Below are 53,227 nucleotides of genomic sequence, written 5' to 3' on the forward strand. Positions count from 1 at the left end.
CAGCCGTGGCCCCGTAGCCCGGGCAAGCGCAGCGCGGCCCGGGACGAAGCCGCACCAAAGTCTCAATCCCGACGCATTTCCCGGGCTGCGGCGTAAACGCCTTACCCGGGCTACCGGCCCGCAGACAGCGATAGACCGGTATCGCGATCGGCCAATCCGCCACCTTAAACCGGCAGGGTAAACTGGAAACAGGCCCCTGCCGGCGCTTCAAGCAGGCGAATATCGCCGCCGTGCAGCTGCAGCATCCGTCGCACAATCATCAAACCCAGTCCCCCTCGTGATGCGCTTTGCGCGCCAGGTTCAAGCACCGAAGGCCGTTCGAACAAGGTTGCCCGCAGCTCACCGGCAACGCCCGGTCCGCTATCGGCCACCTCGACGATAAATTCCGGCCCTGAGCGACGCGCCGTCAGGCGGATAAGCCCACCTTCCGGCGTATGGCGAATGGCGTTATCGAGCAGATTAGTCAGCACCCGTTCAATCATCGAGAGATCCGCCGTTATCGGCGGTAGCCCGGTGGCCAGATCCAGCTGTAAACCGATATTGCGCGTCGCGATTGCCAGGTCGAATTTTTGCGCGACATCCTGCACCAGCTCAGCCAGCACGAAGGTTTCCGGCTGCGGCTTAATCCCGCCGTGCTCCAGGCGAGCCAGCTCAAACAACTGCTGAGAAAGATGGCGCACTTTATTGCCCTGGCGCAGCGCGATATTCAAATACTGCTTGTTCTCTTCCATCGTCAGGCGATCGGCCTTCAGGCTTAACGTTTCCAGATATCCCAGCAAAGAGGTGAGCGGCGTGCGTAAATCGTGGGAGATATTGGCGACAAATTCTCGCCGCTGGCGATCGCTGTCGGCCAGACGGTCCCACTGCCCGGCAATCTGGCGGGCCAGTTCAATAAAGCGATTATGCAGCACGGCCACTTCATTCCCCGGGTTCGCCTCCGGAGTTTGCGCCGCCAGCGCCTTGATCGCATGAATACTGTCCTGGCTGTCGGTTGCCACCAGCGCGGTGAGCTGACGCACCGGGCGCGTTACCCAGAACCAGGCAAGCCAGCCAGCCAGCCCGCCGAGACCGGCCACCAGCAGCAGAGTCCACAGCAGCAGGCTCCACAAGGTTTTCTGCCAGGCGCTCGCCGCCAGTTCATTAAAGGTTTCACCCTGCAGGATAATGTAGAGATAGCCGCGCAGCTGGCCGTCCTGGCGCAGCGGCGCCACGCTAAACACCTTTTGCTTATCAAGGCTGCGCGGATCGTCGCCGTACACCGGCCAGGCGCCGCCGGAAAGAAACGTTTGCACCGGCGCCAGATCGATGCGCTGGCGCTTAATATGCCCCGGCGGCGCGGCGTCGGCCAGCAGCTCGCCGTCGGGCGAAAGCAGATACAGCTCCACGCTAGGATTGAAGGTCATCAGCCGATCAAAAAGCGGCTTCAGCATCCGGCGATCAACCTGCCCCTGAGCGTCCAACAGCGGCTCGCGGGCGGCGATCTGCTGCGCCAGCCCGGCGGAGAGACGCTGGACCATGACATTGCCGTACTGCGCGCTGCTGTACAGCTGGATCAGACAAACGGCTACGGCACAGAGCAGCAGCAGTGAGGTAAACACCAGCGCCAGGCGCTGGCTGAGGCTGAGACGGCGGATCATGGCTGCGCCTCTTTGCGCTCCACGGCAAATTTATAGCCTTTTCCCCAGACGGTCAGAATGATGTCCGGCTCCGCCGGGTCGCGCTCAATTTTGGTGCGCAGGCGGTTGATATGGGTATTGACCGTATGCTCATAGCCGTCGTGCTGATAGCCCCACACCCGATCAAGCAGCTCAAGGCGGGAAAAGACCTCCCCCGGATGGCGGGCAAAGTAGTAGAGCAGGTCGAACTCGCGCGGCGTCAGATCCACCGTCTCGCCGCGCAGCTTAACGTCGCGCGACAAGGGGTCAATGCTTAAACCATGGCTGGCGATACGGCCGGCATCCATCAGCAGATTCTGCCCCATCGCCTCCTGACGACGGAACACCGCTTTGACCCGGGCGGTCAGTTCGAGAATCGAAAACGGTTTGGCCAGATAATCATCCGCTCCCATCTCCAGCCCCTGTACCCGCTGGGTTTCGCTGGCGCGAGCGCTGATAATAATCACCGGCAGATAGCGGGTTTGCTGACGAATGCGCCGACAAATTTCCAGACCGTCTACGCCCGGCAGCATCAGGTCGAGGATCACCGCATCCCAAAGCTCTTTTTCCAGCAGGCGCAGGGCCTGGGCTCCGTCCGCCACGTGGACAATCTGATAACCCTCATCCAGCAGATTCAGGCGCAGCAACGCGGCGATATCTTCATCATCTTCAACCAACAGGATTTTTTTTGCCACCGGCAGCACTCCGCTATTCTTACGTTCTGATTAGCCAAGCTTACCCGATCTTCACCGCCTGAAGAGTTCACATTTTGTTTATACTTCGCGAACCAGCAGGGTCAGCACCTCATAGTGGGCGGTATGGGGGAACATATCGAACAGCTGGACGCGCTCAATGCGATAACCGGCCAGACGAGCGATATCTTTCGCCATCGTCCGGGCGTTGCAGCTGGAGTAGATAATAAAGCCTGGCGCCATACGGTTTAAATAGTCGCACAGGCCGTCGCCGATACCGCGACGCGGCGGATTCACCAGCACCAGATCGGGAATATCGCCTTCGCCGGTCGCAAACTGCGTGGAATCGAGCGCCTGAAAATGCAGATTATTCAGCCCGAGCTGCGCCGCCGACTGCTTAGCGCAGGCGATCGCCTCCGGGGCAATTTCAATCCCGGTCAGGCGCATCTCAGGCGTTGCGCTGTGCAGACCAAAGCCGCCCACCCCGCAGAAGAGGTCCCACATGTGGTTGACCGGCAGCTGGCGCACCCAGTCACGAGCGGTGGCATACAGACGGCTGGCTACCACAGGGTTGGTCTGAAAGAAGCTTTGCGGGCGGATCCACAGCGGCACGCCGTTGAAATTTTCCGCCAGCGCCTGCTGGTCGGTGAGGAAAATTTCCCGCTCTCCTTCCATGATGGCCATATGCACCGGCTGAATATTGGCGGTAATCACCTGCAGCTGCGGCAGCAGCGCCTGAAGCTCCGGCAGCGCGGCGCGCAGCTGGGCAAGCTTGGTCTCCGAACGCAGGACAAAGCGCAGCATCATACCGCCGTCGAGCCGGCTTTCGGTCAGCAGAATGTACTTCAGCTCTCCGCGCCTGCGGGCAACGTTATAGGGCGTGAGCCCGGCGCGGGCGATAAACGGCTTGAGCGCAGCGAAGACGGGCGCGAAGCTTTGCGGATAAAGCGGACAGTCGGTCAGGTCTTCCGGGGCGCCATCACGGTGCAGCATCCCGAGCAATGGGCGCTCCACGCTACCGCTGACCACCATTTTCGCTTTGTTGCGAAACCCGCTTTCCGGCCCGCAAACCGGTGCGCACCATTCAGCGACAGGCGCATCGGCGAGAAGCGCGCGCAGATCGGCCATTTTATCGGCGAGCTGTTGGGATACCGGCAGTTCCAGCCACTGGCAGGAGCGGCAGCGGCCCGCGTCATAAAGTGCGCAATGCATAACAAGACCTTCAAAAAAACAGGGGCGGGGATTGTATCACCGTTACTGTAAACGGAAAAAGCGTCGGCACGGGGCCGGCACAAACAGCATCGCCAGCACCAGCAGATCCGGTAGTTTTTGCAGCACCAGGGAGCGAAAGATTTCGCGCTTCGATTCCCCGGCAATACTAAACAGCTCGGGATAACCGTAGCCCAATGAAGCGGCCCACAGGTAGCCAATCACGATAATCTGCGTCAACAGGAACAGCCAACGCGCCCAGTTGCGCCCTTTTACCAGCGAAAACGCGCACCAGATTTCAATAAATACCAGTACCAGACTTGAGAGAAACACCAGGGTGAGCGCCCACGTCTGCACGCTGCGATGGACAAAATCCGCGATTCCCTGAACGCCAAGCTGGTTGAGGATCATCAGCAAATCCAGGCCGCGGATTAAAATAATGGCGAAGGCCGCCACCTGCACCAGCGCAGGAACGTTAAGACGAGCATGAGACGAACGCGTTTTAGTAAACAATCCCAACGTAAAGTCTTCCATGAAAACGGCGCCACAAATGCGGCGCCGATGTTAACTCTATTGCAGATTTTAGGTGGTTCAGCCGCTTCTTGCACGCTGGATATCGCGCACCCGCTGCTTTTCCGCGCGGGCCATCAAATACCAGGCGATAAAACCAACAATCCCGACCACGCCGAGGATTAACGTCGCCAGGGCGTTAATCTCCGGGTTGACCCCCATGCGCACGCTGGAGAAGACCAGCATCGGCAGCGTCGTCGCCCCCGGCCCGGAAACAAAGCTGGCAATAACCAGGTCGTCTAGCGACAACGTAAAGGCCAGCAGCCAACCGGAGACCACCGCCGGCATAATCATCGGCAGCGTAATGACGAAAAAGACCTTCAGCGGCGCGGCGCCCAGATCCATCGCCGCCTCTTCAATAGAGTGGTCCAGCTCACGCAGGCGCGATGAAATGACCACCGCGACGTACGCGGTACAGAAGGTGACGTGCGCCAGCCAGATGGTCAGCATGCCGCGATCCGACGGCCAGCCAATTGAATGCCCCAGCGCGACAAACAGCAGCAGCAGCGACAGGCCGGTAATCACATCGGGCATCACCAGCGGCGCGGTGATCATAAAAGCAAAGCCGTTTGAACCGCGGAAGCGGCCAAAACGCACCATCACCACTGCGGCAATGGTACCGAGGATCACCGCCGCCGTCGCGGCGCAGGCGGCGATGGTCAGACTTAAGCCTACCGCGCTCATCATCGCATCGTCATGAAACAGCTCGCGATACCAGCGCGTCGACCACCCCGCCCATACCGTCACCAGCTTTGAGCTGTTGAACGAGTAAATCACCAGCATCAGCATCGGGGCATACAGAAAGGTAAAGCCGAGCAGCAGAATCAAAATTCGCCACGGCGAACGGACTACCGGTAAATTATTCATCCGTGTTCCCCCACCTGTTTTTGCTGATGCTTGTGGAACCACATGATCGGTACGATCAGCAGCAACAGCATCACGATCGCCACCGCCGACGCCACCGGCCAGTCGCGGTTATTGAAAAACTCCTGCCACAGCACGCGGCCAATCATAATGCTGTCTGGCCCGCCCAGCAGTTCCGGGATAACGAACTCCCCGACTGCCGGAATAAACACCAGCATCGACCCGGCAATAATCCCGCCTTTGGTGAGGGGAACGATCACCTGGAAGAAGGTCTTCAGCGGCCGGGCCCCCAGATCCAGCGACGCCTCCACCAGCGAGTAATCGATACGCGTGAGGGCGGTATAGATCGGCAGCACCATAAACGGCAGATAGGCGTAAACAATACCGATATAGACCGCCAGGTTGGTGTGCAGGATCTCCAGCGGCTGGTCGATGACCCCCAGCCACAGCAGGAAGTTGTTCAGCACGCCGTTGCTTTTCAGCAGCCCCATCCAGGCATAGACGCGGATCAGGAAGGAGGTCCATGACGGCAGGATCACCAGCAGCAGCAGAATATTTCGCGTCGATGGCTTACTGTGCGCCACCGCCCACGCCAGCGGATACCCCAACAGCAGGCAGCAGAACGTCGAGATCGCCGCCACCTGAAGCGATTGCAGATACGCTTCAAAATAGAGCGGATCGTCGGTGAGCTGCAGGAAATTCCCGAGATTCAGCGTTAACGTAAGCTGACCGTCGGCCCACTCCAGCAGGTCGGTATAGGGTGGGATCGCCCGCGCCATCTCCGCCAGGCTGATTTTAAAGACGATCAGGAACGGCAGCAGAAACAGCAGGATCAGCCACACGTAGGGCAGCGCAATGACCAGCTTGCGTCCGTGGGCCATCTGCAGCCGCGCCAGCCACAGCGCAAAACCGCCAGGTTTTTTTACGCCTGACGGGGGTTCTAATGTACTCATCGCCCTCTCCTTACACCGTCAACACGACGCAGCTATCGGCATCCCAGCACAAACGCACCTCATCACCCCAGGTGGGCGCCCCTTTACGGTAACGGTGTTCGTTTTGCAGCTGAGCGCTCAGCATCTGCCCGCTTTTCAGGCGCACATGGTAGATAGACAGGTCGCCGAGATAGGCAATATAGATAACCTCGCCCACCGCGAAGTTATAGCCATCCGCGGGCGGGTCTTCGCAGAGCATGATTTTTTCCGGGCGCAGGGCCACCCACACCGGCACGTTATCGACGACAGAGGCATCGGGATCGACCTTCAGCGGATGGGTCAGGCCCGGAGAGTCCAGCACCAGGCCATCTTCCTGCCGCTCTTTCACCAACCCTTCAAAGACGTTGACCGAGCCGATAAACTCCGCGCTGTAGCGGGTGGTCGGGTGCTCGTAGATTTCCTCCGGCTCGCCGATTTGCACGAACTTGCCGCGGTTCATAATGGCGATACGCCCCGCCATGGTCATCGCCTCTTCCTGATCGTGGGTCACCATCACGCAGGTAACGCCGACGCGCTCAAGGATATCGACCACTTCCAGCTGCATCCTGTCGCGCAGCTTCTTATCCAGCGCCCCCATTGGCTCATCAAGCAGCAGCAGTTTCGGTCTTTTCGCCAGGCTGCGGGCCAGGGCCACGCGCTGACGCTGGCCGCCGGAGAGCTGATGCGGTTTACGCTTTGCGAACTCCTGCATATGCACCAGCGCCAGCATCTCCTGCACCCGGCTGGTGATTTCGGCCTTGGGCAATTTGTCCTGCTTGAGGCCAAAGGCGATATTCTGCTCCACCGTCATATGGGGAAACAGCGCGTAGGACTGGAACATCATATTAATCGGCCGCTGATACGGCGGCACCCGCGCCAGATCGACGCCATCCAGGACAATCTGTCCGGCGGTAGGCTGTTCAAATCCCGCCAGCATGCGCAGCAGGGTTGACTTGCCGCAGCCGGATGCGCCCAGCAGGGCAAAAATTTCGCCTTTATAAATGGTGAGATTGACGTCATCGACGGCGTGCTGGCCATCGAAGGACTTGGTTAAATTACGGATTTCCAGCAGCGGGGTCAGCGCTTTGGGGGTTTTCGCCTGCGGGCGAGGAATCACATCATTCACGGGGTGTTCTCCGGCAGAAATCAAATCATGGTGCAGGCGCACCATCGCGGTGCGCCTGTTGCCGGCAGCGCGACGCTTATCCGGCCTACAACTCACGGAGAATTACTTACCGCTTTTCACCTTCGTCCACGCGCGAGTACGCACGCGGTCGATTTTCGGATCCTGGACTTTCAGGGTGAACAGCTTGGCGAAGACGTCAGCCGGCGGGTAAATGGCCGGGTTATTGCGGATCGCTTCGCTGACCAGCGGAACAGAGGCTTTGTTGCCGTTAGCGTAATAGACATGATCGCTGATGTGGGCGATAACCTCCGGACGCATCAGATAGTTCAGGAACTGATAAGCCTCATCTTTGTTTTTCGCATCCGCCGGCATGGCGAAGACGTCGAAGAACGCCAGCGCGCCCTCTTTCGGAATATAGTAGGAAACATTCACCCCGTTTTTCGCTTCTTTCGCCCGGTTAGCCGCCTGCCATACGTCGCCCGCCCAGCCGATAGCGACGCAGATATCACCGTTCGCCAGGTCGTTGATGTACTGAGAGGAGTGGAAATAGCGAATATTCGGACGCAGCTTCAGCAGCAGGTCGGTCGCCGGGCCGGTGTAGTCATCGGCTTTAGTACTGTTAGGATCTTTGCCGAGATAGTTCAGCACGGTGGCGAAAATCTCTTCCGGGGCATCCAGGAAGGAGACGCCGCAGCTTTTCAGCTTTTCCAGGTTTTCCGGCTTCATCACCAGATCCCAGCTGTCCAGCGGCGCATCTTTGCCCAGCACGGCTTTCACTTTATCGATGTTATAGCCTATGCCGGTTGTCGCCCACAGGTACGGGATCGCGTATTTATTGTCGGGGTCGTGCTTCGCGACCAGCTTCAATACTTCCGGGTCGAGATTTTTCCAGTTGGGAAGCTTACTTTTATCCAGCGGCTGGAATACCCCGGCCGCCAGCTGGCGCTCAAGGAAGCTCGCCGACGGCACCACCAGGTCAAAACCGGTGCTGCCCGCCATGAGCTTACCCTCCAGCACTTCGTTGGAGTCAAAGACGTCATACACCACTTTAATACCGGTCTCTTTTTCAAAATTCGCCACCGTATCCGGCGCAATATAATCAGACCAGTTATAAACATGCAGGGTTTTTTGTTCGGCTGCGAGCGAACCGGCAGAAACGGCCATCAGCGCACCCGTAACCAGACCTGTTAACCATTTTTTACCAAAGGCGGTCATATCTCTTATTCCTTCTCAATGCCCGTTAACAAGCGGGCTGAATATACGCACTTGTTCGCATGCAATAATCATGCATATTTTTTCATTGCCTAAGAAAAGGAGAGAGGACCTCTCCCGGAATGGTTGCCCGCAACTGGAAGCAGCGTCAGAATAACTGTAGCCAGAATAAGAGGCTATAGCCCAGGTAAAAAAACGGCTTTTATCAATTTTTTATGCAATAAGGGTCTATGTGATAAGCCGAAAGCGGCGGAATGGCGGTGAAAAATTCTTTTCCGGAAGGTTAATAGCAGAATAAAAGCATGTAATACGCAGCCGCTATGGCAGTGGCTGCGCTATTTTTCGACAGGCTTAGTGAAGAAAATGGTACTGAATATTCTCAGCCACCGGCTCTTCTTCCTCAGACTTATACAGCACCTGATTGGCGCTGGCTTCGAGGATGACCATCGATATCTGTTCTTCGCTCTGGCGGAAAAACCACGCGAACTGATCGATCGTCACGCCGACGCCGACGGTCAAGGCCTGGCACACCACCAGCTTTGGCAGATTATCATCCTGAATATCGAGGAAAGCTTTCACCGTCAACGAACTGGCGTTAATCGCAGAAAGATCGGCGGAGAGCGGCAGCAGCGCGGAGGGTTTCACCTCTGCCAGCGCGGAGAAAAGCACCACGTTATCCACCAGGTCAAGTTTGGCATCAAAAATGCCTTCGAAATTTTGCATATGCGGCAGGTGCAGTGCCTGGCAGGAATCACACTCAAAAAAGCTGATGCCCAATTCGTCGAGCCATTGACGTAACGTATCAAGACCCGGAACGACCAGTGAATCCATATGACCTGTGACCTCTTACTGTGAAAAATGCGACGCCATAGCTTACGCAAAAAAAGCGTCCTGTTCCATGACGGTGTCGTGAAAGGGAATTATCCGCCCATTTTCAGACAAAATCCGGGCGTGGCTTGTCGTTCGATCCAGGCGATCATTTTGCCGGCAATATCGACGCCGGTGGTGGTTTCAATTCCTTCCAGCCCAGGAGAAGCATTGACCTCCATCACCAGAGGACCGCGCGCGGCGCGCAGGATATCAACGCCGGCCACGTCCAGCCCGAGCGTTTGCGCGGCCTTAATGGCCATTTCACGCTCCTGCTCGCTGATATACGCCACCGACGCCACGCCGCCGCGATGCAGGTTAGAGCGAAAATCCCCCTCCTTCGCCCGCCGTTCAATTGCCGCCACCACTTCATTACCCACCACGAGGCAGCGCACGTCCCGCCCCTTCGCCTCGGCGATATACTCCTGCACCAGAATATGCGCATTCAGGCCGCGAAAAGCGTCGATGACGCTCTCTGCCGCCTGGCGCGTTTCGGCCAGCACGACGCCGATGCCCTGGGTACCCTCCACCAGCTTTACCACCAGCGGCGCGCCGCCAACCATGGCAATCAGGTCGCTGGTATCGTCTGGCGAATGGGCAATACCGGTGAGCGGCAGATCGATCCCCTGACGGGCCAGCAGCTGGAGCGAGCGCAGCTTGTCGCGGGCGCGGGTGATCGCCACCGATTCATTCAGCGGATAGCTGCCCAGCAGCTCAAACTGACGCAGCGCCGCGGTACCATAGTAAGTGATCGCCGTGCCAATGCGCGGGATCACGGCGTCAAAATGCGGGAGCTGGCGACCTTTATAGTGAATCGACGAGGCCACCGGACTGACGTTCATATAACAGGAAAGCGGATCGAGGATTTCCACCTGGTGTCCGCGTTTTTGCGCGGCTTCGCGCAGGCGTCGACATGAATAAAGCGTTCCATCCCGGGATAATATGGCAATTTTCACCCTGCACCTCTGCGAAAAGACCCGCTCTGGCGGGCCTCTGGTAGTCAATTAGCGCTGACCTGCGGAATTTCCTTGCGTCAGACCGAGGGCAGTTTACACGCAATCAGCGCGTAGCCCATCCCTGCTTATGCAGATATTGCAGAATAAACGGACGGCTCTCTTTAACAATAGTCCGACGGATATGGTCGCTCCAGGTATCGCGACGCGTATTGCTGCCGCGAGAGAGATAATACTGCGCTATCTGCTCGTCATATTCCGCAAGCACCGCGTCGTCCACCGGCTGATAGTGATTTTCATGCACCAGCATCGCCGACGGCATGCGCGGTTTCACCTCCGGGTTATCGTCCGGCCAGCCAAGGCACAGGCCAAACAGCGGCAGTACGTGCTGCGGGAGCTTCAGCAGCTCGGTTACCGCATCGATATTGTTGCGCAGGCCACCAATATAGACGCCGCCGAGGCCAAGGGATTCCGCCGCCACCAGCGCATTCTGCGCCAGAATCGCGGTATCGACGCAGCCCAGCAGCAGCTGTTCGGCGAGGCCCAGCTGAGCGTCCGGGCAGATTTGCAGATTGCGATTGAAATCAGCGCAGAATACCCAAAATTCAGCGGCCTGCGCTACGTGCTGCTGGCCGCCGCTCAGCGGGACCAGCTGTTGGCGTATTTCAGGGTCGGTAACGCGAATAATTGAGGAGCATTGTAAAAAACTGGAGCTGGAAGCGCCCTGCGCGCTGGCAATAATCGCGGCGCGCTGTTCGTCGCTTATCGGCGCGTCGGTAAAATGGCGAATAGAACGGTGGCTACGCAGCAGCTCAATGGTCGGCGTCATCTCGTTTTTCTCTGTCAGGCAATGAAGAAGGTGGGGTTTTCGTTTGCGTCAACTGCGGGGCAATCACTTTCGCCACTCGCCACATTAACGCCACGGCGGCCGGAAGCATCAGCAGGATCCCCGCGAAGATCATCAGCAGCGCCGCCGTTGGGCTGGAAAACGGCGCGGGCAGGCTGACGTACTGGTTGAGCGAGAGCCAGGCCAGGGTCAACAGCACCATGCCGATAATCTCGACTACCAGAATGCTTTTTGGTAATGCAGCGGGCGATCGCATAACGCTCCTTCGGTCAAAATCATGCACGCTCCCGGGCAAAAACCGGTCGCGTATCAGGGGAGTATAGCGGTTTCATCAGCAGAATATTTACCAAACATAGCCTTAAGCCATCGAAGCAAAAGGCAGAACCTTCTTTCCCTCCTCGACATAACGCGGCATGATACGCGGCATTCGCCATCCGGCTGAGGTTTAAGGAGAAGGACTATGTTTACGGTAATTTTTGGTCGTCCAGGCTGCCCCTATTGCGTTCGCGCCAAAGAGCTGGCGGAAAAACTGAGCAACGAGCGTGATGATTTTAACTATCGCTATATTGATATTCACGCAGAAGGCATCAGCAAAGCCGACCTGGAAAAAACCGTGGGTAAACCGGTTGAAACCGTACCGCAGATTTTTGTCGATCAGAAGCACATTGGCGGCTGCACTGACTTTGAAGCCTGGGCGAAAGAGAATCTCGGCCTGTTCGCCTGAGACGCCTCACTCCTCTGACGAGTGCCTGCGTCTGGTATCAAGCCAGGCGCAAATAAACAAAAAGCACAGCGCGCCCAGCGCGCACCAGAACACCGCGCTAAACAGCCACGCCAGTTCCTGCCAGAAAGAACGCTCGGTCACAAAGAAAAGCCGCATAACCACCAGACAGACAGGTGCAGCCAGCATCGCGCCGATAAGCGGACGCAGTACCCGCTGCCCGGGAGAGAGGCAGCTTGCCGCCGCACCGGGGAGCAAAAAGAACAGCAGCCCGAGCTCAGGGTGACCGGTAGCCCGAAAGGCGCCTTTCATATGTAACAGTAGTGATAAACAAACCACGATAAATAGAAAGAACCCACAGATAATACCGGCCCAAGCACGCTCAGATTTCACGACATCCTCCTGATTTTGCCTCTAACCAACTTCCACTTCGCCCAGTCAGATAAAGATTCTGGCAATCCATGCCAATAAAAGATCCCGTCAATGTAAACACGATTGTTACTAGCCGCAGCCTCCAGGAAAGATTAAACTGTCGACTATATTTTGCTGGTTATAACGGGATGCCAGAATAGCGTTCGGGACAACGCGAACACTGGACCAACCTTAGACCAAATAACCATTTCCTTCAACAACTTACTAGTAAATGAGAAGTTGGCTTTCGTGAATATAAACGTCGCAGATTTGTTAAACGGGAATTACATCCTGTTATTGTTCGTTGTGCTTGCATTAGGACTCTGCCTCGGGAAACTGCGTCTCGGGTCGGTACAACTTGGTAATTCCATTGGCGTTTTAGTGGTTTCCCTATTATTAGGGCAACAGCATTTCAGTATTAACACTGATGCCCTCAATCTCGGCTTTATGCTGTTTATTTTCTGCGTCGGCGTGGAAGCGGGGCCCAACTTTTTTTCTATTTTTTTTCGCGACGGCAAAAATTACCTGATGCTCGCGCTGGTGATGGTCGGCAGCGCGATGCTGATCGCCATGGGGCTGGGTAAGCTCTTCGGCTGGGATATCGGCCTGACGGCCGGGATGCTCGCCGGCGCCATGACCTCCACGCCCGTGCTGGTGGGCGCCGGGGATACGCTACGGCACTTCGGCATGCCCAGCGACCAGCTCGCCCTCTCGCTCGATCATCTGAGCCTCGGCTATGCGCTGACCTACCTTATTGGCCTGGTCAGCCTGATCGTCGGCGCCCGCTATATGCCGAAGCTGCAGCATCAGGATTTGCAGACCAGCGCCCAGCAGATCGCCCGCGAGCGCGGCCTCGATACCGACTCCCGGCGCAAGGTCTATCTGCCGGTGATCCGCGCCTACCGCGTCGGTCCGGAGCTGGTGGCGTGGGCTGATGGTAAAAACCTGCGCGAGCTGGGCATTTACCGCCAGACCGGCTGCTACATTGAGCGCATCCGCCGCAACGGCATTCTCGCGAACCCGGACGGCGATGCGGTGCTGCAGATGGGCGATGATATCGCCCTGGTGGGTTACCCGGATGCCCATGCCCGCCTCGACCCAAGCTTCCGTAACGGCAAAGAGGTCTTCGACCGCGATCTGCTCGATATGCGCATCGTCACCGAAGAGATCGTGGTCAAAAACCACAATGCCGTCGGCCGTCGCCTGGCGCAGCTGAAGCTGACCGATCACGGTTGCTTCTTAAACCGCGTTATCCGCAGCCAGATCGAAATGCCTATCGACGATAACGTGGTGCTCAACAAGGGCGATGTGCTGCAGGTCAGCGGCGACGCGCGTCGCGTTAAAACCGTCGCGGATCGTATCGGCTTTATCTCCATCCACAGCCAGGTGACCGACCTGCTCGCCTTCTGCGCCTTCTTTATCGTTGGCCTGATGATCGGCATGATCACCTTCCAGTTCAGCTCGTTCAGCTTCGGCATCGGTAACGCCGCCGGTCTGCTGTTTGCCGGCATTATGCTCGGTTTCCTGCGCGCCAACCATCCGACGTTTGGCTACATTCCGCAGGGAGCGCTGAATATGGTGAAGGAGTTCGGCCTGATGGTGTTTATGGCTGGCGTGGGGCTCAGCGCGGGCGCCGGCATAAATAACGGCCTCGGCGCCGTCGGCGGTCAGATGCTGGCGGCGGGCCTCATCGTCAGCCTGGTGCCGGTGGTTATCTGCTTCCTGTTCGGCGCGTACGTGCTGCGCATGAACCGGGCGATGCTCTTCGGCGCCATGATGGGGGCCCGTACCTGCGCGCCGGCGATGGAAATCATCAGCGATACCGCGCGCAGCAATATTCCTGCGCTGGGATACGCGGGGACCTACGCCATCGCTAACGTGTTGTTAACCCTGGCAGGTACGCTGATTGTCATCATCTGGCCGGGGCTACAGTGAATTTTTTAAGAAAAAAAACGCGCATACGCAGAACTTTTTTTGCTGGCATCAGTCATAAGTAGTGCCACTGCTTTTCTTTGATGTCCCCATTTTGTGGAGCCCATCAACCCCGCCACTTAGGTTCAAGGTTGATGGGTTTTTTGTTTTCTGCGCCCCGCTCACGCTCCCGCCAGCCGGTCTACCATCAGTCGAATCGCTTCTCTCGATAGCGGCGCTCTGTCGGTCACGAAGTGCAGCGTCATGCCCTCGATAAAGGCGTCAAGCCCGCGGGCCGTGGCCGGTTCAAACCACTGCTCAAGAGTCTGCTGGCTGCGCAGCATCCAGTTCTGCATGACCGCTTTTAAATTCGGCTGGCTGCTGCAAAAAGCATATAGCTGATACATCAGCTCCATATTGCGCGCGGTGGTCACCTGGGCGCTAAAAATCAGCTCCGCAATGGCGTCACAGGCCTCTTCGCGGCTATGCACATCGGCAAAAAACTGCTGATACTGCGCCGACATCTGGCCGGTAAACAGGCTGAACGCCTCTTCGACCAGCGCCTCAATGCCGCTGAAATAGTAGGTCAGCGAGCCCAGCGGCACGCCCGCGCAGGTGGCGATTTTCCGGTGCGTGACCGCGTGGATACCGTGTATCGCGATCGTGTCCAGCGTCGCCTGCAAAATCCGCTCCCGCCGCTGCGGGTCGTTTGGTCGACGGGCCATCCCCTTTTCCTCTTTCATTAAAACAGATGCTGAATCCCACGGCGTACGCGTCAAATATGCCTCAGGCTGAATCGAATCATAGAGGTCAATAAAAAAGCATTCCGCGGCAGCCTGCCTGGATGTACAAATGTACACAACCTTGCTACTGTTGTCTGCATCTCTTCACTCTCGGGCATTTACGGATGACAGCGCAAACCTCCCGCAGAGCCCTCCAGCTAAGGCTGTGGGCGCTCTTCATGTTCTTTTTTATCCCCGGATTACTCATGGCCTCATGGGCGACCCGCACGCCGGCGATTCGCGATCTGCTCGCGCTATCGACGGCGGAAATGGGGATTGTATTATTTGGACTTTCAATAGGTTCGATGAGCGGCATCCTCTGCTCAGCGTGGCTGGTCAATCGATTCGGCACCCGTAAAGTAATTCGCGCCACCATGTCCTGCGCGGTGGTCGGCATGCTGGTGCTCAGCGCCGCGCTATGGTTTACCTCGGCGGTGCTGTTTGCTATCGGCTTAGCCATCTTCGGCGCCAGCTTTGGCTCCGCGGAAGTGGCCATTAACGTCGAAGGCGCCGCCGTTGAACGTGAGATGAATAAAACCGTCCTGCCGATGATGCATGGTTTCTACAGCTTCGGTACGCTCGTCGGCGCCGGGATTGGTATGGCGGTAACCGGCTTCGGCCTGCCCGCCGCGCCGCACATCCTGCTGGCGGCACTGGTGGCCGTCGCCCCCATTGCTATCGCCATTCGCGCGATCCCTGAAGGCACCGGCAAAAATGCGGCGGAAGCGGCGCGCCATGAAGGCAAAGGCCTGCCGATATGGCGCGATGCCCAGCTGCTGCTGATTGGCGCGATCGTCCTGGCCATGGCCTTTGCTGAAGGCTCCGCCAACGACTGGCTGCCGCTGCTGATGGTTGACGGCCACGGCTTCAGCCCAACCTCCGGCTCGCTGATTTACGCAGGCTTCACCCTCGGCATGACCCTTGGCCGCTTTACCGGCGGCTGGTTTATTGACCGCTACAGCCGGGTGACGGTGGTTCGCGCCAGCGCGGTAATGGGCGCCCTGGGCATTGGCCTGATTATTTTCGTCGATAACCCGTGGGTCGCCGGTCTCTCCGTACTATTATGGGGCCTCGGCGCGTCGCTGGGCTTCCCGCTGACCATTTCTGCCGCCAGCGACACCGGCCCCGATGCGCCGAAGCGCGTCAGCGTGGTGGCGATTACCGGCTACCTCGCCTTCCTCGTCGGGCCGCCGCTGCTGGGCTTTCTCGGCGAACACTTCGGCCTGCGCAGCGCCATGATGGTGGTGCTGGCACTCGTGCTGGTCGCGGCCATCGTCGCCCGCGCGGTAGCGAAGCCCCAATCTGAACCCGTGATGGAGAACAGTTAATGAGCATCAAATTGATTGCGGTAGACATGGACGGCACCTTTCTGAGCGATGCCAAAACCTATAACCGTCAGCGCTTCCTCGCCCAGTATCAACGGATGCGCGAGCAGGGCATCCGCTTCGTCGTCGCCAGCGGCAACCAGTATTACCAGCTTATCTCCTTCTTCCCCGAGGTTGCCCATGAGATCGCCTTTGTCGCCGAAAACGGCGGCTGGGTGGTCAGCGCCGGCGAGGACGTGTTTAACTGCCGGATGCCGCAGGAGCATTTCAATACTGTTATCGACCATCTCCAGACGCTGACCAACATTGAAATCATCGCCTGCGGTAAGCGCAGCGCTTATACCCTCAACCAGTATAATGATGAGCTGAAAGCGGTCGCGGCGAAGTATTATCATCGCCTCGAACTGGTCGACGACTTTAATCATATTGCTGATGATGAAATTCTGAAGTTCGGCCTCAACGTCCCGGACCAGCTGATCCCGCAGATACAGCCGAAGCTGCACGCTGCGCTTGGCGATATGGTGACCGCGGTCGCTACCGGCTACGGCAGCATTGACCTGATTATTCCCGGCGTGCATAAAGCCAACGGACTGCGCATCCTGCAGGAACGCTGGGGGATCGAGAACCATGAAGTGGTGGCGTTTGGCGATAGCGGCAACGATATCGAAATGCTGCAGCATGCCGGCTTCGGTTTCGCCATGGCCAACGCCGCCGCGCCGGTGAAGGCCGTCGCCGGCTACCGCGCGCCGCACAATAACGAAGAAGGCGTGCTGCATATTATTGATAAAGTGCTTAATCGCGAAGCGCCGTTCGCCTAGGCCGCGCCTGCTGCGGCGCGTAACGTCGCAGCAGGGCATCTGAAGATTACTGCGGTTCGAGGGAGCTGCCTACGCGTTTATCCTTCAGGAAGTAGACCGTCATCGCCAGCCAGAGCACCCCGCTCAGCAGGTTGAGCAAGCTGAAGAGCCCGCTGCCGCCAGCCTCATAGGCGTGCTTGCTCACTTCGATACCCACGGTAAAGATCAGCATTTGCAGCATCCCCATCGCCGCCGACACCGTTCCCTTGCTCATCTCGCTGGCAAACAGCGTCAGGCGTACCAGCCCGGCGTTAGCGAGCCCAATCCCGAAGGCGTAAACGCTCAGCCCGGCGGTCATCCACAGATACGCGTGGGTTGACGCCACCGTCGCGATGGCGGAGATCAGCAGGCCGATCATAATCGGCCAGCCGCCGAGAATAATCAGCGAACGCACCGTCTTGCGGGAAGTCTGGCGCGCCAGCACCAGGTTACCGGCAATCAGCGCGCCAAATATCGGCACCTGCAGCAGACCATACTCGTAGCTGGTCGCCTGCTCGCCGCTGATGATGATCACCGGCGATTGGGCAATCCACGCCAGCAGCGGCAGGCTGACAAAACCGGTGGCCAGCGCGCCGGCGACAAAACGCAGGTTTTTCAGCACCTCACGATAATCACGCCCCAGCTCTTTAACCGATAGCTTCTCGCCCATGCGGGTGGCGGTTTCCGGCATCGCCTTCTGTAGCCCAAAAAAGGCGATAGCGGCCAGCACGGCAAACAGGACAAACATCATCTCCCACGGCAGGAGATGAACCCAGGCCGCGCCCACCAGCGGCCCAAGCAGCGGCGCAATCAGCGCGACGTTGGCCATCAGCGCCGTGATCTTGATGCACACCGCCTCTTCAAAAGACTCCTGTATCGCCGCATAGCCAACCGCACCGATAAAGCACAGGCTGATGCCCTGCAAAAAGCGCAGCAGCGTGAACTGCTCAATCGTCTGCGCCAGCAGCGTCGCCAGGCAGGTCACGATAAACCACACCACCCCGGTCAGCATGACCGGACGGCGGCCGATGCGATCCGAAAGCGGCCCCAGCAGCCACTGCAAAAACATACCGCCAGCCAGATAGGCGGTCATTGAGGTCGGAACCCACTCATTGCCCACGCCAAACTCTTCCACCACCGAGAGCATTCCCGGCTGGATCATGTCATTGCCGATATAGGTGGCGAATTCGTATAACACCAGGCACAGCGGAAAGAGCAGCGCCTGACGTCCGAGGCGTTTGCCTGAAAGCGAAGAATTGTGCATGAAATCTCTTATTTAAATAAAACCGCGCAAAGTTTAATGAAAGTCGTGCCGGGGAGATAGTGAATTGTGAGCGATGAAGAGAAATATCGCCACGCAGAGACCGCGTCGCCATCACCGAATGAAAATCCCACTGTATATATTTCGTTTATGTTTCAATTAGATTACAGGCTATATACTCCTTTACTCAGTCTGTTAACGAAGCCACATACGCACTTTCATTCATAACAAACTGATAATTAAGACAATACTGCTTTACCTTATTGCCACCGTTTTTTAAGGTGGGCGGCTTGTTGCTAACGGACCCAAGAGCCTGGATGTATGCTGGAAAATATTAACTACTCGCTGTTTGCATTCCTCAATGCCACCCCCGCGTCGCCGTGGTGGGCAATTGAAATCGCGACGTTTATCGCCAAAGACCTGATTATTACTGTGCCATTATTGGTATTCGCCTTATGGCTTTGGGGGCCAAACCAGCGTCAGCTAGTATTTAAGGTGATGATGGCGCTCGCGATTAGCCTCACGCTTTCATGGATATTCGGCGTGTTTTTTCCGCATGAACGTCCGTTTGCCGCCGGTGTGGGCTATAACTTTCTGCATCATTCACCCAATAACTCCTTCCCAAGCAATCACGGTACTATCTGCTTTACCTTTGCGCTGGCCTTTATGTTCTGGCACCGCCTGTGGTCGGGCACGCTGCTTATCGCCGTTGCCTGCGCGATTGCCTGGTCCCGGGTCTATCTCGGCGTTCACTGGCCGATGGACATGCTGGGCGGGCTTCTCACCGCGATGATTGCCTGCCTTAGCGCCCAACTGCTGTGGCAAAGCGGCGGAAAAACCCTCTATCAGCATCTGCAGCGGCTGTACCGCCTGTTCTTTTCGCTGCCGATTCGCAAAGGCTGGGTGCGCGAATAGACGTTCCTGACCAGCCGGTAAAGTTGCGGCAGCGCCCGATTCCTGCGCGTGACTAAGCCTCTTCCGGCAGGTAAAATCGCCGCTGACGCCCTGTCAATGCAGGGCGCTTTCAGCTTAGAGGGAATATGGAAACTCGTCGTGACGAACGCATCAGCCAGCTTATTCAGGCACTCAAGCGCAGTGATAAACTCCATCTAAAAGAAGCGGCCACCCTGCTTGGCGTGTCAGAGATGACCATTCGTCGCGACCTCAACGGCCACAGCGGCCCGGTCGTGTTGCTGGGCGGCTATATCGTTCTGGAGCCGCGCAGCGCAACGCACTATCTGCTGAGCGATCAGAAAACGCGCCTTGTGGATGAAAAACGCCGCGCAGCCCGCCATGCGGCAAAGCTGCTTGAGCCCCACCAGATGGCCTTTTTTGACTGCGGGACCACCACGCCGTGGATCATCGACGCCATCGATAGCGCCCTGCCCTTTACCGGCGTCTGCTATTCGCTCAATACCTTTCTTTCCTTACAGGAAAAGCCCCAGTGCCGCGCGATTTTGTGCGGCGGCGAGTTCCACGCCAGCAACGCCATTTTTAAACCGCTAAGCCTGCAGGATACGCTGAGCCACCTGTGCCCGGACATCGCGTTTTATTCCGCCGCGGGCGTCGATTGCGAGCAGGGCGCGACCTGTTTTAACCTGGAAGAGCTGCCGGTCAAACACTGGGCGATGAAAAGCGCTCGCTACCACGTGCTGGTTGTCGATCACAGTAAATTCGGCAAAGTCCGGCCGGCGCGGATGGGGGATTTATCGCAGTTTGACGTAATAGCCAGCGACGTCTGTCCGGATGACGATCTGCTCGCGCTGGCGAAGGAAAAACAAATTTCACTGCTTTACTAACCGCGCCCCGCAGGGCGCGGCCTGCATTTTAAGAGAACCAACCGCCGAACCAGCCGTGCAGTTTCATCAGCACGAAATCGATCATCCGGCTAAAGAAACCGCCTTCGTTTACCGCTTCCATCACAATCAGCGGCCGCTGCTCAATGGTTTTATCATTCAGTTTAAAGTCGATGGTGCCGACAACCTGCCCTTTGGTCAGCGGCGCGGTCAGCTGCGTATCGTTCAGGGTGTAGCTGGCCTTGAGGTTTTTCAGCTGGCCTTTCGGCAGCGTGATGGAACCCGCCTCGCCCGCCCCCAGCTTCGCTTCACTGCTATCGCCAAACCAGACGCGCTGGGTAATGAAGGTGGCATCGGGTTTAATCGGCGTCACGGTTTCATAGAAGCGGAAGCCCCAGGTCAGCAGTTTTTCTGATTCGTTAAAACGGATACGGTCAGTTTTGGTGCCGAGCACGACGGCAATCAGGCGCATATCGTTTTGCGTCGCGGAAGAAACCAGATTGTAGCCCGCCCCGGCGGTGGTCCCGGTTTTCACCCCGTCAGCGTTGAGGTTCGTGCTCCACAGCAGGCGGTTGCGGTTCGGCTGGCGGATTTTGTTGAAGGTGAACTCTTTTTCTTTATGGATCGCATACTCTTCCGGCACGTCATGGATCATCGCTTTGGTGAGCAGCGCCATATCGCGGGCGGTACTGAACTGGCCCGGCGCGTCCAGACCGTGCACGGTCATAAAGGTGGTGTTGGTCAGGCCCATTTTCTGCGCATAGCCGTTCATCAGGCTGACAAACGCGTCCTGGCTGCCCGCCACGTAGTCGGCTATCGCGATGCTGGCGTCGTTGCCGGACTGAATGATGACGCCCTTGTTAAGATCTTCTACCGACACCTGCATCCCCGGCTTGAGGAACATCACCGAAGAGCCGCGCAGCGCCGGGTTACCGGTGGCCCACGCATCGCGTCCGATGGTCACCATATCAGTAGACTTAATCTTACCCGCCTTTAACGCCTGGCCAACAACGTAGCTGGTCATGATTTTGGTCAGGCTCGCCGGGTCGAGTTTTTCGTCGGCATTGCCTTCGCTGAGCACTTTGCCGCTGGCATAGTCCATCAGGATCCAGGCTCGCGCGTCAATGGATGGCGCATCGGGGAGTTGTTCCGCAGCCTGCACCGCAGGCGCAACGAGAAGTAAAAGCGCGCAGCCTGCCGCGAGGCCGCGAAGGGAAAAAGCATCATGCGTCATAAGAGCCACCCAAGTATCCTTTCCAAACAAAAATATGCCGCCACACTCGTTCCGCGCCGCAGCAGCCGGTGAGTAAAGCGTACAAATGACCTTAAAGAAACAGCGAGTTGGTAAAGTTTTTAAAGTTTACGCAATAACCTCGTCCGGTGCTGCAAACAGCGCAATTTTTTTGATCGCGGTTGCCTAAATATTAACTTTATTATGGCATGCAAAAAAATAGTTTAGCAAATTCAACGTTCTGCATTTTTTTCAACAACTTAACTTTATTGACTTCTGGTCAAATGTGGACAAATGCGGACATTTGATTGCCCCAAATCGTGCCCCAAACGTTATTCTGCCCCAAAATTTGCCCCAATTTTACCCCCTAAGGGTCTGAGGCAATAACCATTCTCATAGCTTACAAATAACCCATTAAGGGGTTGCAAGTTGACTACTTTGCCAGCAGGTGCTTATGGGCGATTAATGAGATACGTTTCTTGCGCTACTACTGCTCACGGTGACTCCCGGTAAGGATTTTGCAGCCCGGCCTAAGGCAGTGTTGAAAGCAATTAAAGTGACTGGCCGACATTCATACTTTACCCGGTTCGAATGACTCTGAAACACAAAAACATCCTCTGGATACCTTTCCCGTCGCCGAGTTATCATCGCCATCGCCCTAGGTGGGATTTCAACGCGCAGCGCTTTCAGTCTCCCCCGCTCTCGTATCAGTATTGAATCATTATCTATGTCATCGTACCGAAGCGCCAACAGCCTACCCGCACTAAGGCTCGTATGGAAAATCAATGCCCACAAATCAGCCCAAGTATCTGAGTTGTTGGCAAGTTGACTATTTATTACCAAAAATTGCGCGAACGTTAACGTTTTCTTACTACTCACAGTTAACCAATCTTTCATCTATTATTCGTGAGGTTATTATCTCAGATGTTAATTTCAGGCAACAGTAGTTAACGTGCGGTTAATCACACTCCCCTTCAAACAGGGGTAGTATCCAGCCTCAAGCTGTTGATCGTGTGCATAGCAACTCCGAGCACTTCAACAGTTCCAGGCCCCCTTAAGTAAAAACATACCCATGCAACCGGAACTTTAACTTAACTGTTCAGACCAGAATTATCTGGAAACATCAGGAATTTTCTCAGAAGATATACTCCGCGCGGAGACGCACACAGCAATAATGTCATGAAGTTTTTTTCCCCTGAGTGTGCCTGCTCCGGGGATTTTTTTATCAAACAGGACTTGTATACTGTCTCAAGTCGTTAATCGCATGGGTTGCGACTCCGAGCAATTCCACGTCTTTCAGCGCCTCACCTTCAATGCTCTCGCCTTCGGCTGTAATAAAAGAGCGGCCCATCAATTTTGCAAACTGCAGTTCGCCAGCCAGGCGGATAAGAAGGACGCTTCCTTGCGTCACCTTCAGCGATAAATCGAGAACGACATAGCCGCGATCAGTCTCTATAACCTGAGAGTTCGCGCCAATATTGCACGCAGCCGTGACAGTCAGTCTCTGCTCAACATAGTCGGCAGCAGGTGAAGGAAACGAACTTACCATCATTACATGATCCTCCCCATATTCCTTAAAATCCAAAGCCTGTTTTCGGTGTGGCCCGGAGTTTTGTCAGCGAAGCAGCTTTGATAGCGCTCTATCCACCGATTAGCATCAGAGTGTGAGAAGTGAATGCCGCGCTGCTGTAATGATGAAACGAAATCCCGTGTGTGTAAGTATTGATATCCCTTTGAGTTGCGCAAAACTGACTCGCGAAACGCCTGGTTTATGTCTGTTTGTCTAAGCACGATCTTCCCTCGCATAATCACTGTTTATACATACAGTAGTTTTATCGAAAGGGAAGATCAAGAGAGGTTGCGGCTATCAATTTCAATGACAGCCGCAATGTTCTGTTTGCTATTGAATTGCCGTCCGTGGCAAAGAATTAAACTTCTTTGACAGAAACCCAGGCTATCTCGATCTGCTTTGCTGTCTCTCCCAAAAGTGTAAGCCGTAATGCGTTTGTTGCGGCTGCATTTGCCCCTACCGCCCAGTACCGTATTTTGTGCTCCATCCATCCCAGCCCCACTGGCAGGCTGTATTGCATCGCCAGCGTCTCTTTTCCGTCGGCCTGCTGCCCGATAAGAAGCCTTAACTCGGCAAAATCCTGAGAGTCTGACGTTATTGGGGAGGTTGAAAAATCGGACGCTGAACTGAAGAGGGGGAGCCATCGACGACACCAGATTTTTATTTCCAGCTCGACGGCATCCTGTTCTGTGGGGGCCATAAAGTCCTGAGACACAAAATTTGTATCATCAACCGCCACAACCTTTGTGCATCCTGCCGGAGGATTCCCGCCCGCCGGGACATAACGCGGCACACTTCCAATACGATTCCATGAGGCAATTTCCGTATCACCAAAGCGAGTCTGCGAAAGCAGCTCACTCCCGCGGGCTCGTTTTTCCTGCGATTGCCAGTTATTGACCTGCTTGCTATCTCGCCCTGTGTAATCAACATGGATGTCTGACAGGCTGAAATTCCCGGAAGCCACCAGTAAAAAGCTGATTTTATCCCCCTGCATAAATTTCACCGCATCACTTCCCGTCAGCGGTCCACTGATTTGCTGCCAGGCCGCAACCGGGCTGTTGAATGTGGCTTCCGGGCTGCTCTGGTCAGGTGCAACCAGATAGTTCAGTGCATAAATCGTTACTGAATCCCCTTTAGTTACCAGATTCACAGATGACACGCCCTCTCCGGACGACGGGAGGATAGCTTCCACCAGAGCAAAGTTTGTGAATGACAGAGAATTTCCCTGCGCCAACTGACCGTATTCAGAGTTGTAACGGGTCCGGTTTGCGCCGATATCGTTATTCAATACAGTCAAATCATCGAAGTAGGCCTGTTTCGCATCCGGAATGGCGGTATGGCCCAATGTGATCTCTTTGAACTTCTTCGCCCTCTCCAGAATATTTCCATAAACCAGATCGCTCACTGAGCTGATAGTGACGCCTGGCCGTGGCCGGAATATTTTAATTCCACTGCGCGGGCGCGGCATCGCATTAATACATTTTAATATTGGGGACCAGAGCTGGGAGTTGGTTCGTGTTCCTGGGTGAGAACCGGCCCATATGCGTGGTTCTGAGAAAAACTCAAAATTTCGCGCCTCAGTCGTGATATCCCAGAATTCTGCGCCCAGCGTATCCGCGACAGCTCTCATCTGTGCGTAGGCATACGGCTCGATTTGCGGGTGCTCACTGCAAATGATGGGTTTTGCTCCTAACGCGCGTACAGAGCGGACGACTCTCTCCATGTTGGCCTGCCAGTACCGCCAGTTTGTTGCGCGAATGGCCGCATCATTCGTCTGGCTGATAATCACCACGTGGCTGGCCCCCATGTCTCTGATGCCCCACCCAAATGTTTTGCTGTTATTCAGGATGCGATCGTTAATCATCAGATAGGTGTTGCCTGATACGCCATATGGCTCTATCCGCCAGTCTGTCAACGAAGACAGCACGGCGGCATAAGACTTATCTTTCAGTGCATGCATCGATTCGGAATAACTGTCCCCCGCAAAAACAGTTTTACTGCTGTTTTTGACGGTGATTTTTTCGCTGATGAACTCGGCAGGGGAAACTGAATACTGCCCGGCTACCAGCTTGGACATATTGCGCTCTGTCAGGCGGCGCAATATGGGATCCATAGTTATCGCGGTATCCGCAGCCATCAGGAAAAAACCGGTCGCGTAACGCTCAGACGTAGCCGGTGCAACACCTGACCCCACCCACAGAGTGTAAACGGGTGAAGCATAGGTACTAACCTGACCGGCCTGCCACACAAGATACAAGTTCGGCCCTACGGTTTTGATACCGCGCTCAGTGGTGTAGGTGATCTCAACCAGAGATGCACCATTAACCTGGAAAATCTGCGCCCGGGCGATACCTGCGACATCAGCAGGGTTCTCTGCATAAATCAGGAAATAGGCACCGACGTATTTCCCGCGCAGATCGGTAGTACTGGTATAGCCAACAAACTCCGTCGCTGACCCGTCGGTACGCCACTTAATTGCCCTGGTATATCCGCGATCCAGCAATGACTGCTGAGTGGTCAGGGATACATCAGCCGACCCACCACGAACCGGCGGATTCAGGCTTCCCCCATCCATGTCACCATACGTCAGCAGGTTGCGCTCGAAATTAAACTGCAGCACATCCTGGTTTGTAAAGCGCACCTGGTTCAACGTGTCCAGGTCGTTGACTACACGCTTGGCAACGTTGCGCTCTGTCAGGCTCCAGAGTAGCGGCTGAATATCGTAGTCCGTTGCTCCGACGGAAAGATAAAAGGCGGTGGCAAACCGGTTCGCAGTGACAGGCGCCGTCGACCAGCCCAGACAAAGTTCAGTGACTGGGTTGGTATACGCGTTAACGGTGCCCTTTGCCCAGAGCAGCCACAGGTAGTCGCCCACTTTACGCTTACCGATATCGTTGCTGTAGGTGATCTGCGCGAGATTCCCATCATTGCTCTGAAATATATTCGCGTAGTCCAGGTTATCAATATCAGCAGCATTCTCAGCATAGACGAGAAAATACCCGCAAACAGTTTTCCCGCGCAGGTCTGCATTACCGGTGCTGCGAATGAACTCTGTTCCGCCGATACGGGCTTGCAGGGCATTTTTATAGCCACGCTCAATTAACGTCTGCTGTGTAGTGAGGGCAACAACGGATGAGCCGGAGCGAATCAGCGGGTTCAGCGAACCACCATCAAGGTCGCCGAAGTTGATGATATTGCCGTGGTAATTGAACTTTTTATCCAGTTCGCGATGGTTGATTGCAAAGTCGCTGGCCGGGTATGGCGCGTCCCATTTCACGCTGTCGAGTGTCATCGCAGATTCACTGAACACGTAGCACAGACCCGTAATAAATCTCGAATCTGAGGGAGCCCCTAATCCTGCTTTACCAATATGCAGGTATCTGGCACTCCCGTCGGCAGGAACAAAAGCCAGGGTGCCATAGCAGCGGATATTTGCAGAAATGTCGCGACGGAAATTGACATAAGGAACCGCCGGGCTGGTGATGTTATTCAGGCCCGCGTCAGCCAGATATGAACACGTTGAATCTGCGCCAAAAGAACCATCAGCTGAGAATACCAGCGCTGACATCAGCACGTATTTACCATACAGCGGCTCAGGGATTTTTACCGGAGAGGCCAGCATGCTGGCATAGGTATCACCATCAGGAAGACGGACTCCATTTTTGCAACCAATTCCGAGCAGGTAGGTATCCGTAATGGCAACAAGTTTACCTGTTACATAGGATGACCCGGCATTTTTCATCTTCGGCGGCAGGCCTGAACGAAAGCCACCATCATCGAACATATTCGCCAAGCGCAAAGGAACTAAAGCTGTTTGTGACGGCATAGCTCTGTAAGTAGGCTCAAGCACTCCCCCATTATTAATCACTTCAAATGCCAGGGCTATATTGCCAGGGCTTCTCACATAGGTCGTTGACCCCTCGGGAATATTCGCAATATCCGCCTGCGCCGCCTCAATCGTCATGTACTGCTTACTCAATGGGATCAGGTTTTTCCTAACCTCATCGTTTTTCGCCATCATTCCGCGCCAGGTATCCAGATCAACGCCCGCGCGGTCCGGTTCGGTCAGCGCATCACCATTCACTAGCTTATCCAGACGCTCAGCGTTATCGAGCAGCACGGCGGGAGACGTGCTCCCCAGCTCCGGGTTAAAGGCCATGTTTTTTGCTCCAAAAAAGGCGTTCGCCCAAACGAGGGTTTGAGCGAAAAGAGTTAATAAGGGGTTTTTATGGGGTATTACGCGACGTCGCCGGGGTATGTGGCGTCGTCGTAGGCGTAGAACGATTCAAGATATTCGTTGGCGGTCACCTGACAGGTGCCGTCAGACTGTGGGGCAATTTCTGCCACCAGCGCATCATAGACATGCCGCGTTGAGCCGCAGAACACCAGCCGGATCGGCTCGATGGTTGCAGACGATAAATTGATTTTCAGCAGGTCATCAAACTCACTCAGATGCGGGACAGAAAGTTGATAATCCCCTGCTCTGGTCGCCACCATCAGACCGGAGGCCGAGCCATCCTGGTAACGGATCAGCGCGCGAGGGTTTTCAAAAGACCAGTCCAGCGGCTCCGTAACGGTGAAGGTCGTTGAACCGCCAGATGTTGTCATCTCCTCAACAAGACAGGAAATCGTGTTATTCCCCGGTATATCGTCGGTCAGCACAATACGATCGCCAACGTTGTAGCAGAGCGCGTCCATTTCGGTCGTCGTCTGGAACGTTACCCGCTGCTGCAGGTATTTCATCAGGCGCCGCATCCCGATTTGATAAGCGTGATCCTGGCTCAATACCCCGTCGAGTTTGTAATCCTCGATTTTCACCGGTGTGGGGTTATCGGGAGTGCGGCATTTAACCGTCTCTTCCGCCCAGGTGGTCCCGTTAATGTAAGTCACGTCAACGCCGTCGTAATCATCGTCAGATGGAGCAGTGAAACCACTCTGCAGCTCTTCGACCATCTCATGCGGGGTGATGACGCCTGTCCAGGGCTTAATCCCTTCCCGGTTTACTGTCGCCAGGCCATCACTCAGCAGAAAACGTGACTTGCCGGCGTTGGTGATCTTTTGCAGCATTTCCAGTGCCGAGATACTGTCGCCGGTAGCGAAATCAAAATACTCTCCCCGCGGCGTCCAGTACGCAGACTCCAGTGCGTTAATGGTATCGACATCCATCTCCAGCCCCAGCGAGTTCCCGACATGGAGCAGCGCCCCCGAAATGGTTCTGGCCGTTCCGGTTTCATAGGCACGCGTCCCCACAACGTTTACGCGGCGGTCAGACTGCGCCGCCAGTTTACCGCCCGTCTCGACGGTCACCGCCATCAGCGACACTCCGGGATAGGATGAAGGACGCGTCAGCAGGCGCCCGCGCAGTGCCTGCCAGTACATCGAATCCCTGGCATTATTGGAGCCCTGCTCGTTGCGCCGTCGGCAGCGAACCTCTACAAGCCCCGGAGAAGCGAGTGTGATCCGCTCAGTAAAGCCCAGACCGTTAACGTTTTTCAGCGCGTACTCGCCCTGTTTACTGACCCACCCAGAGCCGGAGCCATAAATCCGGTACTGAATTTCCCACTCAACATGCCGGAGTCGCTTTTTTCCCTTGCTGTCAAAACCGCAGATGCCGTTCGGAAAGGAAAAATTCACTTCGAACATATCCACGGTTTCATTTTCAGGACAGACAAGGTACGGACCCAGCCAACTCAGCGTGTCGTTGAGCCCGGTTGCCTCGTAGTCGATCATCGTCCTGGCGGTGAATCCCGGCCATGACTCATCAACGGTACCGTTAAACAGACGCGCCACCGTCGCCGTCGTGCCGTCAGCTGACACAATCCGGTACTCATTCCCGCGGTGAGCAAGTGAAAGCCGTTGCACGCCTTCAGGCATGCCCGAAAATGCGGTTCCCGTGGCGCTGCTATAGGCGAGCGTCACATTTGCCGTTACCGCCGGGCTGCCACCGGTTGATGCCGTGCCGGAGGTGTAAACCGGGGCATCACCGAAAACGGCAGCAGGCAGCGAGGATGATGTGATTGCTCCTCCCGCGAACGGACTGGCCGCCTCGGTTATCAGTACAGTGCCGCCGTTATCCTGCGCGACCAGGCCGGAACCAGTCAGCCCTTCGGTGATGGCCGCCAGCAGTCCAGACATCGACACATAGTTCGCCACCAGAGACACCGAGTAAGCGATCCCCTGCCACGTGATCGTGAACGTGCTGGAGCTGGTCGAAAAGTCGTAGGTGGTAGGGGCTGCGCTGGCCTGTACTTTAGCAGCGCTGCCACCAACGCCGGGGACGGCGGCCTGACCCGATGTATATGACGCAATAAACAGATCGTAATCGACGCTATTGAAACTGAGCGTCACCGGCATACCGACCACCGGCGCGATCTCTGTCAGAAGAGGACTGGCGATAACGCTGTACCCGGCCGCCGTTGATATCTGGTAATTGGCAGGAGCCTTTATCTCAACAATCGCGCCTTCTACCCAACTATCCGGCAGAGAATTGTCGTTCTCGTCGTCATCATCACCATCATCCGTGTCCAGCCCGGTAAACGTTACGTCTGCTCCGGTCACGGTCATGCTGTCTGCGATAATGTCGTCCGCATCCGGCGACGTCTGGGCCATGTCCAGCCCGGTACCGGATGACGTCCCGCCCACCTCGGTAGAATTGAACCAGTTTTCACTGCGCTCATCGCCGGAAACGTCCGCACCAGGGGGGTAATGCGTGCTGCTGAATCCCGGCAGGGTCGATGCAGGCGTACTGCCAACGCGGATATCGCCATTGGTATAATCCAGAGTTCCGACACCAAGGCACAGCAGCATCTGTACGCGCATTTTCGTTGGATCGGCAGCATCGAACCGGGTAACGGGCTGCACAACATAATCCGGATAAATACGCACGCGCCCAAAAACTTCACGAATCGCATCACCCAGTTTCGCGCTGTTTGCTTTCGCGGGGTTCAGGTCGAGGCTTCGTCCGGTGGATGACGTGTAGCCACCGGCGTCAAGGCCACTCATCATGAAAAGAGAATAAGCGGCGGTTGCGACAGCTACACCCACAGCGATCCATCCAAGTGTCACCGGGTCAAATGGGACTGGATACATCCGCACATCGCTTGCGGGACTGATTGCCTGAGACGACCAATCCTCTGATGCGATGGGAACGCCGTCCACATCAATGGCCAGCGGCGGTATTTTTTTGTCGGTGTAATTTTCTACATTTTTCACCAGCCACTCTCGAATAGTCATACAGCTATGTTCATGGGTTTCAAGAGGCTCTCCCGGCAAGCGGGATGGATAAAATTTTATAGTCACTTCCAGAACTCCACTCGGACATAGCGGCGCTTAAAGCGACTCAGCGGCAGGAACGTCACATTAGTGGCGCTCCCACACTCTGCAACCATCAGTTCGCCATTTAATTTCACCACAACAGCAACATGCGTCACCGTCGAACCAGAGAAACAAGCCACTCCAGCCCCCTCGCAAGGGTCAGAACGTTCCAGTGTTAACATTAACTTCCGCGCTTCACGATCAAGGCCGCCACCGTCTTTAGTCACCCCGGCGAAATCGGGCCATTCAGGCAAGTTTAGATCCCGGCGAATTTCATTGACCAGGCCAAAACAGTCGAGTTGCGGATACACTCTGCCGCCCTTCAGCCAGGTGACTGAAAGGTATTTGTCAGGGTTAAACATTGGGATTCCTTAGCTGATGTAACGCAGACCGGGGAATAAAGGGAGCGTATAACGGTATCGCGGCCAGGCTGTATCGAGGACATTCATATAGCCCGCGGTGATCTGCACCTCTGTCGCTGTCCAGTAGCCAGATTTGACCTGCAGCGTATACGGTACCGCTGCAGGCGCCGCTAAATCTGTGGAGATATAACTCCGGTAAGTCAGCGACGCCGAAAGGCGGTTCCCCAGCGCATTGCGGATCGCCGTGGACACAACGCCGTCGATATTGCACAGAGCGAATTTCAGGTCCTGCGTTCCGTCCTCATTACGCGCCGGCAGCGCAATATCCAGCGCGCAGGCGGTAAACGTTACGGTCTCGCCGTTCTCCGTCGTCGCGGTGATGTCCTCATAACCCTGGCAGAGGTAGTGAACATCAGAACCGATAGTTATCTGCAGCGTTTCAATAATGACCTCCGACCCGCTGCTGGCGTAGAGGCGATTAAGTATCGTCATGTTTTGGCCACTCCCTGTTGAGTGCAATATCGAGTAGTGAACTACCTGCAACCCACTCAGGATAATTACCCCATGGCGGCGGCAGGAGTGGACGCTCCCATAATTCAAGAGTTGCGGTGTACTGCCAGTAATTTCCGCCTGTCAGCGCAGGTCCATCATAGATGTCCGTGAACCGGCAAACCTTTGACGACTCACCTCCAGGCGTTCGCAGGTTCATATTGAACCATGATGCGCCATCAGATAAGGCATCCCGAAACCATGCTTCAAATGCCTGGGCCTGAACATCTGTCAGTAGCCAGGTAACACTGGCCTGGGTAGGAGTGGAGGTATAACGGCGCCTTTGCCTTGCCCTCCCTGTAGTGAGCTGTGTTCTGATTATCGGGCTTGTAGGTGTTAGCCCATATCCCTCTTGCAAAGGGACGGGCAAAACATCGTGCGGATAGTAGATAGTGCTTGTTATGGCCATCAGGTTAACTTCCTCCCGGTGCTCCAACCACTTCCCATGGCCTTACCTATTTTCCCTGTCCCTGTTGCGATCTGGTTTGCACTCAAATTGAGAGCCTCCTGAACTGCTTGCTTTTGTGTCTCTTTCAACAGAAGAAGCGTTCTCTGGTCTGGATCACCATTTACAGTTGTGCTGATATGCACATCCGGGAGCTTCCCACCAGTAGTGTCTTTGCTGACTCTATCCAGGGTGGCATCAAGTTTTGCACTGGTTTTAGCAGTAGTAACTCGCTCGCCTTTTTGCAGGAGCCATGTACCCGTCTCTGGGACACTATCAAGCCCATCGTGGGCCATCCCCACAGCAGAAATATTGGATACGATACTCGCTGTTGAGGCTGCAACACTTGCCATAGCTACGAGGTTGTAGGGAAATGGGTTTGCGGCCGCCATCGCGATCCCTTGCTGAATAGCAATAATTGATTGAGCTATAGCTGCAGCTTTTTGAACAGCAAATGCTGCTTTATATATGCCTGATTGCTCCCCAAAAGCAGTACGAGTCATATCAACCATTGATCCCAGACCATCAACAACACTACTTAACATCAGTTGATTGCGGGCATCGTCGAGCCTGTTCATTTCATCCTGGTGTTTTTTCTTTAACTCAAGTTCTCTGGCGTCCCATTCTTCATTAAGGTCAGCGCGTGCTTGTCGGTTCTGTTCAAGCAAATCAAGTTGGTTCTGATACCACTTTTCCTGCTCTTTCTGCGCATCATCGACTTTTCTTAGCTCACCGAGTTGCCCACCAAACATGGGGTCTATACCAGTAAAGTTAGGCATATCGGCAAATGAATCTTCGGTGATAGCTTTGGTTGCTTTTTTTACTTCTTCCTTGCTGACTCCGGGCAATCCCTGAATATCTTTCAGGACTTTAAAGCGTTCTTTCGTGGTTTTAAGGAGCTTTTCTTCAGGTGTTAATAACTCATCTTGTAAATCACGGAATTTTGACAGGGCATTGTATTTATCAATTTCAGATGCAAGCCCTTCCAGCCTAATCTGTTGCTCTTTATTAATACCTACAAGTTTTCCAGTAGATAAATCGAATCGCAGTTTTTCAAGCTCTGTGACTTCTTTCGTTTTACCAGTAAGTTGATCGGTTAATACAATCTGACGTAGATAGCTCTGCTCCACAGCTTTATAAGCATTATCAAGTTTATTTACTGGTGTTTTAGCAGGCTTACCATTCGTACTTCCCGCAGGTAGTGCAAACGGATTGTCAGTTCCTACTGTTGCAGCCTGAAGAGGTAGAGATACCCTGCTGGTATTAGAAAGTTTATCTCTTGTTTCTATAAGAGAAAGTAACTCATCATTGAGGGCTTTTGCGCTGTCATCTACTCCGGTAAGCCAACCAAACATCGACTCACCTTTAGAGTAAAAACCATTTCTTCCCTCAAGGCTTTTTTGCAAATAAGTAATACGTTCATTGACCTGGTCAATATTCGAGAGGTCAATTTTACCGCTAAGTGCCGCGAAACGGTTACCAGTGCTAGAGGCAAGTTGGCCAGCTCCCGCAGCAGCTTTTACAAGCCATCCGGCAAGCTTGGCAACTTCTGATACAAGATCAGAAATACCTTGAAGAACAACAGGATCAGTCAGTACATCATGAAGTTTATCAAGTGAACTCTGTAAAGGGTTTAGATCGACTTTAGCTAACCCTGCCGAAATCTCAATTTTGAGCCCAGCGACTTGAGCCTCCATATCTTCAAAGAGCTGGTTTACCTTCACTAAATCATCAATAGAGGATGGATCGGGAGCAACACCATAATCTTTAGCAAGATCAATAAACTGTTTAAGTTTTTTATTATTGTTATCAAACAAAGGAAGCAATTTTGAAAGGTCATTACCCAAACTTTCAAGAATCGTTGTTTTCTCGGCATTAGTACTAATTTTCTCTAGGGATTCACCTATAGCGAGCAATTGTTTATCCGGACTAACTTTTGATAGTTTTTCAGCTGATAATCCAAGGGCATTAAGTGCATCTACAGCTTCACCAGATTTATTTAATACTGCATCGCCAATTTTATCGCCAATATCCTTAAAGATATCAGCCATTTGATCACCCGATACACCAGCCTTTTCAGCGGCAAACTGCCAAGCGAGAAGCTCTTGAGTAGATAGCTGTAATGATTTAGCCCAGCGATCAGTTTCTGATATTTGCCTTGATGTTGATTTAAGCAATTGAAATCCGGAGGCACCTACAGCTAGCCCAGCAGCAATAGCAGCAGCCCCTATCCCTGTAAGCGCTGCACTAGATTTTGCCACATCATCTTGTACCTGCTTACTCCACTTGGCTGATGCACGTTCAGCTTTATCCATCCCTGAAACAAATCCACCAACTTTTGCAATCAAGTCGATAGTAAGAGTACCTAGTGACTTGCCAGCCATAAATTCTCCAAGAGAAAAAACCCGCTAAAAGCGGGCTTTATTTTAACAATTATCCTTTAACCTCCTTTTAAGGGTGGATACAAAATCTTTCCTTAATGAATCCGGGAGATCTCGTTCCAACCTATCGATTAAAGGCATGTTCATCAAAAGGATATCATTAACGCTACTTGAACCATGTTTTTTCAAAAACATAAGAGCTAGATTATCTACAGCCAATATATTTAGGCATGGCTCACCATCCTTTGAAGAAATAAAATCATTTGCAGAGCACGATTCTATTTTTGTGAAGTCTACTTCTGGTAATGAACGTTTTTTCCCTGAAAAAGATATAAAAATACCAGCAAGAAAAAGCACAATAGCAATTAATAAATAATTTTGCTGTTGTGCCATTAGCCCAAGGTTATTCACCCTTGAACCATCACCAACATCAACACTCACATCCATAAAGAACAATGAATATACTGCAAGAACTACGCCTACCAGCGATAACAACTGTCCTGAACTCTTCATATCATTCCCTCGTGATAATAGTTATCAAAAGGGTAGCAGGATTTTTAAAATCCCAAAACTACAATCACTCCCACGTTTTCATCGCGTCTTCAAGCGATACAGCTGATTCATTGATATGCGGGGCGAAGTCGCTGATCTTGTATGGCGGTGTGTTCGTAGACTTATTGATATTTGCCAGAACGGAAGCAACCAACGCTGCGCCCCACTCAGTACGCATCATAATGTTAAGCGGACCATACTTATCGCGGTACTTTACCCACACCTGAAACTCACGAAGGCTTATTCGCTCCTGAGCCTCAGCGATCGTTCGCCCACCGATGCCGTTCATGACTAACTCACACCAGAACTCGTCTTCTCCTGTGAGTTCGTATTCTTTCCCAGCTCGTTGACTTCCTGCATAGCCAATAGCAAAGCAACGACAATCGGGCCATCCAGTGCACCACGTTCTTCAGATGCAGTTCCAAGGATATCAGCCGCCGTGAAAATTGGCTTACCTTCTTCATCGCAAATGTTACCAGCGATGCGCTCGGCAACTGGATCGGACTTCCCGTTATAAGCCAGCAGATCGGCTTTTGTGGTGTGGTAACCCATAGGACGCACAAAAACGGTTGCGATATGTTCTTTCCCGTCACGACCTTTCCATTTTATTTCTTTCTCTACCGGGCGGCCAGTGAATGCCCCGGACTCTTTTAATGTGTCGAGAGTAAGTTTCATTTCTTCTCCTGAATCAAGAAGCCCGGCAGACCGGGCAAATCATTACGCTGCTGCTTTAGGTACCCAGACCGCCGATCCGGAGCGCTGGATAGTTGCGGAGGTGGTAACCACGGCATTTGCCTGAAAATCAAACGGGAAATCGGAAACGTAGCCCTGAAAGATAAACCAGGTGCGATCAGCCGGAAGCACCAGACCATCAACAGCATCTTCATCGCCGGAAGCTGCAACGGTCGGGGCGCTGGTACCATCTGACCAGCCGATAGCAAAGGTTAGCGGTGTCTGATCATCAGTTTCAGAAAGCCCATGAAGCATAATGTGGCTGGCGTTTTTCGGGTCGGCATTCAGCCCGACAGTTGCTGAAGCTGGCGTTTTCAGCCCTTTTTTATAGGTTCTGGAATCCCGCTCACTCAGACAGGTATCTTCAATCTGATCGGCCGGGTTGCCGCCGGGGTTGAAGCTGGTGATACATTCAACCTCGCTGACCACGCCAGATTTCAGCACAAATAGCTGCGTGCCTTGCGTTAATACAGACATTTTTTAGTCTCCATAAATAGAAAAACCCGCTTGTAGCGGGTCAGTTTGGGGTTGTTGGTTACCTGGTCGTTATCCAGTCAACGTCGAAGGAATAGCGGTATTTCATCGTGGAATCATTACGGCTTTGCTCTCCCCACCGGCTGATATAGGCTTTCCCCTCAATTGCATCACGCAATGCGCGGGCCACGGCAATTACATCTGCATCGGTATCACCGTAAACATCAACCTGAAGAGAGTAGTGATCAGCATCTGGCCGCTGGTTCAGGTAATTTTCAGGAGAGCCGCCAATGTTTTGCCAGACCGCGTAGGGGTAAACGATATTGTCATCCTGTATCCCGAAGGGATAGAGCCTGACGGGGTTGGTACCCAATAAATCCTTTACAGCCTGGCTTGCCGCGCAGACAGAGAATATTGGAGCTATCATACGGACGTTCCTTTTTTGGCTGCGCTACGGACGGCACGATCGATAGCCTTTTCCAGTTCCACAGCGAAAATATTAATTACGTCAGTATCCACACCATTCATTGCCGGGCGTAGTATTGGCCTCGCAGCCATATGCTCGGTCCCGAATTCCAGAAATCGCCAGTACCAGGTATCACCACCGGGATTGCCTTTATCTCCGGCTGTATTATAACTTTTACCCGCCCTGCCTTTTCGCACATTGGCCTTTGTATTGGCATATTGCCTTGCTCCGCCCATTACCCCGACACGAAAGGTTGGGTCGCCCGTTCTGCGAAAGGCTTTACTGCTGAAACTCACAACAATATTTTTATAGATGGCTTCTTTAGTAAGAAAGTCATCGACACGAGCGGCATTATTGCGGGCCCTGTCCCGGATGACGTTTGCTGCTTTACGCAGCGCTGCACGTCCGGTTTTATTGCGGGTCACCTGTGAGACAGCATCCATCTTGCCCAGCACCGACTCAAGCCCGGTAAGGTTAACCTCTACACCATCAGCCATCATTCACCCCTTCTGAGCAGGGCAGCGTCAGATATTCCCTACCGCTGCGCGGGTCTGGTAAAACGCCTTCAATGTTGTAAATGCCATCGCGATACAGAATCCTGTGCTTTCTGGTGACGCCCGCCCGGTAACGAATCGTTATGCGCGTTGTTATCTCGCCCTGTGATGCCTGGGCCGCAATAAACTCCCGCGCTGACAAGGGGTATACTTCGGCCCAGATGGTTGCGACATCTCGCCAGGTATTAATTACGGCTCCCGTTGTCGGGTTCTGCTCTTTTACCGGCTCCTGCAGGGTAACCTTGTGACGCAATTTCCCGGCCTGCATGTTACCCCCTGGGTTTACCGCTCAGATAGGTTTGCTGCTCTGGTGCCTCATCCAGTTCACCAGCCAGGGACTGGATAATGACATCGCACAGGGCCACGTTTGATTCAGCCAGGCGGTTTATCGCGTCCGTCTGCTCTCTCTGTGTTGCTGTTTGTTCGCTCAGCGCTGCTATCAGCGCGTTTACCTGTTGCTCGTTCATAGGCTATTTTCGTCCACTTTTTTAACCATTCACGCCGTTTAGCGCAGCCTGAACACCCCATTAATGCCACCTCCTGTGCCGTATCAGAAGAGATTCAACAGCCAGCGGGACTTCAGTCAGGCTCTGCGCTACGGCTTCGCGGTTTGTATACCAGTGACCGATAAGCAATAACATCGCAGCCCATATACCTGAGGTAAAAAGAATTTCACGAGGCGGCGCCTCGCCTTCCTCTACAGGCGTTAAGGTTTCTACCAGCGAACCGTCGCAATATCGCTCAACATAATCGACCGCGGCAGAGGTATAAGCGGCAATCAGCGCATCTTCATTGCTGTCATCAACCCTGAGATGTGTCTTTACTTGCGCTATCTGCTCCTCGCTTATTTCCACTTTTACCCCCTGTTTTGGATTTGGGAGGAGAAATATCAGATTTAGCCAGATCTGCCTTCACCGGCGCGGCTTCTTCCGCCAGCATCAGTTTCACAAGAGCCTCGCCAATTTCTTTAGGTACATCACGTTTCTCACCCTGCGATACAGTACCGAGGTGATAGTGTGAAAAAGTACGTAGGGCTTTAATTTTCATAGAGTAAACGCGGCCATTTATGACCGCGCCCTTCTGTTATTCGCCTGAAGCGACCGCAACATCACCCGTAACAATTGCAGCCGGGCGGTAATGAGCCAGCGCAAGTCGTTCTTCGCACAGGATAGTCAGCATGTTTTTCACGAAGTTATCGCGATCCTGGTTGCTGATCTCGATTGTGGCATCCATGCGATCCCAAACCTGCGACGCCAGGCCAAACGCGCCAACGGTGAATTTGCCTGCTGTCTGCGCCGTGGTCGACACCACCGGAAGCCCCCAGAGCACTTTCGAGGCAAACGCCTGCGGGCCACCGAGGATGTAATTGCCGTTTGCGTCCTTCAGCAGGGCAATACGGTGCCAGTCCGCCGGGTTCAGAATGATGCCGTCGGCTTCGAACTCACTCAGCGACACCTGGTAGATGGCGTGGGCCAGAACATCAGCGCCGGTATCTCCGGTTGCGTTGAGTGTGGTTTCATAGTCGTTAGCCACCACGTTCAACCCCTGCAGGTTGTCACCGGTGCCATCCCCGTTGAGCATCTGGTTCTCTTCCACCAGCGCAAGTCCATACATCATGCGTGAGTTGATGTAAGACTGAAGAGCCGGAGCATCATCCATAATCTGGCGCGACGCCTGGATCCAGTGAGCAATGGTTTTCACGTTCGCCGTTTCTTTGGTGAAAGTAATGTTGCTCTCAGGTTTAAGGGTGCCCTCAGCAACCGGCGCGGCAGCGTTGGTGAACACGTTCTCGCGCACATATTCCAGCGCGTTACTGGTGATGCGCCCCTGTGCCAGCAGGTCACGAACGGTCAGGCGACGCAAGCCCGGCATGAGAATACCAGGCAACTGCTGCGGCTGCACCAGCACACCCGCTGACGCCGCGCCGGAACCAATCGCTTTATCAAAACTGGTGACTTTTGCCTTGGTGCGGGAGCCGTCCCAGCCTTTCATCAGGTCTTCGGATACGCGCTCAGCAAAGGACTTTTGCGCAGTCTGATCCGGAGAGTTTCCGGCAAGTTTCTGCTCAAGATCGAACAGGCGGGTACCGGTAGACTTCAGTTCTTCCTGTGCTTTGGTCAGATCGGCCTGAAGCTGCTTGTTAATTTCGCCGTTCTGGTTAATGGATTTACGCTGTTCTTCGATGAGTTCCTTAACTTCTTTCTGGGAGTTCTCAATCGCTTTTTCGAGGTTGGCTAATTCAGACATGTGGTGCTCCGTTATGCATTCCGCAGATTAGCGGCAAATGAGGTTATGCGCTGTGCCAGCGCGTCAATGTCGCCGCTACCGGACTCGCTCCGGCCTGCGGACTTCACGCGGGCAATAAATGCCTGCGCTTCAGCGCGGGTCAAACCAACTGAATCCCTCAGCCAGGCCTCCGCGTCACGAATGGTTTTAATTCCGTCGATACTTTTCATGGCAGTTACGCCTGCCAGTTCGTTGGAGGGAAAAGTGCAGACGCTGATTTCCCGGAGATAAGAGATGTTTTTGAAGATGAGGCCGGAAGTGCCGACGGTGTAATCATCAGGACCAACTGAAAATCCCACTGACATCCCTTCAACTGTGCCATGTTGCATGGCAGCCTTCAGGTCTTCAGCCAGACTAAGGCCTGGGGTAAGCTGTCCACGGACAAACAAACCTTTTTCGTCTTCTTGCATGGCATCCCATTTGCCGACCGGGATAGCTCGCGTCTGGTGGTTAAAGAACATCGCAACCTTACGGCTCTGGTTGGCCACTACACCTGCGAATGCTCCAGGCAAAATTATATCGCCATCGGAGTCGGTGTTATTAAATACCGAGGCATAACCTTCAAACGTTCCTTTGCTGCCGTCGCCGATGAATTTGATTTCGGTCTGGTCGAAAGCCAGCGTCTTCTGAATATCAGGCATCATAGCCCCCATAAAAATTAAGCCCCGGCATTGCGGGGCTCTTTGTTTGATCCGAGATCGGTAATGGGTACGTTCTGCGACTGACGTGTCGCCACATCGCCTCCGGGAAGCGGCGGCAGGTTATCCAGGCGCCGTACCTCGTTAACGGTGCGAATCCCGGTATTGACCATTATTTGCATAAATGATGCCCGGCTTGTTGAATCACCGCGCAACAGCCCGTCGAGGTTATGCTCGGCGTGAATCACGCCCTGTTCTGACTCCTTGACCAGCCAGCGTTCAATGCTGTACTCCCACCGATCAAGGTAGGGTTTGAGGGTATACTGTAGAAAGCCCAGGTTTTGCTGCTCAATACCCGATCCCCAGGAAGTGGTTTTTTCCACATCTCCGACCAGATGTGGAGGCACGCCGTAAAATCGCGCCAGTTCGGCGACCTGAAATTTTCGCGCTGCCAGAATTTCTGAATCCTGAGGCGAAACCCCAATAGGTTGCGTGGTGAAGCCACTCTCAAGGATCCAAAGCCGCTTTTTGACCGGGCCGCCAGCAATCTCCTTAAAGTTTTCTTCCAACTGGCCCCGCTGCTCTTTCGTCAGTACTTTGCCGTCAGTCATCAGAATTTGCGGAGACTTCGCGCCATTTGCGAAGAACTCGCGCTGGTTATCTTCCATCGCGATAGCCACACCAGCAGACTTCGCACTGAACGCCAGCGGCGACAGACCAGTCAGGCCATTAAAGCCAAACCCTTTGAGGTGAAAAATTTCTTTCTGTGAAAAATTGGCGTATTCAGTGTCCCGCTGGTAACGGTAGATAATGTTTTTACCGTTATCGCTGAGCCGCACTTCCATGTTGGCGCTCATCAGTGGAACCATGCTGATCACGTCACCAACACTGTTTCTCTCTACGTGCGCATAGGCGTTGCCGTAAGCACATAGCTGCATAGTCATTGCTTCGCGAAATTCAAGGGCGGTCATGAAGTTGTTGGGACGGAATCTCAGCAATTTCGCAAGGGGGTGATCGTTGTCCACCTTTGTGCGCTGATCATTCCTGGTCTGATAAACATCGAGTGGTAAAGATGCTGTTACGGTTGAGATAAGCCTTATGCAGGCCCACACCGTACTGATTTGCATATTACGCTCATCAGTAACAACAGAATCACCAACCACACCATGCGCTGACGTACCCGCCATCTGAGAACCCTTATCGGGTGTTACCAGGCGGCCGCCGGTCAGGATAGAGGCCATGCGCGCCCAGAATGGCGATCGCGTCCGCAGGTCAATGCTGTAATCGGTATCTGCCATTTTTACACGCTCAAAAAGTTGTAAATGAAATCATTAACGTCGCCCTGCTCCTCTACCTCATCACTGGTCTGCGCGCCGATAGACATCGCCAGCGCTACCATGCCGTCGATACGTCCGCTCGACTTGCCTTTCACAAACTTGCGGTTACCGGCAGGGTCAGTGATTACCGTGGCGTTTTTAGCGCACATTTCGAGGATCGGATGGTTACCGTGCTTGAGCTGCGCACCGAGCAGTTTTGCCTCCAGCTCCCTGAGCGCTGGCGACATCGAAACGAATCCCTGACCGAACTCGACGAATCGCTCAAGCTCTGCCTCAGTGAAACCAGCGTCTATGAGATGCGGGCGAAGGAAGCGCATGTTATAGCGGTCGAACGCCAGCACCCTGACGTTACAGATATCAAAAACGCGCCGTAGCTCCCGGGCAATAAAGGCATACTCAATGGCTTTTCCGGGCGTCGTGTTCAACCAGCCCTGCTTCGCCCAGATGTCATAGGGCACGCGATCATTGCGCGCCTTGTCCGCCAGCCCTTCCTCGGGCAGCCAGAATTTACAGTGCACATCGCCCTGTGTTGTGTTGAGAACCAGCGCGGTCAGGTCCGACACGCTGGAAAGATCGAGACCACCCCAGACAGTAGCCCCAGCCAGTTCGCCGGGTTCATCCTTGTTCATATGCCAGACGGTCTGACTCACAAACGGGCTTTTCGCTTCTACCCTGCGGTTTAAAACAAGGTTCTCAAACTCAGCCTGGCGCGACGGTAATCGCTTGGCACTGGCGGCCATATCCAGCACTTCTTTCTGGTTCATGAAAACATCGAAGGCCGGATTTGCCAGTCTGATGGCTTCAACAGAGAAAGGATCGATATCTTCCGGCGCAGTCTGGAGCCGGACAACCGTTCGCGGATCAGCTCCGGTCAGCCCGTCATCAATCAGCAGGCTGAGCAGGTCGTTCGCATCAGGTGCCTGGGTGCTGATGATTACCGAAATAGGGTTATCCTGAGCAGCGGTTGCGGTTTCCAGTGCTTCATACAGGGGGTCGCGCGGCCCGCGCACCTGTCCGAGTTCATCGTGGGCGACAAATCGCGGCGAGAAACCATAGGCCGTGGTAGCTTCGGCACTCAATGCGCGGTAATAAGAGCCTAATTCAGGGCAGTGAATCTCTTTTGCTGAATCCTTGATAGCCACGTACTGCATGAGTACCGGGTTCATCCGGCACATCTTGGAGGCCAGGTTAAAAAGAATGGCCGCCTGATCACGCGAGCGCGCAGCAGAATACAGCTGCGAGTTCGGTGCAGCCTCCGGCCCCACCAGGTAGAGCAGCATCAGCATCGCGGTTTCAACGGTTTTTGCGTTTTTGCGCCCGCGGCTGATAATGGCGCGCCGGGTCCCATGCTTGTTGTCGAAAATAGCCCTGAAGTCGTCCTTCATGAACTCAGCCATTTTCAGGGGCTGGCCGACGAACTTACCTTCCGGGATAACGATATTTCTTTCGCACCAGAGGATATTTCTTTCGGCCCTTGTCAGATTTTTTTTAGCCATCGAAGAGCCTTATTCAATTTCCCAGGGCTTCTTATCTCTGGCAAGGTTGTTATTTGCCCGGCCCACAGTTTTGGGATCGGCTGTAGCCTGTCTGGTAATGCGCAAACGTGTTGCAAGAGAAGATGCCGACCGAACCTCACGTTCGCGCATTCCAAGAAGTTTATCGTAACGTTTTAACCCGTCGTCACGAGACAACCATTCCAGCTCAAAAGCTTCAAGCTGAGTAGTAAGCAATCTGGCCTGTACCACGTGGCGACAATACATTTCAATCATGTCTCGATGGGTTTCAGTAAATGAACTTGCCGGATTATCGTTAACCAGCCTGATCCATACGTTTATCTCTGGATCGCTAAGATGTAACGAGGGCTGCAGCCTGCTTTCAGCCAGAGCCGGAAGCGACACAGCCGACGTCGCGGCAAGAGATTTTCTGCCTCGCTGTGCCATCGCTTTTTTCCTTTTTTTCTGGACGTTTTTGAAAATAAAACTGGAGGCGCGGTCTTTTTACGATTGCCGCCAGAGTTTTACCCCTCCCCCCACCCTGTCGGGCTGATAATGAGAAAAGCTATCATTTCTCGATGATCCGCAGGTTTTCACGGGGAGGACTGGGGGACTCCAGGCGCTCACCGACACCGACAGACATTGTCAGGATGATCGTTGGTAGCGTCTCGTTTGCTGTATGACTGAAAGAGATGGCGGATGCAGAAAGAAAGCTCACACCATCAATGCTCAGCTCCACCAGCTTGCCATACTGGTATTCAATCTTCAGGTCTTGCATTGCGTGCTCCTGTTACCAGATAACCCTGCCTTCATTGTCGAACTCGGTAACCGTTCCGCCCTTCTCCATGCGTTGCTTAGCCGAGTCGTGGCAGCGCTTGCATAGCGATTGAAGATTGTCCGGGTTGTGGAAGAGGGTTTCATCGCCCTTGTGAGGTTTGATGTGATCAACAACGGTTGCGGATATCACCTGATTTCGTCGGAGGTGAAACTCGCAGAGTGGCTGCTTCTGAAGCTGGTGATAACGCAGCCGATACCACCTTTTAGTGTTATAGAGATGATGCCAGGGTGAACTGGATGCCATATTCACTCCAATAAAAAAGCTACCAGCGGGTGCTGGTAGCTTAAATGGGTTGTGGTGGCCGGTGCTGATCTCCGGCATTCCGTTGGCGCTTAGCTGGGAACCAACGGCGCAACTAGCTTCGCTTCACATCCACGCGCTGCGCATCAGCCTGCGCATTCACCACAATTGAGAATTATGAATGCTGTGAGAGTCTTATCTTTATTTCTTTTGAATGGCTGCTTGAATAGCGTCAGCCAACTGGTCGATTTTATTGATAACATTATCTAAGTCATGTCCTGACTTAATACCACTATTCGCTCCAGTAGCGCCTACAGCGGCCTTAGCTATCTCAAGCGCAGCTTTAACTACTTCTAATCTGTTTTGTTCAGCATCGGTTTGTGAAATATAACGCTCTAACATCCTAATCTCCTTTTCATAAGTGGAGATTACACTTTAGCCTCAGGGTTTATCTTAGTGAATAAAAATCAGTGTGATCGCTGTCGCGGCGCTTCACAGAATGGCTAGCAATATTGTTGTGCGGCGGAGATAGCATCACCAGCCGCTCTGCCGTGAAAACGCCTTGTAATTCACTAGCTGGACTGTTCAGCGCTGGTATCGAAGAGCGGCAGCGCTTCAGTTGCTTCCTGTACTGCTTTCATCGTCTTTGCTACCACTTCGGTCTCTGATGTGACACGGCTGTATTGCTGGATGAATAACTGGTACTTAAGCGGACTGTCCTGAACAAATTCTACAGCGACTTTTGCCGCCGCGGTGTCGTAGTTCAGAGTTGAAAGCAGGTTCAGACGAATCTGCTGGGCGTCGGTGATTTCGACCATGTCGTACCTCTATGCGATGTGGGGAGCATTATCGAAGCCCTTCGCTGAAGAGCTTCTGTAATGCCTACTGTCGTTCCAGGTGTTCGTAACGTGAAATGGTCTTGCCGTTTGCGTTCATCACGTAGGCCACTTCTCCCTGCTTCAGGAATACGTTCTGGTCCATTCCCGATACGGCAATACTCTGCTGGTTGGGGTTGAAGCCAACGCTCAGTCCACAATGAATTTCTTCACCGCCACCAGGCGACATCACTTTTACTGTTAACATGCTTCTTCTCCTGCTTCTGGCAATAAAAAAGGCCGCCATTGGCGACCTGGGTTCAAATTATGTGTGTCAGGGCATATGACACGAGTAACCGCAGTAATAGCCACCGTTGGATTGCGGGTTGACTTTCTGCATATTCTCTGCAATCTACATTTAAGTATAGATCGAACCAGCAGTCCCGATTATCGCAGCAAGCAGAAAGAAGGTGACGGCAGTTCTACGCATTTGCACGCCATAAAATGACAGAGCCAACCCGACGAAAGCAACAATTAAAACTGTCCACATATCCAGTAAGAGGAAGAGATATCCCTCGAAAGCACTGTCAATCAGTACGTCCACATCGCGCATTCCTTTTAATAGATAAACTCCGCTGAAATACTATCACGATAGCGTTAGCAGACTATCTGCTAATCATCAAGCATCGACTGACTTATTTTCGGTGGATTTCTTTTCGCAAGTTGTGTTAGCAATCAGCGTCAGGGCGAGCCACCGCGCGGCATGCCCACATACAGGCTTCCTGCATTTTGGTGCGCGCGATAGCCATGCAGCGCAAAGCCTCTGCTCTCTCGGTTTCGGCCTGACTACCACGCTTGACAACTTCAGCCGTTGCAACCTCTCGCTCAGTATCGAGCAGACTGCAAAAATGCCGGCTGACACCTTTGAGGCGGTTCATGCGCTCAATGTCGCCCGTGGTTAATGTGCGGTAGCCCTTTACTGTGGTGCCGTCCTGCGGTTTTGCTTCACTCATTTCGTAGCCTTTTCGGTTAGGTGCGGGCAGTTGGCCAGCACTGATTTGTTGTGAGCCAGAATGTCGCGCTTGGTCTGCTTATCTAGCACGTCAATATCGTGGTCAGTCAGGTAGATAATCCGCACCCAGTTGCAGGCGGTATCAACCACCACCGGGGCGGGTAAAGTTTTCGCGCAGCTCCCGATCAACATCGTCATCAGGCATATGGCTAACAGTCTGCTGTACATCACTGGCCCCTTTCGTAACTTCCGCCTTACGTTCTGCCGCGGCAATGCTGGCCGCAGCGTTCTCTTCGATACGCTGCTGCTCTGCTTTGGCTTCTGCCTTGCTGGTTCCGCGTGAATGGCCTAACCCAAATGCGCCAGCGATAACGGCCAGTAACGCAGTTGCCAGACCAATAATCATTTCAATGCCCATAGCGACCTCACATCAGTACTGATTTAGCCTGGTTAAACAGCGCTCGGCGTTTATCCAGACCGTTGCGGCCACCGTTAATAAGCAGGGTTACGCGCTCAACATCACCGGAATGAAGAAGGCAACCGTGGGAAACATAAAACCATGCGGCTGAACGAGCGGCATAATCATCTCGCTCCAGCAGCTCAGGCTGGGTAACAAGGTCAAGCTTCAGCGCCTGTCCGCAGCTGCGATAGTTGCTCAAGCCCGTAACTTGTTTCAGTCCGCGACCGCGATATTTCCAGCCATCACCGGCAACCTGATTACCGAGATTCTTTTTTCCCCACTCGCCCCCATACACCAGATTAGCGATTGCTCGCTGATTCGCTGGTTGTGTTGCCGTTCTGCCGAGTGCGGCGGCCTGCTGGGCGGTGATACGGTGTTTACCGAACGTAGGCACAAGGCTATCTGCTGCATAGTTCAGATTTTCCACCAGCCGGGTAAAGCCTCCTGACTCGTGCCCCATCTGGGCAATGAACATCGCCTGGTCGAGTGGAGCAGTGATGCCGAATTCTTTCATCGCAGCATCAATATGCGGAAACCAGCGCGCAGCTAACCCGGCGCTGATACCAGCCGCCTTCTGGAATTGTGATTTATTCATCAGTGCCTCAGTGCATCAACCAGTCGCGCCACATTCCCCCTGAACCAGAGAACCGCGCCGCAGATAAGAATGTTAGCCAGCACCACCAGCCAGTGGGATGACTCGTACAGGCCAAACAGGAAACGGAAAGGGATGCTGGCGTAAACCAGCACAGTGAAGTAAGCCATCAGCGATATCATGGGGCGGTGTCTTGACCCGTCGCGCCGGTAGAACATCAACGCAACAACAATTACAGCGCATATCACCGCATTGATGATTGCGCTCGGATCACTTGTTACCATTGCTTGTCCCTCCTCCACGTAAGCGAGAGAGAATCCCAAACAGGCTACCCAGGTCCTGACTGTTTACGAACGTCAGCAACTTAATGGCTATGGCTGCCACGATTACCGCTCCGAGTGCATCAAGCGGCCTGTCGTTGTAACCAGTCCACTTTGAGAAGTACGACCCCAGCAGAGGAGCACCAATCACACCGAATATGAATGAAGTGATAAAATAGCCCACCAGCTTTATGCGGCTAATATTCACCGCCGTTGCGACATAGAACACCGCACCAGCAAACGCACCAAATACCACGCCGTAATCAATACCAGTTGCAAGGCCGAATAGGCTGGCGCCGAACAGTCCACCAGCTGCTATCGTTGTGGCAGAAACAGGATCGGACATTTAGCCCCCTCTATTGCTGTGGATCCTCTCAGAACGAGGGGAAAATAGGATGGCCGCCAGGTGACAGCCACCAAAAATCACTGTAAAAATATCAGGGTTCACCACCCTCTCAGACGGATTTATTCTTCTTGTTCAGTCTCGTCCGCGTACGAAGCCAAGGATGTATCCAAGACCAAAACAAGAAAAACCGAATCCCACCACGGGTAATACTGAATAAACAAAATCAGGCATAGGGAAATCTCATGGAAATTATTTCAGTAATCGGAGTGATACTGACACTGCTAGGGCTCTTTATTCCGTCACTAATCAGTAACCATTCGTCACGTAAGGCAGAGTTCAGGAAGCATTCCGCACCACTGCGGGGAAAGTTGCTAAGCGAAATTGAGGCTATTGAAGGAGGCTCTTATCCATTCAGGCTTATCAGCGATGCTGATTTCAACCAGTTGCTACCTTACGCCCCGAGGCGCAGGAAAAACGCTCTCCTTGATGCTTACACCAGTTATCTCGACGCTCATACGATGGCCACCACGAAGCACTGGCACGATGAACATCCATCCGATGGAATGCTATTTTTCCCGACGGGTTTCTCAGTCACTAATTCAGATGAGGTACTGAAGAAAATGCAACCTCTGAAAAAAGAACTCAGCAGATAGTCCTTTAGGATGGCCGCCAGATGGATTAACGACAAAGCACAGAGTGAATGATGCTCTGGTGGCACAAATCACAAGGCCACGCAAATGCATGGCCTTGTGATTTGAATCCGTTATTTACAAAAAGTAGTCAAGACAGTATCTTTCAACTTCCGGACAAAAAAACATATACCGGGACAAAATCTAAATGTAACTGCCTTGCCTGCATGAAACCATGCGGGCTTTTTTTTTGCCCAAAGAAAAAGCCCACCGAAGTGGGCCTTACAGCTATCATCATTTTTTATTAGGTGTGGTGCCGGGTGCCTCCCGGTAAGTCGCCGCCAGTCCACAGACGACTCGCAATGCGCAAAAAAACATATCAGACTGGCAATGCCCCTCCGCATAGGGGGATTCACCACACCAAAAATTTAACATCTGATGAAACTCGTTTCAATGCTCTACGACGATGTGACAGGGGTACTGATGCAATGCATCTCGCGAATACCCCTGTCGTATCGCCGGAAAGCAAAAACCCCGCATTGGCGGGGTTCTCGTTATATTCAAATTGTCGCTTCTCATCGCTGCCATCGTGGCGCAGCTCTGCCAAGCATGAATGGATTATCTAAACTTTTGGGTGAAAATCAATTATAAAATGAACCTTGAGCACAAAAAGCTAAAACCTAACTCCTCAGGTTTTTGCGTGCAGATAGAAATGCCCTTCCCTGAAATATCTTAAGGCACCATTTCACGCGCTCTCTTGCCTGGTCTGCCGTCAGCCATGGGGCTATCTTCTGAAGCTCCCTGGTAATATCAGATATTTTTTTTCTCGTCGTGTAATAGCTCAGCCCAACAATATAAACAGGGTCGTTAACATCAAAGGCATCGAGCACGCATTTCTCCACAAAATCAGCATCATCATCACTGATAGCGCTGTCTATGACGCTAGTCTCTGGCTTTGGCCATAAAATTATCTGAGCCCTCTTCAGGGCATTAGGCCCGCGAAATCCCTCCCTCCTTGCCTGTTCAAGCGCAGCAGTGAAACGCTCCAGAGCTTTGTCTGACCATCTGACCCCTTTGATGGCCCACCAGCATGAATGCGTTGTAGGCTTGCGGGGAAAAGTAGCACCTCGTAGACTCTCCCCCCAGACAGTGAGCAGGGATTTAATCCAGGCAGACTGAATACCGGTAAGCAATTCTGGGCGTCCGAGGTATCGTTTATGCGTGGCAACCGCGACTTCTGACATAGCGGCATTTTGTCTACGGCGTTGCATTGGAGTCATGCTGTCTCTCCCCGGATCTGGCAGGTGCGTATAAAGTTTTTGAGGATGCGGTAGTCAACTAATACAGTGCCGCGATGACGGCAAAGACGAAGCTTTTTCCAGCGGTAGCGGATCCGCTCGATTGCGTCACGGCTCATGCGGTCACCTTCTTATCAATGGCAAACTGCGCCAGCGCCATAAACGCGTGGCCTTTCGCTTCCAGTTCGGTGCGGTTGATGTAGCTGAATTTCTCGCCTCGCCAGGTCTTATCAAATACAGCTATGGCACCAGCAAAAAACGCGCTGGTCGGCCTTTGTTTGTCGTTGGCGGGTTTAAACCAGACAGGCAGATCGAAACCAATTCGCCCGCGGATAAAGCAGACATGATCCGCATCTTCCGGCCACCAGGTTTCGCTCGTTGCAGATTTCACCAAGAAAATATAGCGACCGCCTTTATCTCGTTGCACAACTGCGTAGTTCATGATGTGAGTCATGCCGGTGATAGCTTGCTTTTCATGGTACTGAGAGCGACTGTAAGGCGGGTTACCAAATGCAGCACCACCAATTGAGTCCAGCATTTCCGACCAGTCCTGTGTCAGCGCGTTATCTTCTGCGGTGTACCAGACAGGACATTTTGCATTGCTGTCATCAGCGAACAGGTCCAGCATCAACGGACCAAACATCGCGTTGATACCCCAGAAAAGCGGATCCGGCGTTCGCCACTGGTCACCAACCTCTTTTAAATAATGTGATGGTGCGTTGCGAAGGGCTGTGAGAGATTCGCAGTAAGGATTAGTCATGCGATGGTCTCCCCTAATTCCTGCAGAACCTGCGCCAACAACTCGCTTTCAGTACCGAATTTCTCTTCCCATGATTTACGGCCGGCATGAATAGCAACGCCGTAACCACCAGTGCGATGATGGGCGTGGCAAAGAGGAATGACATGGAAGTTATCAGCGCGGACAGATAAGCCAGTGCCAGAGCTGCAGTGATGTATTTCAGCGGGTGATTCACCGTAATCAAGGTTGCGGCAAACTATGCAGCCAAGAGCGGCTACGCGGCTAAGATGAAGCTTTTCAGCTTTTGTTTTGGATTTGCTCATATCGCACCGCCTTGGCGCGACAGACAAACGGAAACACCAGCGTTGGTGATAGCCGGTATAAAGAGGTACAACTTTTGAGTATGTAGCTTCTGCGCCATCGGTTTCTCTCCGTGGCACAGTGACTAGCAAGAAGGGTTGTTCAGGCCCGTGATTAATATAACTAATTTTAATCCTGACTTACAGGGGGAAGCCCAGCCTTTTTACGAGCCTCATCAAGGGATCTGAGCGAGGTGACAAACTCATCCTTACGGAGCGGGAAGCCTCTTTCGACCACGCCGTTTTTTACATAAACAAGGACAGGCCCGGCATGCTCTTTAAACCCTGGAAATAAATCATCCGGTATTTCCATAAATACCTCATTGGAAACACTCCACCTGCAACGAACACGGCCAACGAGTTACTGCACTAAAAATAACCGCGCTAAAGATGGCGTAAAAAGTTAACAATGGCGGCATAGCCGCCACTTACTTACCGCTCAATAAAACCAGTCGTCGGCACTTTCCCACGTTTCCTGCAGGATTTGCTCTATGCGCTTTTTATCGCCGTCAGCACCACCCAGAACGGTCAACCCGTCAGTACTTGAGCGCCTTATATTTAGTTTGCAGCCTTCATAGTTTTGATGAAGACGGCGCAGCAATTCAACTTCAAGGGCGGGAATGGCCCCTTCTGGCAGTTTTTTAGTCTTGTCGATGGTTACTTCGATTCTCATAGTATCACCCACCTAAACACTGTATAAATACACAGTACACCTAACTCACTGAATGAGCAATATCTTAAGAGCACAAAACGTTAATTTTTATCAGTCATGGGAAAACAAAACCCACCGTAGCGGGTTGAATCTATGGGGTTTTTTAGTCATGTTCTCTAAAGAGAGACAGAGTCTTAGGTCACAGTAAACAAAAATCGCCCAACTCATGAGTGGTAAAACAAGTCATATTGACGAGACCTTATATGATTACGTAATGGCCAAATTTAATCGAGCAGTGACATCAAAACTGTTCGATTAAAGTAGTCGGGCAAGCGTGCGACACTCTTCGAATGTTATCCTTAGACAAGCTCAAGGTAAAAAATGTCTAACATAAACAATTAAATTAAATCCGATTTGATTAAAAAAATCGTTATAACTAACTTAAACCTCACTACCTTTAAGAAAATCATTATGAAAAAGCATGAACTCGTAATCACCGCCTTTATTTTTAACCAGTTCAATTTCAAAATCTGGCCATGGGTACTTATAGCGCAAAAACAAACACTTTGACTCAATATCGATTAGTTTTTTAAGGCCAAAAGAAAAACATCCAACAATATTATCATCCTTAAACTCTCTGGCTATAACCAATGTACTTAAATTCTTATTCTTAGAGCACAAGTTTAGATATGCGCGGTTGAAAACCACCTCATTTCCTCGTGAATCATTTGCCATGATAAATCCTCAGTCATCCCTAAGTAAAAGACTTAAAAATCAAGTAACAGAAGGCTCCGGTACTTGATGGTTCCATTTTACAGGAGACAATAGCAGCTTTAATGGAGTAAAGATTCAACTATTTTCAAATTGAGAAGTTTCCAAATCATTTAAACTAAAGCACATATTAATAAGCGCACCACATGAATTTAATTCAACAATTTCAGATACAGTTGCAATCTCAGCTTTTTAATACATCATGCGGCTGCGTCCCTTTTCTGACATAACTCAGGAAAATTGCCCATCACCAGTACCTCAACGAACGGTGGCGGCACAAAGTTGCCGAAGCGTGCTAACAGAAAGAAAAAAACCGCAACAGCGGGTTTATACAACGACCACCAGCAGCAGACCTTCCAGCTCAATGACACGCTTGCAGGTGTCTTCCAGTAAAGAGTCCATCATTTCACCTCCTGTGGAGCGACTGCGAGCATTGCGGTGCGGCGTTCCTGTAACTCACACAATGCTCTTACTATCTGGCTGCATTCAATAACCTCAGCCTCTGAAGCGGATTCAGCCATAACCTCGAAGTGTGATTTCATCGCCAAGTATAGTGATTCTAACTCTTCATGCGTTAAGCGTTCATCAATACTTCTCCACTTAATGCCTGCAGCCAACATTGCTGCATCAACATCACCTTTCAAATAAACGGCCATGCGCTCACCTGAGATGGTGATGAACCCAGGGCGCGGCAGCTTCACGGTGACGGTGCGGGATTCCAGCGATGACAAAAGCGCTTTAATTTCTCCTTGCTGAAATGCAATCGTCTCCTGCGCCTTCTCCAGCGCCTCTACCAGCGCGAGAACGTTGGCAGGGTTAGCCAGAGCGATGAATTCGGCATTACGCTGCGCTGTCTCATCCCATGCCACATGCCCCTCGCCGTCGTATTCCTCACAGATGCAGGTGGCGCCACTGTTGAGCGAATCAAAGAGGGTTTGCCCGTCAGGGCCATAGATTGCGTATGAGGTGAATCCCTCCACACAGTCATCGCCAGACCCGTAGCATCCTTCGTTTTTAACTTCGTCGGCCCACCATTCGCCCTGCGTCGCTTTCTCTGCAGTAGTCTTCATACGCTGCGCCAGTTCGGTGATATCAGTCATTCTGTATCCTCCAGACTAATTAGCTCGGCAATCTGTGCCAGCGTGTCTTCACTTTCACCAACCGGCTTATCCATCCAGTCAAACGAAATCAACTTGCCGTCCTCGATAACTCCGATGTTGAAATCGTCGCTTTCACGCAGCTTAAATCCGTGCCTGATAGCCTCATCGCGTTTATCAAATTTGACGCAGTCAGAGGTGTATTCAATGCCTCCGCCAGTTTCGTTGCACCACAGGTATTGCAGAATCACTATGTATGACTTGCTCATTTGTCGGCCCCCTCGCGCAGCTGCTTCACGTGTGAATTAGCCAAGGAAAGGTAAGCCAAAGCTGATACTGCTTCGCTTTCATCAAAAATCTTATGCACGGTGTTGGATACGAACTCCTCCACCCCATCAGCCTTAATCCCGGCTACGATGCGATCGGTGGCTGGCGCGCTTTTCATCACATACACGCTATCTTCGCCAGCCTCATGACCACAGATATACCCGTGCAGCATCGGTTGGTATGTTTCGCGACCAAACAGCCCGAGGCGCTCACCTATCTCCTGAATATCTGAGCCATCCAGCGATGCGCCGTCTGCTGCTGCGCGGAAACAGATTTTGACGAATTCCTGCCTGAGTGCATTCTCCGCAGCCAGCTGCTTAAACGCTTTCGCCAGCGCCA

The 53,227-nt window shown here is 53.2% G+C and carries 66 protein-coding genes and 2 pseudogenes (1 of these 68 cut by a window edge); 7 read left to right on the plus strand and 61 right to left on the minus strand.

Translation table 11 applies throughout. The features are described 5' to 3' along the window. Positions 1-164: 164 nt before the first annotated feature. The 12 genes from ABLU96_RS18890 to ABLU96_RS18945 all read right to left on the minus strand — a co-directional run bounded on the left by ABLU96_RS18890 (position 165) and on the right by ABLU96_RS18945 (position 11,222). On the minus strand, positions 165-1,637 hold the full coding sequence (locus tag ABLU96_RS18890; RefSeq protein WP_025108021.1) for an ATP-binding protein: 1,473 nt from the start codon (positions 1,635-1,637) through the stop codon (positions 165-167). Beyond that, positions 1,634-2,350 (minus strand): response regulator transcription factor, encoded by a 717-nt coding sequence (locus ABLU96_RS18895; protein WP_004849381.1) that lies wholly within the window; start codon positions 2,348-2,350, stop codon positions 1,634-1,636. Before ABLU96_RS18895 ends, ABLU96_RS18890 begins: the two co-directional genes overlap by 4 nt. A 78-nt stretch (positions 2,351-2,428) precedes the next feature. Beyond that, positions 2,429-3,559 (minus strand): 23S rRNA (uracil(747)-C(5))-methyltransferase RlmC, encoded by a 1,131-nt coding sequence (gene rlmC / locus ABLU96_RS18900; protein ID WP_049082080.1) that lies wholly within the window; start codon positions 3,557-3,559, stop codon positions 2,429-2,431. 42 nt (positions 3,560-3,601) lie between these two features. Beyond that, on the minus strand, positions 3,602-4,090 hold the full coding sequence (locus ABLU96_RS18905) for a YbjO family protein (protein ID WP_004100588.1): 489 nt from the start codon (positions 4,088-4,090) through the stop codon (positions 3,602-3,604). 57 nt (positions 4,091-4,147) lie between these two features. Continuing rightward, entirely contained in the window at positions 4,148-4,993 is an 846-nt protein-coding gene (gene potI / locus ABLU96_RS18910) for a putrescine ABC transporter permease PotI (protein WP_004130847.1), read from the minus strand. Continuing rightward, positions 4,990-5,943: a putrescine ABC transporter permease PotH gene (gene potH, locus ABLU96_RS18915; RefSeq protein WP_014228601.1), complete on the minus strand. Its 954-nt coding sequence runs from the start codon at positions 5,941-5,943 to the stop codon at positions 4,990-4,992. The genes potI and potH overlap by 4 nt, the downstream gene beginning before the upstream one ends. A gap of 10 nt (positions 5,944-5,953) precedes the next feature. Further along, on the minus strand, positions 5,954-7,087 hold the full coding sequence (gene potG, locus ABLU96_RS18920) for a putrescine ABC transporter ATP-binding subunit PotG (RefSeq protein WP_004134592.1): 1,134 nt from the start codon (positions 7,085-7,087) through the stop codon (positions 5,954-5,956). A 102-nt stretch (positions 7,088-7,189) separates the two neighbouring features. Then, positions 7,190-8,302: a spermidine/putrescine ABC transporter substrate-binding protein PotF gene (potF, locus tag ABLU96_RS18925; RefSeq protein ID WP_014228600.1), complete on the minus strand. Its 1,113-nt coding sequence runs from the start codon at positions 8,300-8,302 to the stop codon at positions 7,190-7,192. A 348-nt stretch (positions 8,303-8,650) separates the two neighbouring features. Then, the gene (locus tag ABLU96_RS18930) at positions 8,651-9,130 is read right to left on the minus strand and encodes a YbjN domain-containing protein (RefSeq protein ID WP_004849367.1); all 480 of its coding nucleotides are present in this window, start codon (positions 9,128-9,130) and stop codon (positions 8,651-8,653) included. An 89-nt stretch (positions 9,131-9,219) separates the two neighbouring features. Then, positions 9,220-10,122 carry a 30S ribosomal protein S6--L-glutamate ligase gene (rimK, locus tag ABLU96_RS18935; protein ID WP_009653278.1) on the minus strand — a complete coding sequence of 301 codons (903 nt, stop codon included), beginning with the start codon at positions 10,120-10,122 and terminating at the stop codon, positions 9,220-9,222. Positions 10,123-10,225: 103 nt separating this feature from the next. Next, a complete protein-coding gene (gene nfsA / locus ABLU96_RS18940; protein WP_025108025.1) occupies positions 10,226-10,948 on the minus strand; it encodes a nitroreductase NfsA in 723 nt (240 codons plus the stop codon). Next, positions 10,932-11,222: a YbjC family protein gene (locus ABLU96_RS18945; protein ID WP_009653259.1), complete on the minus strand. Its 291-nt coding sequence runs from the start codon at positions 11,220-11,222 to the stop codon at positions 10,932-10,934. The genes nfsA and ABLU96_RS18945 overlap by 17 nt, the downstream gene beginning before the upstream one ends. 204 nt (positions 11,223-11,426) lie before the next feature. Between ABLU96_RS18945 and ABLU96_RS18950 the strand changes: the two genes are divergently transcribed. Further along, on the plus strand, positions 11,427-11,690 hold the full coding sequence (locus ABLU96_RS18950; RefSeq protein WP_004100567.1) for a GrxA family glutaredoxin: 264 nt from the start codon (positions 11,427-11,429) through the stop codon (positions 11,688-11,690). Between the two features lie 6 nt (positions 11,691-11,696). On the opposite strand, the gene ybjM is transcribed toward ABLU96_RS18950, so the two are convergent. Further along, positions 11,697-12,080 carry an inner membrane protein YbjM gene (gene ybjM, locus ABLU96_RS18955; RefSeq protein WP_004849358.1) on the minus strand — a complete coding sequence of 128 codons (384 nt, stop codon included), beginning with the start codon at positions 12,078-12,080 and terminating at the stop codon, positions 11,697-11,699. A gap of 267 nt (positions 12,081-12,347) precedes the next feature. Here ybjM and ABLU96_RS18960 point away from each other — a divergent pair, with 267 nt between their 5' ends. After that, positions 12,348-14,033, plus strand: a complete 1,686-nt coding sequence (locus ABLU96_RS18960) for an aspartate:alanine antiporter (RefSeq protein WP_004849356.1) — start codon at positions 12,348-12,350, stop codon at positions 14,031-14,033. 158 nt (positions 14,034-14,191) lie between these two features. Here ABLU96_RS18960 and ABLU96_RS18965 read toward each other — a convergent pair whose 3' ends face one another. Next, positions 14,192-14,734, minus strand: coding sequence for a TetR family transcriptional regulator (locus ABLU96_RS18965; protein WP_009653296.1), 543 nt, complete (start codon positions 14,732-14,734; stop codon positions 14,192-14,194). A gap of 182 nt (positions 14,735-14,916) precedes the next feature. Between ABLU96_RS18965 and ABLU96_RS18970 the strand changes: the two genes are divergently transcribed. Beyond that, positions 14,917-16,119 (plus strand): MFS transporter, encoded by a 1,203-nt coding sequence (locus ABLU96_RS18970; RefSeq protein WP_014228591.1) that lies wholly within the window; start codon positions 14,917-14,919, stop codon positions 16,117-16,119. After that, positions 16,119-16,934: a Cof-type HAD-IIB family hydrolase gene (locus ABLU96_RS18975; protein ID WP_047724207.1), complete on the plus strand. Its 816-nt coding sequence runs from the start codon at positions 16,119-16,121 to the stop codon at positions 16,932-16,934. Before ABLU96_RS18970 ends, ABLU96_RS18975 begins: the two co-directional genes overlap by 1 nt. A gap of 46 nt (positions 16,935-16,980) precedes the next feature. Here ABLU96_RS18975 and ABLU96_RS18980 read toward each other — a convergent pair whose 3' ends face one another. After that, the gene (locus ABLU96_RS18980; protein WP_042944794.1) at positions 16,981-18,216 is read right to left on the minus strand and encodes an MFS transporter; all 1,236 of its coding nucleotides are present in this window, start codon (positions 18,214-18,216) and stop codon (positions 16,981-16,983) included. 318 nt (positions 18,217-18,534) lie between these two features. Here ABLU96_RS18980 and ybjG point away from each other — a divergent pair, with 318 nt between their 5' ends. Further along, on the plus strand, positions 18,535-19,128 hold the full coding sequence (gene ybjG / locus ABLU96_RS18985) for an undecaprenyl-diphosphate phosphatase (protein ID WP_064404659.1): 594 nt from the start codon (positions 18,535-18,537) through the stop codon (positions 19,126-19,128). 125 nt (positions 19,129-19,253) lie between these two features. Next, positions 19,254-20,012: a DNA-binding transcriptional repressor DeoR gene (deoR, locus tag ABLU96_RS18990; protein WP_004849345.1), complete on the plus strand. Its 759-nt coding sequence runs from the start codon at positions 19,254-19,256 to the stop codon at positions 20,010-20,012. Positions 20,013-20,040: 28 nt separating this feature from the next. Here the strand turns inward: deoR and dacC are convergent, their stop codons facing one another. The 36 genes and pseudogenes from dacC to ABLU96_RS19170 all read right to left on the minus strand — a co-directional run bounded on the left by dacC (position 20,041) and on the right by ABLU96_RS19170 (position 47,016). Further along, entirely contained in the window at positions 20,041-21,243 is a 1,203-nt protein-coding gene (dacC, locus tag ABLU96_RS18995; RefSeq protein ID WP_032721350.1) for a serine-type D-Ala-D-Ala carboxypeptidase, read from the minus strand. A 1,222-nt stretch (positions 21,244-22,465) separates the two neighbouring features. After that, positions 22,466-22,792, minus strand: a complete 327-nt coding sequence (locus ABLU96_RS19000; protein WP_233932890.1) for a hypothetical protein — start codon at positions 22,790-22,792, stop codon at positions 22,466-22,468. Continuing rightward, complete coding sequence (locus ABLU96_RS19005) at positions 22,792-23,031, minus strand: hypothetical protein (protein ID WP_320339669.1); 240 nt, start codon at positions 23,029-23,031, stop codon at positions 22,792-22,794. Before ABLU96_RS19005 ends, ABLU96_RS19000 begins: the two co-directional genes overlap by 1 nt. Before the next feature lie 3,575 nt (positions 23,032-26,606). Further along, positions 26,607-26,969 (minus strand): annotated as a pseudogene (locus ABLU96_RS19010) (flagellar biosynthesis protein); the annotation flags it as partial. Positions 26,970-27,046: 77 nt separating this feature from the next. Beyond that, positions 27,047-30,109 carry a host specificity factor TipJ family phage tail protein gene (locus ABLU96_RS19015; protein ID WP_348862713.1) on the minus strand — a complete coding sequence of 1,021 codons (3,063 nt, stop codon included), beginning with the start codon at positions 30,107-30,109 and terminating at the stop codon, positions 27,047-27,049. Beyond that, on the minus strand, positions 30,106-30,486 hold the full coding sequence (locus tag ABLU96_RS19020; protein WP_075912864.1) for a nitrite transporter: 381 nt from the start codon (positions 30,484-30,486) through the stop codon (positions 30,106-30,108). Before ABLU96_RS19020 ends, ABLU96_RS19015 begins: the two co-directional genes overlap by 4 nt. Before the next feature lie 9 nt (positions 30,487-30,495). After that, positions 30,496-30,978, minus strand: a complete 483-nt coding sequence (locus tag ABLU96_RS19025) for a DUF1833 family protein (protein WP_075912865.1) — start codon at positions 30,976-30,978, stop codon at positions 30,496-30,498. Then, positions 30,965-31,444 carry a hypothetical protein gene (locus ABLU96_RS19030; protein ID WP_064355234.1) on the minus strand — a complete coding sequence of 160 codons (480 nt, stop codon included), beginning with the start codon at positions 31,442-31,444 and terminating at the stop codon, positions 30,965-30,967. The genes ABLU96_RS19025 and ABLU96_RS19030 overlap by 14 nt, the downstream gene beginning before the upstream one ends. Continuing rightward, the gene (locus ABLU96_RS19035) at positions 31,444-33,864 is read right to left on the minus strand and encodes a phage tail tape measure protein (protein WP_101827062.1); all 2,421 of its coding nucleotides are present in this window, start codon (positions 33,862-33,864) and stop codon (positions 31,444-31,446) included. The genes ABLU96_RS19030 and ABLU96_RS19035 overlap by 1 nt, the downstream gene beginning before the upstream one ends. Positions 33,865-33,906: 42 nt before the next feature. Next, a complete protein-coding gene (locus tag ABLU96_RS19040) occupies positions 33,907-34,374 on the minus strand; it encodes a hypothetical protein (protein WP_075912885.1) in 468 nt (155 codons plus the stop codon). Between the two features lie 64 nt (positions 34,375-34,438). Beyond that, positions 34,439-34,702: a hypothetical protein gene (locus ABLU96_RS19045; RefSeq protein WP_017146240.1), complete on the minus strand. Its 264-nt coding sequence runs from the start codon at positions 34,700-34,702 to the stop codon at positions 34,439-34,441. Between the two features lie 2 nt (positions 34,703-34,704). Further along, positions 34,705-35,088, minus strand: a complete 384-nt coding sequence (locus tag ABLU96_RS19050) for a phage tail assembly chaperone family protein, TAC (RefSeq protein WP_017146241.1) — start codon at positions 35,086-35,088, stop codon at positions 34,705-34,707. A 42-nt stretch (positions 35,089-35,130) separates the two neighbouring features. Further along, a complete protein-coding gene (locus tag ABLU96_RS19055) occupies positions 35,131-35,622 on the minus strand; it encodes a phage tail tube protein (RefSeq protein WP_064355146.1) in 492 nt (163 codons plus the stop codon). Positions 35,623-35,680: 58 nt separating this feature from the next. After that, positions 35,681-36,046 (minus strand): DUF3168 domain-containing protein, encoded by a 366-nt coding sequence (locus ABLU96_RS19060; RefSeq protein ID WP_017146243.1) that lies wholly within the window; start codon positions 36,044-36,046, stop codon positions 35,681-35,683. After that, positions 36,043-36,582 carry an HK97-gp10 family putative phage morphogenesis protein gene (locus ABLU96_RS19065; RefSeq protein ID WP_101827061.1) on the minus strand — a complete coding sequence of 180 codons (540 nt, stop codon included), beginning with the start codon at positions 36,580-36,582 and terminating at the stop codon, positions 36,043-36,045. The genes ABLU96_RS19060 and ABLU96_RS19065 overlap by 4 nt, the downstream gene beginning before the upstream one ends. Then, on the minus strand, positions 36,575-36,907 hold the full coding sequence (locus ABLU96_RS19070) for a phage head closure protein (protein ID WP_075912897.1): 333 nt from the start codon (positions 36,905-36,907) through the stop codon (positions 36,575-36,577). The genes ABLU96_RS19065 and ABLU96_RS19070 overlap by 8 nt, the downstream gene beginning before the upstream one ends. A gap of 1 nt (position 36,908) precedes the next feature. Beyond that, positions 36,909-37,106 carry a hypothetical protein gene (locus ABLU96_RS19075; protein WP_101827060.1) on the minus strand — a complete coding sequence of 66 codons (198 nt, stop codon included), beginning with the start codon at positions 37,104-37,106 and terminating at the stop codon, positions 36,909-36,911. 60 nt (positions 37,107-37,166) lie between these two features. Next, positions 37,167-37,493 carry a head-tail connector protein gene (locus tag ABLU96_RS19080; protein WP_348862717.1) on the minus strand — a complete coding sequence of 109 codons (327 nt, stop codon included), beginning with the start codon at positions 37,491-37,493 and terminating at the stop codon, positions 37,167-37,169. Continuing rightward, positions 37,441-37,686, minus strand: a complete 246-nt coding sequence (locus ABLU96_RS19085; protein WP_348862718.1) for a hypothetical protein — start codon at positions 37,684-37,686, stop codon at positions 37,441-37,443. Before ABLU96_RS19085 ends, ABLU96_RS19080 begins: the two co-directional genes overlap by 53 nt. Positions 37,687-37,722: 36 nt before the next feature. Continuing rightward, a complete protein-coding gene (locus tag ABLU96_RS19090; RefSeq protein WP_075912849.1) occupies positions 37,723-38,886 on the minus strand; it encodes a phage major capsid protein in 1,164 nt (387 codons plus the stop codon). Positions 38,887-38,897: 11 nt separating this feature from the next. Further along, positions 38,898-39,566, minus strand: coding sequence for an HK97 family phage prohead protease (locus tag ABLU96_RS19095; protein ID WP_075912850.1), 669 nt, complete (start codon positions 39,564-39,566; stop codon positions 38,898-38,900). 17 nt (positions 39,567-39,583) lie between these two features. Beyond that, on the minus strand, positions 39,584-40,861 hold the full coding sequence (locus ABLU96_RS19100) for a phage portal protein (RefSeq protein WP_075912851.1): 1,278 nt from the start codon (positions 40,859-40,861) through the stop codon (positions 39,584-39,586). 2 nt (positions 40,862-40,863) lie between these two features. Beyond that, on the minus strand, positions 40,864-42,396 hold the full coding sequence (locus ABLU96_RS19105; protein ID WP_075912852.1) for a terminase TerL endonuclease subunit: 1,533 nt from the start codon (positions 42,394-42,396) through the stop codon (positions 40,864-40,866). Between the two features lie 9 nt (positions 42,397-42,405). Beyond that, the gene (locus ABLU96_RS19110) at positions 42,406-42,840 is read right to left on the minus strand and encodes a hypothetical protein (protein ID WP_075912853.1); all 435 of its coding nucleotides are present in this window, start codon (positions 42,838-42,840) and stop codon (positions 42,406-42,408) included. 121 nt (positions 42,841-42,961) lie between these two features. After that, a complete protein-coding gene (locus tag ABLU96_RS19115; protein WP_075912854.1) occupies positions 42,962-43,171 on the minus strand; it encodes a serine acetyltransferase in 210 nt (69 codons plus the stop codon). A 12-nt stretch (positions 43,172-43,183) separates the two neighbouring features. Beyond that, positions 43,184-43,474 carry an HNH endonuclease gene (locus ABLU96_RS19120; protein WP_075912855.1) on the minus strand — a complete coding sequence of 97 codons (291 nt, stop codon included), beginning with the start codon at positions 43,472-43,474 and terminating at the stop codon, positions 43,184-43,186. Positions 43,475-43,672: 198 nt separating this feature from the next. Further along, complete coding sequence (locus tag ABLU96_RS19125; protein ID WP_075912856.1) at positions 43,673-43,873, minus strand: hypothetical protein; 201 nt, start codon at positions 43,871-43,873, stop codon at positions 43,673-43,675. A gap of 170 nt (positions 43,874-44,043) precedes the next feature. Next, on the minus strand, positions 44,044-44,289 hold the full coding sequence (locus ABLU96_RS19130) for a DUF2560 family protein (protein ID WP_070596267.1): 246 nt from the start codon (positions 44,287-44,289) through the stop codon (positions 44,044-44,046). A gap of 64 nt (positions 44,290-44,353) precedes the next feature. Further along, the gene (locus ABLU96_RS19135; RefSeq protein WP_004136199.1) at positions 44,354-44,554 is read right to left on the minus strand and encodes a hypothetical protein; all 201 of its coding nucleotides are present in this window, start codon (positions 44,552-44,554) and stop codon (positions 44,354-44,356) included. A gap of 150 nt (positions 44,555-44,704) precedes the next feature. Next, complete coding sequence (locus ABLU96_RS19140; RefSeq protein ID WP_220138176.1) at positions 44,705-44,899, minus strand: hypothetical protein; 195 nt, start codon at positions 44,897-44,899, stop codon at positions 44,705-44,707. A gap of 115 nt (positions 44,900-45,014) precedes the next feature. Continuing rightward, a complete protein-coding gene (locus ABLU96_RS19145; RefSeq protein WP_075912901.1) occupies positions 45,015-45,299 on the minus strand; it encodes a hypothetical protein in 285 nt (94 codons plus the stop codon). Further along, complete coding sequence (locus ABLU96_RS19150; protein WP_348862728.1) at positions 45,296-45,490, minus strand: hypothetical protein; 195 nt, start codon at positions 45,488-45,490, stop codon at positions 45,296-45,298. Before ABLU96_RS19150 ends, ABLU96_RS19145 begins: the two co-directional genes overlap by 4 nt. Beyond that, the gene (locus ABLU96_RS19155) at positions 45,441-45,716 is read right to left on the minus strand and encodes a hypothetical protein (RefSeq protein ID WP_348862719.1); all 276 of its coding nucleotides are present in this window, start codon (positions 45,714-45,716) and stop codon (positions 45,441-45,443) included. Before ABLU96_RS19155 ends, ABLU96_RS19150 begins: the two co-directional genes overlap by 50 nt. Positions 45,717-45,723: 7 nt before the next feature. Beyond that, complete coding sequence (locus tag ABLU96_RS19160; protein WP_103815345.1) at positions 45,724-46,353, minus strand: glycoside hydrolase family 19 protein; 630 nt, start codon at positions 46,351-46,353, stop codon at positions 45,724-45,726. After that, positions 46,353-46,634, minus strand: a complete 282-nt coding sequence (locus ABLU96_RS19165; RefSeq protein WP_017145564.1) for a phage holin family protein — start codon at positions 46,632-46,634, stop codon at positions 46,353-46,355. The genes ABLU96_RS19160 and ABLU96_RS19165 overlap by 1 nt, the downstream gene beginning before the upstream one ends. Continuing rightward, positions 46,621-47,016 carry a phage holin family protein gene (locus ABLU96_RS19170; RefSeq protein ID WP_004121584.1) on the minus strand — a complete coding sequence of 132 codons (396 nt, stop codon included), beginning with the start codon at positions 47,014-47,016 and terminating at the stop codon, positions 46,621-46,623. The genes ABLU96_RS19165 and ABLU96_RS19170 overlap by 14 nt, the downstream gene beginning before the upstream one ends. Before the next feature lie 242 nt (positions 47,017-47,258). Between ABLU96_RS19170 and ABLU96_RS19175 the strand changes: the two genes are divergently transcribed. Continuing rightward, positions 47,259-47,669 (plus strand): hypothetical protein, encoded by a 411-nt coding sequence (locus tag ABLU96_RS19175; protein WP_042928127.1) that lies wholly within the window; start codon positions 47,259-47,261, stop codon positions 47,667-47,669. A 656-nt stretch (positions 47,670-48,325) separates the two neighbouring features. On the opposite strand, the gene ABLU96_RS19180 is transcribed toward ABLU96_RS19175, so the two are convergent. The 10 genes and pseudogenes from ABLU96_RS19180 to ABLU96_RS19225 form a co-directional block, all read right to left on the minus strand. Then, positions 48,326-48,925: a hypothetical protein gene (locus ABLU96_RS19180; RefSeq protein WP_057173860.1), complete on the minus strand. Its 600-nt coding sequence runs from the start codon at positions 48,923-48,925 to the stop codon at positions 48,326-48,328. Then, positions 48,922-49,062, minus strand: coding sequence for a YlcG family protein (locus ABLU96_RS19185; protein ID WP_009653799.1), 141 nt, complete (start codon positions 49,060-49,062; stop codon positions 48,922-48,924). Before ABLU96_RS19185 ends, ABLU96_RS19180 begins: the two co-directional genes overlap by 4 nt. Then, positions 49,062-49,703, minus strand: a pseudogene (locus ABLU96_RS19190) (phage N-6-adenine-methyltransferase); the annotation flags it as partial. The gene ABLU96_RS19185 and the pseudogene ABLU96_RS19190, both read right to left, overlap by 1 nt. Next, positions 49,700-50,005 (minus strand): Ref family recombination enhancement nuclease, encoded by a 306-nt coding sequence (locus ABLU96_RS19195; protein ID WP_004111731.1) that lies wholly within the window; start codon positions 50,003-50,005, stop codon positions 49,700-49,702. The gene ABLU96_RS19195 and the pseudogene ABLU96_RS19190, both read right to left, overlap by 4 nt. A 166-nt stretch (positions 50,006-50,171) precedes the next feature. Next, positions 50,172-50,354 (minus strand): hypothetical protein, encoded by a 183-nt coding sequence (locus ABLU96_RS19200; protein WP_004111729.1) that lies wholly within the window; start codon positions 50,352-50,354, stop codon positions 50,172-50,174. 126 nt (positions 50,355-50,480) lie between these two features. Then, complete coding sequence (locus ABLU96_RS19205; RefSeq protein ID WP_004111728.1) at positions 50,481-50,714, minus strand: DinI family protein; 234 nt, start codon at positions 50,712-50,714, stop codon at positions 50,481-50,483. Between the two features lie 420 nt (positions 50,715-51,134). After that, positions 51,135-51,428: a hypothetical protein gene (locus tag ABLU96_RS19210; protein ID WP_004111726.1), complete on the minus strand. Its 294-nt coding sequence runs from the start codon at positions 51,426-51,428 to the stop codon at positions 51,135-51,137. Positions 51,429-51,865: 437 nt separating this feature from the next. Next, positions 51,866-52,564, minus strand: coding sequence for an ead/Ea22-like family protein (locus ABLU96_RS19215; protein WP_233932866.1), 699 nt, complete (start codon positions 52,562-52,564; stop codon positions 51,866-51,868). Next, positions 52,561-52,830: an antitoxin gene (locus tag ABLU96_RS19220; protein WP_233932864.1), complete on the minus strand. Its 270-nt coding sequence runs from the start codon at positions 52,828-52,830 to the stop codon at positions 52,561-52,563. The genes ABLU96_RS19215 and ABLU96_RS19220 overlap by 4 nt, the downstream gene beginning before the upstream one ends. After that, positions 52,827-53,227, minus strand: partial view of a hypothetical protein gene (locus ABLU96_RS19225; protein ID WP_233932863.1) — the 3' portion only. 85 nt of this gene lie beyond the right edge of the window; the window shows 401 of its 486 coding nt (coding positions 86-486); its start codon lies off the right edge, out of view; the stop codon is at positions 52,827-52,829. The genes ABLU96_RS19220 and ABLU96_RS19225 overlap by 4 nt, the downstream gene beginning before the upstream one ends.

This window comes from Klebsiella sp. CN_Kp106, from assembly GCF_040064575.1.
GTDB lineage: Bacteria > Pseudomonadota > Gammaproteobacteria > Enterobacterales > Enterobacteriaceae > Klebsiella > Klebsiella michiganensis.

Excerpts from the sequence above, each read along its gene's own strand:
- ABLU96_RS19125 (WP_075912856.1), bottom strand. The coding sequence starts at position 43,873 with ATGTTAGAGCGTTATATTTCACAAACCGATGCTGAACAAAACAGATTA.
- ABLU96_RS19165 (WP_017145564.1), bottom strand. The coding sequence starts at position 46,634 with ATGGTAACAAGTGATCCGAGCGCAATCATCAATGCGGTGATATGCGCT.
- ABLU96_RS18905 (WP_004100588.1), bottom strand. The coding sequence starts at position 4,090 with ATGGAAGACTTTACGTTGGGATTGTTTACTAAAACGCGTTCGTCTCAT.
- ABLU96_RS19065 (WP_101827061.1), bottom strand. The coding sequence starts at position 36,582 with ATGGCTGATGGTGTAGAGGTTAACCTTACCGGGCTTGAGTCGGTGCTG.
- ABLU96_RS18980 (WP_042944794.1), bottom strand. The coding sequence starts at position 18,216 with ATGCACAATTCTTCGCTTTCAGGCAAACGCCTCGGACGTCAGGCGCTG.
- ABLU96_RS19160 (WP_103815345.1), bottom strand. The coding sequence starts at position 46,353 with ATGAATAAATCACAATTCCAGAAGGCGGCTGGTATCAGCGCCGGGTTA.
- ABLU96_RS19150 (WP_348862728.1), bottom strand. The coding sequence starts at position 45,490 with ATGTTGATCGGGAGCTGCGCGAAAACTTTACCCGCCCCGGTGGTGGTT.
- ybjG (WP_064404659.1), top strand. The coding sequence starts at position 18,535 with ATGCTGGAAAATATTAACTACTCGCTGTTTGCATTCCTCAATGCCACC.
- ABLU96_RS19025 (WP_075912865.1), bottom strand. The coding sequence starts at position 30,978 with ATGACGATACTTAATCGCCTCTACGCCAGCAGCGGGTCGGAGGTCATT.
- ABLU96_RS18970 (WP_014228591.1), top strand. The coding sequence starts at position 14,917 with ATGACAGCGCAAACCTCCCGCAGAGCCCTCCAGCTAAGGCTGTGGGCG.
- ABLU96_RS19070 (WP_075912897.1), bottom strand. The coding sequence starts at position 36,907 with ATGCAGGCCGGGAAATTGCGTCACAAGGTTACCCTGCAGGAGCCGGTA.
- ABLU96_RS19075 (WP_101827060.1), bottom strand. The coding sequence starts at position 37,106 with ATGAACGAGCAACAGGTAAACGCGCTGATAGCAGCGCTGAGCGAACAA.
- ABLU96_RS19060 (WP_017146243.1), bottom strand. The coding sequence starts at position 36,046 with ATGATAGCTCCAATATTCTCTGTCTGCGCGGCAAGCCAGGCTGTAAAG.
- ABLU96_RS19205 (WP_004111728.1), bottom strand. The coding sequence starts at position 50,714 with ATGAGAATCGAAGTAACCATCGACAAGACTAAAAAACTGCCAGAAGGG.
- ABLU96_RS19140 (WP_220138176.1), bottom strand. The coding sequence starts at position 44,899 with ATGCGCGATGTGGACGTACTGATTGACAGTGCTTTCGAGGGATATCTC.
- ABLU96_RS19085 (WP_348862718.1), bottom strand. The coding sequence starts at position 37,686 with ATGAAAATTAAAGCCCTACGTACTTTTTCACACTATCACCTCGGTACT.
- ABLU96_RS19135 (WP_004136199.1), bottom strand. The coding sequence starts at position 44,554 with ATGTTAACAGTAAAAGTGATGTCGCCTGGTGGCGGTGAAGAAATTCAT.
- potH (WP_014228601.1), bottom strand. The coding sequence starts at position 5,943 with ATGAGTACATTAGAACCCCCGTCAGGCGTAAAAAAACCTGGCGGTTTT.
- dacC (WP_032721350.1), bottom strand. The coding sequence starts at position 21,243 with ATGACGCATGATGCTTTTTCCCTTCGCGGCCTCGCGGCAGGCTGCGCG.
- ABLU96_RS19095 (WP_075912850.1), bottom strand. The coding sequence starts at position 39,566 with ATGCCTGATATTCAGAAGACGCTGGCTTTCGACCAGACCGAAATCAAA.
- ABLU96_RS19055 (WP_064355146.1), bottom strand. The coding sequence starts at position 35,622 with ATGTCTGTATTAACGCAAGGCACGCAGCTATTTGTGCTGAAATCTGGC.
- ABLU96_RS19185 (WP_009653799.1), bottom strand. The coding sequence starts at position 49,062 with ATGAGCCGTGACGCAATCGAGCGGATCCGCTACCGCTGGAAAAAGCTT.
- ABLU96_RS19220 (WP_233932864.1), bottom strand. The coding sequence starts at position 52,830 with ATGAGCAAGTCATACATAGTGATTCTGCAATACCTGTGGTGCAACGAA.
- ABLU96_RS19210 (WP_004111726.1), bottom strand. The coding sequence starts at position 51,428 with ATGGCAAATGATTCACGAGGAAATGAGGTGGTTTTCAACCGCGCATAT.
- deoR (WP_004849345.1), top strand. The coding sequence starts at position 19,254 with ATGGAAACTCGTCGTGACGAACGCATCAGCCAGCTTATTCAGGCACTC.
- rlmC (WP_049082080.1), bottom strand. The coding sequence starts at position 3,559 with ATGCATTGCGCACTTTATGACGCGGGCCGCTGCCGCTCCTGCCAGTGG.
- ABLU96_RS19170 (WP_004121584.1), bottom strand. The coding sequence starts at position 47,016 with ATGTCCGATCCTGTTTCTGCCACAACGATAGCAGCTGGTGGACTGTTC.
- ABLU96_RS18965 (WP_009653296.1), bottom strand. The coding sequence starts at position 14,734 with ATGGCCCGTCGACCAAACGACCCGCAGCGGCGGGAGCGGATTTTGCAG.
- ABLU96_RS18930 (WP_004849367.1), bottom strand. The coding sequence starts at position 9,130 with ATGGATTCACTGGTCGTTCCGGGTCTTGATACGTTACGTCAATGGCTC.
- ABLU96_RS18945 (WP_009653259.1), bottom strand. The coding sequence starts at position 11,222 with ATGCGATCGCCCGCTGCATTACCAAAAAGCATTCTGGTAGTCGAGATT.
- ABLU96_RS19130 (WP_070596267.1), bottom strand. The coding sequence starts at position 44,289 with ATGGTCGAAATCACCGACGCCCAGCAGATTCGTCTGAACCTGCTTTCA.
- potF (WP_014228600.1), bottom strand. The coding sequence starts at position 8,302 with ATGACCGCCTTTGGTAAAAAATGGTTAACAGGTCTGGTTACGGGTGCG.
- ABLU96_RS19115 (WP_075912854.1), bottom strand. The coding sequence starts at position 43,171 with ATGCAAGACCTGAAGATTGAATACCAGTATGGCAAGCTGGTGGAGCTG.
- ABLU96_RS18950 (WP_004100567.1), top strand. The coding sequence starts at position 11,427 with ATGTTTACGGTAATTTTTGGTCGTCCAGGCTGCCCCTATTGCGTTCGC.
- ABLU96_RS19215 (WP_233932866.1), bottom strand. The coding sequence starts at position 52,564 with ATGACTGATATCACCGAACTGGCGCAGCGTATGAAGACTACTGCAGAG.
- ABLU96_RS19180 (WP_057173860.1), bottom strand. The coding sequence starts at position 48,925 with ATGACTCCAATGCAACGCCGTAGACAAAATGCCGCTATGTCAGAAGTC.
- ABLU96_RS18975 (WP_047724207.1), top strand. The coding sequence starts at position 16,119 with ATGAGCATCAAATTGATTGCGGTAGACATGGACGGCACCTTTCTGAGC.
- ABLU96_RS19020 (WP_075912864.1), bottom strand. The coding sequence starts at position 30,486 with ATGTTTAACCCTGACAAATACCTTTCAGTCACCTGGCTGAAGGGCGGC.
- ABLU96_RS19035 (WP_101827062.1), bottom strand. The coding sequence starts at position 33,864 with ATGGCTGGCAAGTCACTAGGTACTCTTACTATCGACTTGATTGCAAAA.
- ABLU96_RS19145 (WP_075912901.1), bottom strand. The coding sequence starts at position 45,299 with ATGAGTGAAGCAAAACCGCAGGACGGCACCACAGTAAAGGGCTACCGC.
- ABLU96_RS19100 (WP_075912851.1), bottom strand. The coding sequence starts at position 40,861 with ATGGCAGATACCGATTACAGCATTGACCTGCGGACGCGATCGCCATTC.
- nfsA (WP_025108025.1), bottom strand. The coding sequence starts at position 10,948 with ATGACGCCGACCATTGAGCTGCTGCGTAGCCACCGTTCTATTCGCCAT.
- potI (WP_004130847.1), bottom strand. The coding sequence starts at position 4,993 with ATGAATAATTTACCGGTAGTCCGTTCGCCGTGGCGAATTTTGATTCTG.
- ABLU96_RS19175 (WP_042928127.1), top strand. The coding sequence starts at position 47,259 with ATGGAAATTATTTCAGTAATCGGAGTGATACTGACACTGCTAGGGCTC.
- ABLU96_RS19040 (WP_075912885.1), bottom strand. The coding sequence starts at position 34,374 with ATGAAGAGTTCAGGACAGTTGTTATCGCTGGTAGGCGTAGTTCTTGCA.
- ABLU96_RS19155 (WP_348862719.1), bottom strand. The coding sequence starts at position 45,716 with ATGGGCATTGAAATGATTATTGGTCTGGCAACTGCGTTACTGGCCGTT.
- ABLU96_RS19195 (WP_004111731.1), bottom strand. The coding sequence starts at position 50,005 with ATGAGCAAATCCAAAACAAAAGCTGAAAAGCTTCATCTTAGCCGCGTA.
- ABLU96_RS19110 (WP_075912853.1), bottom strand. The coding sequence starts at position 42,840 with ATGGCACAGCGAGGCAGAAAATCTCTTGCCGCGACGTCGGCTGTGTCG.
- ABLU96_RS19050 (WP_017146241.1), bottom strand. The coding sequence starts at position 35,088 with ATGAAACTTACTCTCGACACATTAAAAGAGTCCGGGGCATTCACTGGC.
- ABLU96_RS19090 (WP_075912849.1), bottom strand. The coding sequence starts at position 38,886 with ATGTCTGAATTAGCCAACCTCGAAAAAGCGATTGAGAACTCCCAGAAA.
- ABLU96_RS19030 (WP_064355234.1), bottom strand. The coding sequence starts at position 31,444 with ATGGCCATAACAAGCACTATCTACTATCCGCACGATGTTTTGCCCGTC.
- ABLU96_RS19120 (WP_075912855.1), bottom strand. The coding sequence starts at position 43,474 with ATGGCATCCAGTTCACCCTGGCATCATCTCTATAACACTAAAAGGTGG.
- ABLU96_RS19000 (WP_233932890.1), bottom strand. The coding sequence starts at position 22,792 with ATGATGGTAAGTTCGTTTCCTTCACCTGCTGCCGACTATGTTGAGCAG.
- ABLU96_RS19045 (WP_017146240.1), bottom strand. The coding sequence starts at position 34,702 with ATGAACGGCATCGGTGGGCGAACGATCGCTGAGGCTCAGGAGCGAATA.
- ABLU96_RS18890 (WP_025108021.1), bottom strand. The coding sequence starts at position 1,637 with ATGATCCGCCGTCTCAGCCTCAGCCAGCGCCTGGCGCTGGTGTTTACC.
- ABLU96_RS19105 (WP_075912852.1), bottom strand. The coding sequence starts at position 42,396 with ATGGCTAAAAAAAATCTGACAAGGGCCGAAAGAAATATCCTCTGGTGC.
- ABLU96_RS19200 (WP_004111729.1), bottom strand. The coding sequence starts at position 50,354 with ATGGAAATACCGGATGATTTATTTCCAGGGTTTAAAGAGCATGCCGGG.